General features: G+C 67.9%; 37 protein-coding genes, 1 tRNA gene and 1 pseudogene. 16 read left to right on the top strand and 23 right to left on the bottom strand.

Annotated elements, in window-relative coordinates:
* Positions 1–191: 191 nt before the first annotated feature.
* The 5 genes from CFE50_RS21810 to pmcY all read right to left on the bottom strand — a co-directional run bounded on the left by CFE50_RS21810 (position 192) and on the right by pmcY (position 4252).
* Entirely contained in the window at positions 192–812 is a 621-nt protein-coding gene (locus CFE50_RS21810; RefSeq protein WP_027602999.1) for a flavin reductase family protein, read from the bottom strand.
* Between the two features lie 10 nt (positions 813–822).
* The gene (locus tag CFE50_RS21805) at positions 823–1293 is read right to left on the bottom strand and encodes a metallophosphoesterase family protein (RefSeq protein ID WP_286737212.1); all 471 of its coding nucleotides are present in this window, start codon (positions 1291–1293) and stop codon (positions 823–825) included.
* Positions 1294–1303: 10 nt separating this feature from the next.
* The gene (locus CFE50_RS21800) at positions 1304–2833 is read right to left on the bottom strand and encodes an FAD-dependent oxidoreductase (protein ID WP_286737211.1); all 1530 of its coding nucleotides are present in this window, start codon (positions 2831–2833) and stop codon (positions 1304–1306) included.
* A 79-nt stretch (positions 2834–2912) separates the two neighbouring features.
* Positions 2913–3827 carry a cation diffusion facilitator family transporter gene (locus CFE50_RS21795; protein ID WP_286737210.1) on the bottom strand — a complete coding sequence of 305 codons (915 nt, stop codon included), beginning with the start codon at positions 3825–3827 and terminating at the stop codon, positions 2913–2915.
* Complete coding sequence (gene pmcY, locus CFE50_RS21790; protein WP_027598502.1) at positions 3827–4252, bottom strand: periplasmic Zn2+ metallochaperone PmcY; 426 nt, start codon at positions 4250–4252, stop codon at positions 3827–3829. The genes CFE50_RS21795 and pmcY overlap by 1 nt, the downstream gene beginning before the upstream one ends.
* 102 nt (positions 4253–4354) lie before the next feature.
* Here pmcY and hrpB point away from each other — a divergent pair, with 102 nt between their 5' ends.
* Together hrpB and CFE50_RS21780 are read left to right on the top strand one after the other, a co-directional pair.
* Positions 4355–6859: an ATP-dependent helicase HrpB gene (gene hrpB, locus CFE50_RS21785; protein WP_286737209.1), complete on the top strand. Its 2505-nt coding sequence runs from the start codon at positions 4355–4357 to the stop codon at positions 6857–6859.
* 121 nt (positions 6860–6980) lie between these two features.
* Positions 6981–7409: a pyridoxamine 5'-phosphate oxidase family protein gene (locus CFE50_RS21780; protein WP_286737208.1), complete on the top strand. Its 429-nt coding sequence runs from the start codon at positions 6981–6983 to the stop codon at positions 7407–7409.
* A 4-nt stretch (positions 7410–7413) separates the two neighbouring features.
* Here CFE50_RS21780 and CFE50_RS21775 read toward each other — a convergent pair whose 3' ends face one another.
* The 8 genes from CFE50_RS21775 to CFE50_RS21740 form a co-directional block, all read right to left on the bottom strand.
* Positions 7414–8622, bottom strand: coding sequence for an amino acid deaminase (locus tag CFE50_RS21775; protein ID WP_286737207.1), 1209 nt, complete (start codon positions 8620–8622; stop codon positions 7414–7416).
* Entirely contained in the window at positions 8619–9392 is a 774-nt protein-coding gene (locus CFE50_RS21770) for an IclR family transcriptional regulator (protein ID WP_044342118.1), read from the bottom strand. Before CFE50_RS21770 ends, CFE50_RS21775 begins: the two co-directional genes overlap by 4 nt.
* Before the next feature lie 14 nt (positions 9393–9406).
* A complete protein-coding gene (locus CFE50_RS21765; RefSeq protein ID WP_241807552.1) occupies positions 9407–9793 on the bottom strand; it encodes a RidA family protein in 387 nt (128 codons plus the stop codon).
* Positions 9794–9821: 28 nt separating this feature from the next.
* A complete protein-coding gene (locus tag CFE50_RS21760) occupies positions 9822–10598 on the bottom strand; it encodes an amino acid ABC transporter ATP-binding protein (RefSeq protein ID WP_007161901.1) in 777 nt (258 codons plus the stop codon).
* Positions 10595–11257, bottom strand: coding sequence for an amino acid ABC transporter permease (locus CFE50_RS21755; RefSeq protein ID WP_027598509.1), 663 nt, complete (start codon positions 11255–11257; stop codon positions 10595–10597). The genes CFE50_RS21760 and CFE50_RS21755 overlap by 4 nt, the downstream gene beginning before the upstream one ends.
* A 10-nt stretch (positions 11258–11267) precedes the next feature.
* Positions 11268–11930 carry an amino acid ABC transporter permease gene (locus CFE50_RS21750; protein ID WP_027598510.1) on the bottom strand — a complete coding sequence of 221 codons (663 nt, stop codon included), beginning with the start codon at positions 11928–11930 and terminating at the stop codon, positions 11268–11270.
* A 48-nt stretch (positions 11931–11978) separates the two neighbouring features.
* A complete protein-coding gene (locus CFE50_RS21745) occupies positions 11979–12758 on the bottom strand; it encodes a transporter substrate-binding protein (RefSeq protein ID WP_223855486.1) in 780 nt (259 codons plus the stop codon).
* A gap of 265 nt (positions 12759–13023) precedes the next feature.
* On the bottom strand, positions 13024–14487 hold the full coding sequence (locus CFE50_RS21740) for an N-acyl-D-amino-acid deacylase family protein (RefSeq protein ID WP_286737206.1): 1464 nt from the start codon (positions 14485–14487) through the stop codon (positions 13024–13026).
* A gap of 175 nt (positions 14488–14662) precedes the next feature.
* Between CFE50_RS21740 and CFE50_RS21735 the strand changes: the two genes are divergently transcribed.
* The 5 genes and pseudogenes from CFE50_RS21735 to CFE50_RS21720 all read left to right on the top strand — a co-directional run bounded on the left by CFE50_RS21735 (position 14663) and on the right by CFE50_RS21720 (position 21020).
* Entirely contained in the window at positions 14663–16681 is a 2019-nt protein-coding gene (locus CFE50_RS21735; RefSeq protein ID WP_286737205.1) for a methyl-accepting chemotaxis protein, read from the top strand.
* A gap of 524 nt (positions 16682–17205) precedes the next feature.
* Positions 17206–18357 (top strand): annotated as a pseudogene (locus CFE50_RS22975) (HAMP domain-containing protein); the annotation flags it as partial.
* Entirely contained in the window at positions 18358–19227 is an 870-nt protein-coding gene (locus CFE50_RS22970) for a methyl-accepting chemotaxis protein (RefSeq protein ID WP_502694726.1), read from the top strand.
* A 97-nt stretch (positions 19228–19324) separates the two neighbouring features.
* Positions 19325–19756 (top strand): LexA family protein, encoded by a 432-nt coding sequence (locus CFE50_RS21725; protein WP_241807549.1) that lies wholly within the window; start codon positions 19325–19327, stop codon positions 19754–19756.
* Positions 19749–21020, top strand: coding sequence for a Y-family DNA polymerase (locus CFE50_RS21720; protein WP_286737203.1), 1272 nt, complete (start codon positions 19749–19751; stop codon positions 21018–21020). Before CFE50_RS21725 ends, CFE50_RS21720 begins: the two co-directional genes overlap by 8 nt.
* Before the next feature lie 15 nt (positions 21021–21035).
* Here CFE50_RS21720 and CFE50_RS21715 read toward each other — a convergent pair whose 3' ends face one another.
* The 4 genes from CFE50_RS21715 to cycA form a co-directional block, all read right to left on the bottom strand.
* A complete protein-coding gene (locus CFE50_RS21715) occupies positions 21036–23141 on the bottom strand; it encodes a TonB-dependent receptor (RefSeq protein WP_286737202.1) in 2106 nt (701 codons plus the stop codon).
* Positions 23142–23152: 11 nt separating this feature from the next.
* Positions 23153–24367, bottom strand: coding sequence for an MFS transporter (locus tag CFE50_RS21710; protein WP_286737201.1), 1215 nt, complete (start codon positions 24365–24367; stop codon positions 23153–23155).
* Positions 24357–26270 carry an IucA/IucC family protein gene (locus CFE50_RS21705; protein ID WP_286737200.1) on the bottom strand — a complete coding sequence of 638 codons (1914 nt, stop codon included), beginning with the start codon at positions 26268–26270 and terminating at the stop codon, positions 24357–24359. The genes CFE50_RS21710 and CFE50_RS21705 overlap by 11 nt, the downstream gene beginning before the upstream one ends.
* A gap of 125 nt (positions 26271–26395) precedes the next feature.
* Positions 26396–27769, bottom strand: coding sequence for a D-serine/D-alanine/glycine transporter (cycA, locus tag CFE50_RS21700; RefSeq protein ID WP_286737199.1), 1374 nt, complete (start codon positions 27767–27769; stop codon positions 26396–26398).
* Between the two features lie 338 nt (positions 27770–28107).
* Between cycA and CFE50_RS21695 the strand changes: the two genes are divergently transcribed.
* Positions 28108–30192, top strand: coding sequence for a hybrid sensor histidine kinase/response regulator (locus CFE50_RS21695; RefSeq protein WP_502694725.1), 2085 nt, complete (start codon positions 28108–28110; stop codon positions 30190–30192).
* Between the two features lie 93 nt (positions 30193–30285).
* Here CFE50_RS21695 and CFE50_RS21690 read toward each other — a convergent pair.
* A tRNA-Gly gene (locus CFE50_RS21690) sits at positions 30286–30359 on the bottom strand.
* Positions 30360–30494: 135 nt separating this feature from the next.
* Between CFE50_RS21690 and CFE50_RS21685 the strand changes: the two genes are divergently transcribed.
* The 4 genes from CFE50_RS21685 to CFE50_RS21670 all read left to right on the top strand — a co-directional run bounded on the left by CFE50_RS21685 (position 30495) and on the right by CFE50_RS21670 (position 33202).
* Positions 30495–31556 carry a M4 family metallopeptidase gene (locus tag CFE50_RS21685; RefSeq protein WP_286737197.1) on the top strand — a complete coding sequence of 354 codons (1062 nt, stop codon included), beginning with the start codon at positions 30495–30497 and terminating at the stop codon, positions 31554–31556.
* Between the two features lie 12 nt (positions 31557–31568).
* Positions 31569–31904 (top strand): protealysin inhibitor emfourin, encoded by a 336-nt coding sequence (locus CFE50_RS21680; protein WP_007161915.1) that lies wholly within the window; start codon positions 31569–31571, stop codon positions 31902–31904.
* A gap of 165 nt (positions 31905–32069) precedes the next feature.
* A complete protein-coding gene (locus tag CFE50_RS21675) occupies positions 32070–32744 on the top strand; it encodes a SatD family protein (protein ID WP_286737196.1) in 675 nt (224 codons plus the stop codon).
* Positions 32741–33202: a hypothetical protein gene (locus CFE50_RS21670; protein ID WP_286737195.1), complete on the top strand. Its 462-nt coding sequence runs from the start codon at positions 32741–32743 to the stop codon at positions 33200–33202. The genes CFE50_RS21675 and CFE50_RS21670 overlap by 4 nt, the downstream gene beginning before the upstream one ends.
* Before the next feature lie 2 nt (positions 33203–33204).
* Here CFE50_RS21670 and CFE50_RS21665 read toward each other — a convergent pair whose 3' ends face one another.
* Positions 33205–34236, bottom strand: a complete 1032-nt coding sequence (locus tag CFE50_RS21665) for an MBL fold metallo-hydrolase (RefSeq protein WP_286737194.1) — start codon at positions 34234–34236, stop codon at positions 33205–33207.
* 63 nt (positions 34237–34299) lie between these two features.
* Here CFE50_RS21665 and CFE50_RS21660 point away from each other — a divergent pair, with 63 nt between their 5' ends.
* On the top strand, positions 34300–34914 hold the full coding sequence (locus tag CFE50_RS21660) for a pseudouridine synthase (protein ID WP_144947352.1): 615 nt from the start codon (positions 34300–34302) through the stop codon (positions 34912–34914).
* 9 nt (positions 34915–34923) lie between these two features.
* On the opposite strand, the gene CFE50_RS21655 is transcribed toward CFE50_RS21660, so the two are convergent.
* Together CFE50_RS21655 and CFE50_RS21650 are read right to left on the bottom strand one after the other, a co-directional pair.
* Entirely contained in the window at positions 34924–35889 is a 966-nt protein-coding gene (locus CFE50_RS21655; RefSeq protein WP_286737193.1) for a methyl-accepting chemotaxis protein, read from the bottom strand.
* A gap of 62 nt (positions 35890–35951) precedes the next feature.
* Positions 35952–36551 (bottom strand): LysE/ArgO family amino acid transporter, encoded by a 600-nt coding sequence (locus CFE50_RS21650; protein ID WP_007161919.1) that lies wholly within the window; start codon positions 36549–36551, stop codon positions 35952–35954.
* Positions 36552–36650: 99 nt separating this feature from the next.
* Between CFE50_RS21650 and CFE50_RS21645 the strand changes: the two genes are divergently transcribed.
* The 3 genes from CFE50_RS21645 to CFE50_RS21635 all read left to right on the top strand — a co-directional run bounded on the left by CFE50_RS21645 (position 36651) and on the right by CFE50_RS21635 (position 39591).
* Complete coding sequence (locus tag CFE50_RS21645) at positions 36651–37538, top strand: LysR family transcriptional regulator ArgP (RefSeq protein WP_286737192.1); 888 nt, start codon at positions 36651–36653, stop codon at positions 37536–37538.
* Positions 37539–37619: 81 nt separating this feature from the next.
* Positions 37620–38564 carry an NAD-dependent epimerase/dehydratase family protein gene (locus CFE50_RS21640; protein ID WP_284671419.1) on the top strand — a complete coding sequence of 315 codons (945 nt, stop codon included), beginning with the start codon at positions 37620–37622 and terminating at the stop codon, positions 38562–38564.
* A gap of 172 nt (positions 38565–38736) precedes the next feature.
* On the top strand, positions 38737–39591 hold the full coding sequence (locus CFE50_RS21635; protein WP_074585017.1) for an ATPase: 855 nt from the start codon (positions 38737–38739) through the stop codon (positions 39589–39591).
* On the opposite strand, the gene CFE50_RS21630 is transcribed toward CFE50_RS21635, so the two are convergent.
* On the bottom strand, positions 39572–40627 hold the full coding sequence (locus CFE50_RS21630) for an ion transporter (protein ID WP_286737191.1): 1056 nt from the start codon (positions 40625–40627) through the stop codon (positions 39572–39574). The two genes, CFE50_RS21635 and CFE50_RS21630, sit on opposite strands and share 20 nt — an antisense overlap.
* Positions 40624–41163, bottom strand: a 540-nt coding sequence (locus tag CFE50_RS21625) for a cob(I)yrinic acid a,c-diamide adenosyltransferase (RefSeq protein ID WP_286737190.1), incomplete at its 5' end; no start/stop codon positions are given. The genes CFE50_RS21630 and CFE50_RS21625, both read right to left, overlap by 4 nt.

Genomic DNA, 41163 nt, shown 5'->3' with positions numbered 1-41163 from the left:
GGCTCGACCTCGAGGGGTAAGACGGGCATGTTTATGCAGGTTCATCCGGGGCTCCTGGAAGGCTGTGTTGGTCGCGCTTCCAGAATTCCGGGAATGCCCCGGATGAACAACCTACTGAGAGATCACAGCTAGGGATCGCGACAACGACAACGGCGCCCGAGGGCGCCGTTTTGCATTGCAGAGCCGACCGGTCAGTCGGGGCGCCGCATGCGGAACAGCGCGGCTTCGGTGATCTCGAAATAGTCGGCCGGGCCACCGCCGCGGACGATGGGGCGAGCGGCGGCGGTCTGGTAGATGCCGTCCTTGAGTAGGCGCTTGTCGATGTGAGCGGCCACCACCTCGCCCAGTACCAGCCACTGATCCAGTTCGTCTCCGGCGGCGGTCTTGAGGCGGACGATCTGGCTCAGCCGGCACTCGAAGGCCACCTGGGCACGGGCCACACGCGGCACCTTGACCACCGTCGATGCGGCAGGCTCCAGACCAGCCAGGGCGAATTCGTCCACCTCGGGTCCGACCATGGCGCTGCTGGTGTTCATTTCCTCGGCCAGTTCGCGGGTGGCCAGGTTCCAGACGAATTCGCCGGTACGCTCGATGTTGGCCACGCTGTCCTTGTAGCCCTGGCTGGAAAAACCGATCAGCGGCGGCTTGTAGTTGAAGGCATTGAAGAAGCTGTAGGGCGCCAAATTGAGGATGCCGGTTTCGCTTTGGGAGGAGATCCAGCCGATGGGGCGCGGCGCGATGATGGCGTTGAAGGGATCGTGGGGCAGGCCGTGGCCCTGGCTGGGTTCGTAGAAGTGGTAATCGATGCTCATCGGGATTCCTTCAGGGAGTGAGTTCCAGGATCTCGGCCTGGATCTGGCCGGCGTCCAGGGTCAGGCGGCCGACGCTGATCGGCAGCCGAAAGCGCCGTGGGCCAGCGCTGCCGGGGTTTATGTAGAGTACGCCATCGCGCTCTTCGATCAGCGGCTTGTGCGAGTGCCCGCTGACCACCACCCGCACCTGGGCACCGGCGGCCGCCAGGTCGAGCTCGGGCAGGATGTGCAGCATATGGATGTCGATGCCGCCCAGGGTCAGGGTGACGCGTTCGGGGATGTCGTCGGCCCAGGGCACGTCGTCATTGTTGCCCCGGACCACCGCCAGCGGCGCCAGCTCGCGCAGGGCGTCGAGGATCTCGGGTTTGCCGATGTCACCGGCGTGCAGGATGAAGTTGCTGCCGGCGAGGGCCTCCAGGGCCTGGGGCCGAAGCAGGCCATGGGTATCGGCGATCAGGCCGACGCGATAGGGATTGGCCATGGCAGCTCCTTTAGTTGGCCTGGACGATGTCCAGGGCCTCGGCGCGTCCCAGCGGCTGGCGCATACGCTGGGCCAGGATGGCGGTGGCACGCTCGCGCTGGCAGGCCACCACGCCCACCACCCGCTCCTCGGCCAGCAGCAGGGCGACAAAGGTCTGGTCGCCGAGGCTGCCGTCCAGATGCATGTCGTCCCAGTGGCGAGGATGGCCGAGGTATTCGTAACGCTTGCCGTGATGCAGGGTCCAGAAGAAGGGCACGTCCGCGTAGCGTTCGGCGTGGCCCAGCAGATTGCGCGCCGCCAGGCGGCCGTGTTGCTGGGCCAGGCGCCAGTGCTCGATGCGGGTCGGCTGACCGGCAAAGGGAAAGGTCGCCAGGTCGCCGACGGCGTAGAGCCCTGCGGCGGCCTGGAGCTGGGCATCCACCGGGACGCTGCCGTCATCCGCCAGGGGCAGATTGGCCAGGAAAGCGGTAGCCGGGGCGATACCGGTACCCACCAGTACCAGGTCGGCGGGCAGCTGGCTGCCGTCCTTGAGATTGACCTGGCGGACGTGAGCGTCGCCGGTGAAGCCCACCACCTCGTCGGGGGCGTGAAAGGTCACGCCATTGGCCTCGTGCAGGGTCTTGAAGTGCTGGCCGAGGGTCTCGCCCATCTGCTTGACGAAGGGCAGGGAAGCGGGGGAGACCACGTCCACCGCCAGGCCCTGCTTGCGCAGGGCGGAGGCGGCTTCCAGGCCGATGAAGCTGGCGCCGACGATCACCGCGCGGCCCTCGGCGGGCAGATCGGCCAGGATCGCGGCAGCGTCGGCGCGGGTCCGCAGCAGGTGGATGCCCTCGAGCTCGGCACCCGGCACGTTGAGCGGCTTGGGTTCGCCACCGGTGGCGAGTACGCAGCCGTCGTAGCTCAGGGTCTGGCCGTTGGCGAGTTCCAGCTGACGGGCCTGGGGATCCAGGCGGGTCACCTCGGCATGCAGGCGTTCGATGCGCTGCTGGCGGAAGAACTCGGGCTCGCGCAGCGGCGGGGCTTCGTCGGGGGCCTTGTCGCCTTGGAGGACGAATTTGGACAGGGCCGTCCGGTCATAGGGCTCGCCCGGTTCGCGACCGATCAGCAGCAGGCGTCCGCCATAGCCGAATTCGCGCAGGGCGGCGGCTGCGGCGGTACCCGCAGCGCCGGCGCCGACGATGACGAACAGGCGGTCGTCGGGCCGAGGTTCCGCCGCCTGTGCGGGCAGGGGATCGCGGCCGACCAGCACCTCGCCATCGCGCACCTCCACCGGATAGCGCTGCAGGGCGTCCAGCGCCGGCGGTTCGCACAGGCCGCCATCCGCGACGGCAAAGCTCGCCTTGTGCCAGGGACAGACCAGGCGCCCCTGGCAGACCGCGCCGTCGGCCAGGGGCGCGCCGGCGTGGGGACATTTGGCCTGGAAGGCGCGAGCCTCGTCGCCGACGCGCAGCAGCAGGATCTCGGTGTCTTCGATCTTGACCGCGGTGCCACGGTCTTCGCGCAGGTCGGCGAGGCGCGCGACCGGATGCATGGCTTTCATGGTGGACTCCGGCGCCGTCGGGGGCGCTCTCAAATCAGGCTCAGCAGATTCGAGAGAGCGCAGCGGCGCCGGGTTCCGCTCAGGTGGCGGGCGGCAGCGGATGTCGGTGCGGAACGTCGGGTGCGTCCAGCGGATCGGCGTGGACCAAGACCTCGGCCTGGGGATATTCGGCGCGGATGGCGGCTTCCACCTCGTCGCACAGCACATGGGCGCGGGACAGGCTCATCTCGCCCGGCAGTTCCAGGTGCAGCTGCACGAACCAGTGATTGCCGGAGAGGCGGGTGCGCAGGTCATGGGCACCTTCCACGCCCGGCACCTGGCAGGCCAGTTGCAGCATGTGCCCGCTGATGTCGGCGGGCAGTTCCTGGTCCATCAACACGCCAAAGGAGTCGCGGGCGATGCCGTAGGCGCTCCAGAGGATGTAGAGGGCGATGGCCAGACCGAACAGCGGATCCAGCCAGTACCAGCCAAAGCCGGTCAGCCCCAGGGCGACCAGGATGCCGACGTTGAGCAGCAGGTCGGAGCGGTAGTGCAGGGCGTCGGCGCGGACCACCGTGGAGTCGGTGAGGCGGATGACGTGCTGCTGGTAGGCCACCAGCACGGCGGTCAGGGCCAGGGAAAACAGGGTGACGGCGATGCCCAGGGCATGGGCGCCCAGGGGCTCGGGTTGCTGCAGGCGTCCGATCGCCTGCCAGGCGATGAGCACGGCGCTGACGCCGATAAAGACCGCCTGGGCGATGCCGGCGAGGGACTCGGCCTTGCCATGGCCATAGCGATGGTCGTCGTCCGCCGGCTTGAGGGCGTAGTGCACCGCCAGCAGGTTGAACACCGAGGCCAGGCCGTCGAGCAGCGAATCGGTCAGGCCGGCGAGCAGGCTGACCGAGCCGCTGAACCACCAGGCCACGGCCTTGGCCAGGATCAGCGTCGTCGCCACCGCCACCGAGGCGGCGGTGGCGCGACGCAGGAGCCGCTCGGTGCGGTGCGGGTCGCTCATCAGGCGCGCGGGGCGAGCCCCAGGCTGGCGAGCTGCTCGTTGCTGCCGCTGCGCTGCAGCAGGCGCGGATCGTCCAGCGGCAGGCTGTGGCCAGTGGCCTGCTGGATGATGGCCTTGAGGCGCGCGCGATCAACGCTGCCGTCCGGATTGACCGCCTTGTTCAGCTCGCCGGGATCGACCTCGGCGCGCTTGTTGTCGGGCAGGTAGATGGCGCCAGTGGCGAAGTCCACGCCAAAGGCGATCAGACCGGGAATGATGTAGAACAGCAGGCCGATGGCATCGAGGGCGACGATGCCCGGATCGATCCGGCCACTGCCGGTGATCTGGCCGCGACGCTCGGGATAGAACAGCGAGCCGCAAGCGGTCAGCTGGGTGAACAGGGCGGCGGCGAGGACGCCACACACCGCGCGGGTACGCATCGACATAGACAACCTCCGGTTGGATGAGGCCGCCACTATAGCGGCCGGAATCACGGCGGGCGAGACGCTTTATACTGCCCGCCCCGTTGAGACCACCGGCCGTGCCCAATGACGCCCTTGCCCATCGATGTTGTCCTGCCCGAGCTGCGCCAGGCCCTTGCCCACCGCGACGACTGCGTGCTGGAAGCGCCGCCCGGGGCCGGCAAGACCACCCGGGTGCCCCTGGCGCTGTTGCAGGAGCCCTGGCTGGCCGGCCAGCGCATCCTGCTGCTGGAGCCGCGCCGGCTGGCGGCGCGCGCTGCCGCCGAGCGCCTGGCCGCGGAGCTGGGCGAAGGCGTCGGCGAGACCGTGGGCTATCGCATCCGCCTGGAGAGCCGGGTCGGGCCGCGCACCCGTATCGAGGTGGTCACCGAGGGCATCCTCACTCGCCGCCTGCAGGACGATCCGGCGCTGGACGGCGTCGGCCTGGTGATCTTCGACGAATTCCACGAACGCAGCCTGGACGCCGACCTGGCCCTGGCGCTGACCCTGAGCGGTCGCGAACTGCTGCGCGATACCCCGCTCAAGCTGCTGGTGATGTCGGCCACCCTGGAAGGCGAACGCCTCGCCGCGCTGCTCGGCGGCGCGCCGGTGGTGCGCAGCGAAGGACGGATGTTTCCGGTGACGACCCGCTGGAGCCGGCCGCTCGGCCAAGACGAGCGCCTGGAGGCGCGGGTGGCCGCCACGGTGCTCCAGGCGCTGGACGAGGAAGCCGGCAGCCTGCTGGTGTTCCTGCCCGGCCAGGCCGAGATCCGCCGCACCGCCGAGCGCCTGGCCGAGCAGTTGCCGGCTGGGGTGCTGCTCTGTCCGCTGCACGGCGAGCTGGAGCTGGCCGCCCAGCGTGCGGCCATCGAGCCGGCGCCGCCAGGTAGCCGCAAGGTGGTCCTGGCCACCAACATCGCCGAGACCAGTCTGACCATCGAAGGGGTGCGGGTGGTGGTGGACGCGGGCCTGGCGCGAGTGCCGGCCTTCGATCCCGGCAGCGGCATGACCCGCCTGACCACCCGGCGCATCTCCCGCGCCTCGGCGACCCAGCGCCAGGGCCGCGCCGGCCGCCTGGAGCCGGGCGTCTGCTATCGACTCTGGTCGGAGGAAGGGCATCAGCAGTTGCCGGCCTATGACAGCGCCGAGATCCTCCAGGCCGATCTGGCCGGACTGGCGCTGCAACTGGCGCGCTGGGGCATGAACGCCGAGGAGCTGGCCTGGCTCGATCCGCCACCCGCCGCGGCCCTGGCCCAGGCCCGCGATCTGCTGGTGCGTCTGGGCGCCCTGGACGACCAGGGCGTGCTCACCCCTCACGGCCAGGCCATGAGCGGCCTGCCGGCCCATCCACGGCTGGCGCACCTGCTTTTGCGGGGCCAGGCCTGGGGCCTGGCCGAACGCGCCTGCGAGATCGCCGCGCTCTTGGGTGAGCGCGACCTGGCGCCGGGGCAGGGCGCCGATCTGCACACCCGCCTCTTGCTGCTGGGCGGTGAAGGCCGTGGTCCGCGCGGCGGCGTGGCGCGGATTCGGCAGTTGGTCCGCCAGTATCGCGGTCTGTTGCGTGGTCCGGCCGGGCAGCCGGTGGCCGATCCCGAGCACCCGCGCTGGACCGGTGCCCTGCTGGCCTGCGCCTATCCGGATCGCATCGCCCAGCAGCGCAAGGCCGGCGGCCAGGACTATCGCCTGGCCAATGGCCGGGCCGCCAGCTTTGGCGAACCGGATGGACTGATGAAATCGCCCTGGCTGGTGGTGGCCGATCTGGGCAGTCGCCAGGGCCAGCGCGAAGAGCGTATCTACCTGGCCGCGGAACTGGATCCGGCGCTGTTCGAGGGGCCACTGGCCGAGCAGGTGGCAGGCCACGACGAACTGGACTGGGACGAGCGCGAGGGGGTGCTGCGCGCCGAACGCCAGCGGCGGATCGGCCAGCTGGTGCTGAGTCGCGAACCCTTGAAGAATCTGGATGCCGCCGCCCGCAGCCGGGCGCTGCTCGGACTGGTGCGGCGCAAGGGACTGGAGCTGCTGCCCTGGACGCCGGAGTTGCGCCAGTGGCAGGCGCGGGTGGCGCTGCTGCGCCAACTGGATCTGCAGCAGCAGCCGACGAGCGACTGGCCGGACGTGAGCGACGCCGCCCTGCTGGCCAGTCTGGAAGTCTGGCTGCTGCCCTATCTGGATCGCGTCAGCCGCCTGGCCCACTTCGCCACCCTGGACCTGGCCGCCATGCTCCAGGGCCTGCTGCCCTGGCCGCTGCCCCGTCAGCTCGACGAGCTGGCCCCGCGCGGTCTGGCCGTGCCCTCGGGGTCCACGATCCGCCTGGACTACAGCGAACAGCCGCCGGTGCTGGCGGTGCGGCTGCAGGAGCTGTTCGGCCTGGCCGACACCCCGCGCCTCGCCGGAGGGCGGCTGGCGGTCAAGCTGCACCTGCTCTCGCCCGCGCGGCGACCGGTGCAGGTCACCCAGGACCTGGCCAGCTTCTGGGCCAATACCTACGGCGAGGTGAAGAAGGATCTCAAGGGGCGCTATCCCAAGCACTACTGGCCGGACGATCCCCTGATCGCCGAACCCACGGCGCGTGCCAAGCCGCGGGGGACCTGAGGCCGACAGCGCAGGTCGTCTGAAAAGCGCAGCCGGTCCGGCGCTACCGGAACCAAGCGGCCGCCGCCCCCGGTCTGAATGCAGACGGGCACTGCCTGCCCGCCCAACCGGAGCGACCCCCATGGCCGACAAGACCCTGCACGACCTTTCCAAAGCGATGCGCGATCTGGATTTCTGCATGCTGACCACCGGCACCGGGCGCCTGACCAGCCGGCCGATGAGCAACAACGGCGATGTCGAGTACGACGGGGACTCCTGGTTCTATGCCTACGAGGACTCGGCCAAGATCCGGGACATCGAGCAGGATCCGGCGGTGGGACTGAGCTTCAGCGAAGGCAAGAGCCTTCTGGGCAAGCCCGGCATCTTCATCGGCATCGAAGGGCACGCCGAGCTGATCCGCGACAAGGCGCAATTCGAGGCGCACTGGACCAAGAGTCTGGAACTCTGGTTTCCCCAGGGCACCGACACGCCCGGCATGATCCTCATCAAGGTGCATGCCGAGCGCATCCGTTACTGGGACGGCGAGGAAGAGGGCGAACTCCGGCCCTAGCGCCTCAGAAGCAGGTCGCGAAGGTCTCGACCACCTGCAGTCCTTCGTCGACGATGCAGCCCTGGCGCCACTTGTCGAAGGTCAGGCAGGGGTGCGAGGTGCCCAGGGCGATGATGTCGCCGATGGCCAGTGCGGTCCCCGGGGCGACGACCATGAAGGCGTGCTGGTCCATGATGGCGGTGACCGTGCAGCCGCTGACGTCGACGGCCTCGGCGGCGGTCTGGCCGGGCCGGTAACGGCGCAGCGGCAGCGGCAGGCCGGCATCGTGGGCGATGTCGCGCTTGCCCAGGGCAAGGATGGCGAAACCGGCTTCGGGCAGGGATTGCACGTGAGCCCAGACCTCCAGCGCCGGTTGCAGGCCCTCCTTCAGCCCTGTGCGGGCCAGGACGCCACACTGGGCCTCGCGATAGATCCCGTGGTCATGGACCACATAGCTGCCCGGGCGCATGACGGCGAGAAAGTGCTCGCGCACTTCCAACTGGTCGAAGGCGGTGGCGATCAGGTCGTACCAGGCTGAACCCGAGGCGGTGACGATGGGCCGGTCGAGGGCGAAGGCGCCCTGGGCGCGCAATTCTTCCGCCAGCCGCACCAGGGAATCGGCGAAGGCACGGATGTCGGTGGCCGCCTCGGCGCCGTGGATGACCCCTTCGTAGCCTTCGATGCCGGTCAGGCGCAGGGCGGGCTGGGCAGCGATGGCGCGGGCCAGTTCGCGCACCTCGGCTTCGCTGCGGCAACCGCAGCGGCCGCCGGGTACGCCGTATTCGATCATCACCTGCAGCGCCGGCCCGCGGGCGCCAAAGAAGGCGCCCAGGGCGGAGACCTGGTCGGGATGATCCACCAGGCAATGGAAGTCGAAGTCCGGATCGGTGGCGAGCAGCTCGGCGATCAGCGCCATGTTCGGCGCGCCCACCAGCTGGTTGGCCATCAGCACCCGGCGCACGCCCTGGGCCTGGGCGGCGCGGGTCTGCACCGCGGTGGCCAGGGTCATGCCCCAGGCACCGGCGGCCAGCTGGCGCTGGAACAGCGCCGGCGCCATGCTGGTCTTGCCGTGGGGCGCGAGTTCGGCGCCGCGGTCGCGGGCGAAGGCCTGCATCCAGGCGATGTTGTGGTCGAGCGCCGCCTGGTGGATGACCAGGGCGGGCAGGGCGATGTCGCTGAGCAGGTTGGCGCCAGGGGTGGCGGCGCCTTTCTCGGGGGCGATGAGGGGGGTCATGGATTCTCCTGGCCGCCCAGGCGCTGGGACAGGCGGCGGGCGCTGTCGACCAGCACCTGGCGGTACTCGGCATGGTGGGCCTGGGCGTCAGCGCGGGGCGCCACGATGCACAGGGTGGCGATGCTCAGGCCGCTGGCGTCCTGCACCGGGGCGGCGAAGCAGTGGGTGTAGGTGTCGGCGATGCTGTCGAAGGAAAAGAAGCCTTCGGCGCAGGCGCTGCGGATCTCGGCGATAAAGGTCGCCGGGGGCAGGCGGCTGCCGTCGGGCAGGATGAAGTCGTCCGGATCGATCAGGGCGAGGATCTCGGCATCGCTCAGATGACCGAGCAGCAGTCGCCCGGACGCGGTCCAGGGAATGGGTGCGTCCTCGCCGACATTGGACGAGATGCGAAAGGCGCGGGCGCCTTCCTTCATCAGCGAGACGGTGTACTTGCGGCCGTTGAGCTGGCACAGCTGGGCGGTCTCGCGGGTCTGGGCGACGATGTCGTCCAGCAGCAGCCCGGCCTCGCGGGCCAGATCGAAGTGGCGCAGGTGCGCCTGGCCGAGAAAGTACAGCTCGCGGCCCAGGTAGACTTGACCGTCGCGGCCCACGGCATCGAGCATGTGCCGCTCCAGCAACAGGCCGACCAGGTCGTAGACGGTGGACTTGGGAATGCCCAGGCCCGCGGCGATCTCGTTGGGGCGCAGCGGCCGACCCACCCGCTTGAGGTGATCGAGGATGTCGAAGGCGCGGTCCAGGCCGCGGGCTCGTTGGCGGGTAGGTTCGGTCATCTGTGCGGTTTGTCTCAGGCCTTGGGTTTGTAGGCGATGCAGTCGATCTCGACCTTGCAGTCCACCATCATCGAGGACTGCACGCAGGCGCGCGCCGGGGCGTGGCCGGCGAAGTACTCGGCGAACACCTTGTTGAAGCTCCAGAAATCACGCGGATCGTCCAGCCAGACGCCGGCACGCACCACGTGCTCCAGACCGTAGCCGGCTTCGTGCAGGATGGCGATCAGATTCTGCATGGTCTTGTGGGTCTGGGCGACGATGCCGCCGTCGATGATCTCGCCCTTCTCCATGGCCACCTGGCCGGAGACGTGCAGCCAGCCATCGGCTTCCACCGCTCGGGCGAAGGGCAGGGGTTGGCCGCCTGCGCCGCGTTCGCCGGCGCCGTATCGGGTGATGCTCATAAGGATGCTCCTGTAGCGGGGGAAGGATTCAGAAGGAGGTCCGGCCGAGAAATTCGGCGAGACGGGTGGAGCGCGGCCGCTCGAACAGCTCGCGGGGCGGGCCCTGCTCCTCGATGCGGCCCTGGCTCATGAAGACGATGCGATCGGACACCTCGTAGGCGAATCTCATCTCGTGGGTCACCAGCAGCATGGTCATGCCGTCCTGGGCCAGGTCCTTGATCACCGCCAGCACCTCGCCGACCAGCTCGGGGTCCAGCGCCGAGGTGGGTTCGTCGAACAGCATCAAGCTGGGATTCATGGCGATGGCGCGGGCGATGGCCACCCGCTGCTGCTGACCGCCGGAGAGTTGGCCGGGATGATGGTCGCGTCTTTCGATCAGGCCGACCCGGCGCAACCACTGTTCACCCAGGGCGATGGCTTCGTCCTTGCCCATCTTCTTGACCTTGCGCAGGCCGAGGGTGACGTTTTCCAGGGCGGTGAGGTGGGGAAACAGATTGAATTGCTGGAAGGCCATGCCGGTGAGCGAGCGCTGGCGGGCGATCTCGCGCTCCGGCAGGCGCTGGCGGCGACCGCCTTCCTCGCGGTAGCCGATGGCCTCGCCGGCCAGCTGGATGCTACCACCCTGGAAGTCTTCCAGCAGGTTGACGCAGCGCAGCAGGGTGGTCTTGCCCGAGCCGCTGGAGCCGATCAGGGTGACCACGTCACCGCGGTCCAGGGACAGGTCGATGCCCTTGAGCACCTCGGTGGCGCCGAAACTCTTGTGCAGGCCGTTGATGCTCAACAGCGGGGCGTTGGCGTCGGTCATGGCAGGGTCACCCGTTTTTCCAGATAGCGGCCGAGCCGCTCGATGGCGAAGTTGATGAGAAAGAACAGCAGCCCGGCGAACAGATAGAACTGCAGGGTCATGAAGGTGCGGGCGATGACCTGCTGGCTGCTCAGCAGCAACTCGGCCACGCCGATCACCGAGAGCAGGGTGGAGGCCTTGACGATCTCGGTGGAGGCATTGACCCAGGTCGGCAGGATCTGGCGCAGCGCCTGGGGCAGCAGCACCTCCTTGAGACTCTGGGCGAAGGTAAGGCCGATGGCCTTGGCCGCCTCGTGCTGGCCACGGGGAATGGCCTGCAGCGCGCCGCGGACGATCTCCGCCACGTGGGAGCCGCAGAACAGCAGCAGCGCCGCGGTGCCGGCCTGGAAGGGCGTGGGCCGCAGGCCCAGCGCCGGCGCCATGTAGTAGCAGGCCAGCACCAGCACGAACACCGGGGTGCCGCGGATCAGATCGGCATAGACGCGGAACGGCAGGCGCAGCGGCCAGCGGCCATAGGTCAGCGCCAGGCCGCCGAGGGTCCCGAACAGGGTGCCGCCGAGCACCGCCAGCACCGAGCAGGCCAGGGTGGTGGCGAACCCGGCGGCCAGGGTCTGGCGTGCGTTCCACAATTCCAGGAACCAGGAGGGGGCTTCGTACACGATCGGGCTCCTAGCGGGTCAGGCTCAGGCGTCGCTCCAGCTGGCGCAGCAGCAGGGCGATGACGTAGCAGGTGAGGATGTAGAGGGCGCTGGTCACCAGCCAGGTCTCGATGACCCGGTAGCTTTCCAGGTTGATCTTGCGCGCCTGGTAGGTCAGCTCCGGCACGGCGATGGCCGCCGCCAGGGAGGTGTCCTTGAACAGCGAGATGAAGCTGTTGGACAGCGACGGCAGCACGTTGCGCAGCATCACCGGAATGATGACGTAGGCCTTGATCTGCCACTCGCGCAGGCCGATGGCCAGGCCCGCCTCGCGCTGGCCCTTGGGAATGGCCATGAGGCCGCCGCGAAACACCTCGGCCAGGTAGGCCCCGGCATAGAGCGCCAGGGTGATGAGAAAGGAGCTGAGCTTGTCCAGGCGGATGCCGACGCTGGGCAGGGCGAAGTACAGCAGCAGGATCAGCACCAGGATCGGGGTGTTGCGCACCAGGGTGACATAGCCCCCCGCCAGCCAGCGTAGCGCCCGCACCGGCGAGAGCAGGGCGAAGGCGGTGGCCAGGCCGATCAGGCAGCCGATGGCGATGCCCACCAGCGCCAGCTGCAGGCCGAGGGCGAGCCCGGCCAGCAAATGGTCCAGGTTCTGCCACACGGGGGCGAAGTTGAGGGTGTAGTTCATGCTCGACGTCTACCTAGAGGGCGCGGACGGGCCGCGCCGGGGCCAGGATCACTTGAACTCGACGGGGAAACCGATCGCCGGAGAGGGCAGCTCGACGCCGAACCACTTCTTGAAGGACGCCTGATAGGTGGGGAATTCCACACCGGTCATGGCCTCGTGCAGGGCGGTGTTGACGAAGTTCAGCCAGTCCTGGTCGCCGCGCTTGACCGCGCAGGCGTAGGTCTGGGGACTCCAGGCGTAGTCGGGCGAGCGGTAGCGACCGGGATTCTGGGTCATCAGGTACTTGACCGAAGACTGGTCGGTGGCCACGGCGTCGGCGCGGCCGGTGCCCAGGGCCTGGTAGAGCAGGTCGACGCTGTCGTACTGGTCGACTTTGGCGCCGGGCAGCGCCTGGTGCACCAGTTCCTCGGCATAGACGTTCTGCAGCACGGCTACGGTCAGGTCGCCCTTGGCCGCCTTGAGATCGTCGATCTGCTGGTAGCGGCTGTTGGCCGGCAGGAGCAGGGCCACGCCTTCGCGGTAGTAGGGCAGGGTGAAGGCCACCTGCTGGGCGCGGCTGGCGGTCACGGTGATGAACTGGCAGCTGATATCGACCTTGTCGGTGAGCAGGTTGGGGATGCGCGCATCCGAGCCCTGGACGACGAATTCGACCTTTTCCGGATCGTTGAACAGGCCCTTGGCGATGACCTTGGAAATATCGATATCGAAGCCCTGCAACTTGCCGTCGGCGCCCTGGAAGTGCCAGGGCGCATTGGTGCTGCCGGTGCCCACGACCAGATGGCCGCGCTTGAGCACGTCATCCAGCTTGGCCGCCTGGGCGCCGGTCATGGCGACCAGGCCGACCAGCAGCGCCAGCGTTTTCCACCCCTTCGTCTTGCCTGTCATCGCGCGTCTCCTTTTCCGTTATAGCGGAAGCATGTTCGTAACAACGGAATAGATTGCAGCGACTGTGCCAGCTATTCGCATGACGTTGCAAATCAAGGGCTTGGCATGAGGAACAGGCAACGGAAGGTGTTCCCGGTGCGCCAGGGGGCACCGGGAGGTGGCGGAAGGTAACGGAGATGCACCAGCCGGAGGCGTTACCCGGTAGCGCTTAACCGGAGCGTGGGAAGGTCGACCGCAGATCCCCAGCGCGCGGCAGGAAGCGACCATGACGCTCGCCGATGACCTGCCCCGGTGCATAGGCCAGCTGCCCATTCACCCAGACCGCTTCGATGCCTTCGGCAGGGCGTTGCGGCTCGCTGAAGTCGGCCACGTCGCGGATACGGGCGGGGTCGAACAGCACCAGATCGGCCTGGGCGCCGGGCTCGATCAGGCCGCGACCCGCCATGCCGAAGCGGGCGGCGGAGAGGCCGGTCATCTTGTGCACGGCGGTGTGCAAGGGAAAGAGGCCGAGGTCGCGGCTGAAGTGACCGAGCACCCGCGGAAAGGCGCCCCAGAGCCGCGGATGGGGGAAGGGGTCCTCGGGCAGGCCATCGGAGCCGATCATGCTCAGCGGATGGGCGAGGATTAGGCGCACGTCGGCTTCGCTCATGCCGTAGTAGACGGCACCGGCCGGTTGCAGGCGGCGAGCGGTTTCCTGCAGGTCCAGGCCCCAGTCGGCGGCGATGGCGGCCAGGTCGCGGCCGCCGCACTCGGGATGCGGGGTGGACCAGGTGATGGTGATGCGGTGGCGGTCGGTGACCTGCTTGAGATCCAGGGTGGAGGAACTGGCGGCATAGGGATAGCAGTCGCAGCCGACCGGCTGGCCGTGGGCGGCCTGCGCCAGGGCGCCGAGCAACTCCGGCGCGCGGCCCCAGTTGTCCACCCCGGCGCACTTGAAGTGGGACACCACCACCGGCGCCCGGGCCTGGCGGCCGATGTCCAGGGCTTCGTCCAGGGCCTCGTGCACCGCAGCGAATTCGCTGCGCAGGTGGGTCGCATAGAGTCCGCCCACGGCGTCCAGTTCGGCGGCCAGCTCCGCCACCTCCGAGGTCGGCGCCGCCATGGCGGAGGCATAGGCCAGTCCGGTGGAGAGCCCCAGGGCGCCAGCGGCCAGGCTGTCGCGCAATTCGGCGCGCATGGCGGCGATCTCGGCAAGGGTGGCGGCACGCTGGAGATCGTCCAGGTGATTGCTGCGCAGCGCCGTGTGCCCGACCAGGGCGGCGACGTTGACGCCGGGACGGGCCTGCTCCACCGCCGCGCGGTAGGCGGCAAAGGTGGGATAGCCGAAGGCCGCCGCCGGGCCGAGCAGATTCAAGGGATCCGGCGGCTCGCCGCGTAGCCGCACCGGGGCGGCGCTGATGCCGCAGTTGCCCACCACCACGGTGGTGACCCCCTGGCTGAGCTTGGGCAACTGCTCGGGGCGGCGGATGACCATGGTGTCGTCATGGGTGTGGACATCGATGAAGCCGGGGGCCAGGGACAGGCCGCGGCCATCACGGATCTCCCGTGCCGGTTGCCCGGCCAACTGACCGAGTGCCTGGATACGCTCGCCGGCAATGGCCACGTCGAGAACCCTGCCCGGACGGTCGCGACCATCCAGCACAAGGGCATTGAGAATCACTACATCATGCATGCCAGAGCCATCGTACAACCGTTGGGAAGCGCCTTTCGACCGTCGGGTGGCAAAGGGCCATATAAGCGAGCCGGCGAGTCGATAGCGATAGAACTGTTACAAAATACTCTGTCTATTAGGTCACAAATTGGGCGGTACAGCCCGAGTGACCCCACCTGCCGCCCGTGAGCTCGCCATGACTCTGTTGACCCCTGCTATAACACTGATGAATCGCCTGAGATTTCCCGCCAAGTTCGCCTGCCTGGCGGCCATCATCCTGGTGCCCCTGGTCTTCCTCAGCGTCTACCTCTATCAGGATATCCAGGCGCAGCGGGCCGGCCTTGCGCAGGAAATCGACGGTCAGCGCTATCTGACGCAACTGACGCCGATCGCTCGCCTGAGCATGCTGCAGCGCGCCCTGACCAAACGGCTCCAGGATGGCGATGCCTCCGCCCAGCAGGATTGGCAAAACAACCGTGACAACCTGCTCAAGGCCTATGACGAGCTGGGCCGGCTGGATCGCGAACTCGGCACCCAGCTGGAAACCGGCGATCGCCTGAGCCAGTTGCGGCAGGGCGCCGAGCGCCTGCTGCAGGGAACCACGGGCACCGCGCTGGAGGTATTCGAAGCCTGGAACCAGCAACTGATCCAGACGCTGAACTTCTTCTATTACGTCTCGGCCACCTCCGGCCTGGCGCTGGATTCGGATTACACCAGCCTCTTTCTCATCGACATCAGCTCCGTGCGTCTGCCGCGGGAAATCAACCTCATCGGCCAGCTGCGTGGCCTGGCTACCGGTCTGAGCGCCACCAACAGCTTCGATCCGGCCAGTCTCAACGTGGCGCGCGGGGTACTGCGCCAGGAGCGGCAGACCGCCGACGAGCTGGAGCAGGGCCTCAGACTTCTGGCGCGCCAGGCGCCGGAGCTGGCGCAGCGCCTCAAGGGCTCCCTGGCCCAGGCGGCGGACGACTATGCCAACTTCCGTCAGGGCATGCTGTCCGCCATGAACGGTGAGGGCAAGGTCGACGGACGCGCCCTGGGTGCTCAGGGCAATGCCGTGGTCGCGCGCTACTTCAAGGTGCAGGAGGAGGCGCAGGGGGTTCTCTCCCAGATGCTGGCCGAGCGTCTGGCCCATGCGACCACGCTGCGTAATCTGGTCGTGGGCATGATCCTGGGGGCTCTGCTGCTGCTGATCTACACCTTCGCCGGCATCTACCAGGCCCTGCGTCTGGGGATCGCCGAACTGGTCGGGGTGACCGCCGCCGCCGCCCAGGGCGATCTGAGTCGCCGCGCCGCGCTGCGCGGGCGTGACGAGATCGCCGACATCGGGCGCAGCCTGGACGAGATGCTGGAAGCCTTCGGTCGCTCATTGCGCGAGGTCGATCAGGCCTCCAGCGCGGTGGCCGAGGCCTCGGGATCCCTGGCCGGCTCCATCGGCCAGGCCCGTTCGACCATGCAGACGCAACAGGGCGAGACCGATCAGGTGGCCACCGCCATCACCGAGATGACCGCCAGCGTGGCGGACGTCGCCAGCAACACCGAAGGCGCCGTGGCCGCCGCCCAGCAGGCCGACCAGGCCACCCGGGAAGGCACCCGGGTGATGCAGCAGACGCAACAGGCCATCGAGGCCCTGGCCGCCGAGGTGGACCTCAGCGCCACCAAGGTCGCAGCCCTGGAAAGCCACAGCCAGGCCATCGGCGGGGTCATCGCGGTGATCCGTACCATCGCCGAGCAGACCAACCTGCTGGCGCTCAACGCCGCCATCGAGGCCGCTCGGGCCGGTGAGCAGGGCCGCGGCTTCGCCGTGGTGGCCGACGAGGTCCGCACCCTGGCCTCGCGCACCCAGACCTCCACCGAGGAAATCCGCCGCATCATCGAGCAGTTGCAGGCTGCTACCGGCGAGGCCGTCGGGCAGATGCAGGCCAGCCGCGGTCACGCCCTGACTGGCGTCGCGGCGGCCGAGCAGGCCAGCGTCAGCCTGACCAGCATCGGCACCGCCGTGGAGCGCATCGTCGACGTCAACGTGCAGATCGCCAGTGCCGCGGAACAGCAGGCCGCGGTCTCCGAAGACATCAACCGCAATACCACTGGTATCCGCGCCAGCACCCTGCAGGTCCTGACCGGTATCGAATCCGATGCCGGTACCGCCGAACGCCTCGCCGGCCTCTCCCAGGACCTGCGCGGCATCGTCTCGCGCTTCCGACTCAGCGCCTAGTGTAGTGTTTCGGACGTTCGCGCAAGAATTGGCGAGTGATCCTTGGGGCGGCTCGGCGCCCCGAGGGGCCGGGCGCCGCGACGAGTCTTAGCAGGGCTATGGCAGGGCGCGGCAACGCCGTCCACGTCGAAAAAGCGCCGCCAAGTTGTGCCGCTAACTGCTGGAACATCACGCTGGCGTCCTTTCCCCAAGAGCCGTCGCGCTTCGATGAGTCATCCGGTTTCATCGCCCCAAGCAGCGCCGGATAGGCGAGTCGGGGCCTGGGGCCGAGCCAACCCGCTTGCTTCCGTTACCACCGAGATTTTCCTATCGCACGATGGCCATCTGATGGGAACGCGTCTAGGGCAAGGGTTTCGGATTTACCTTTTATCTTCTGTTTTCTGCCGACTGTCCCAAGAGGTGCGGGCTAGAGGGGTTGCTTGCTGATAGTTAGCAAGCGAAACGGTTATCGCTGTCCTGGGCAGTCCGGCACTGTTTCGGGCGACAGCTAGGTTTTTATCCCATCCCCCTGCAAGAGTTTCCCCATGACCATTTTCTCGCCCGTGATCAGCCTGATGAATCGTTTGAGGTTCCCCGCCAAGTTCAGCTGCCTGGCAGTGATCATCCTCGTGCCTCTGGTTTTTCTCAGCGTTTCCAAACTGCAGGACACCCTGGCCGATCGCGACAGCATCAGTCTCGAGCTGGAAGGCCAGCGCTATCTGGTCCAGCTCTTTCCGCTACTCCGTTTGAGCATGCTGCAGCGCGCCCTCTCGGTGCATCGACAGACCACCGACAGCGGTACCCTGCAGCCTTGGCAGGACAACCGCGAGGCCCTGCTCAAGGCCTTCGACGAGCTGCAACGTCTCGATCAAGAGGTCGGCGGCGGACTCGACACCCACGAGCGCCTCGCCAGCTTGCGCCGCGGGCTGGAGCGCCTGCTGCAACCGGCCGTCTCCCTGACTCCCTACGAGGCCTTCGATGCCTGGAACGAGCAGCTCACCGCGACGCTGAACTTCGTTTATTACGTGTCGGCCACCTCCCAGATGGTGCTCGATCCAGACTTCAGCTCGCTGTTCCTGATCGATTTCACCACCTTGAAACTGCCTCGGGAAATCAACCTCATCGGTCAGTTGGCTAGCCTGGCCTACAGTCTGGACAACCACCAACCGCTGGGCATGAACGGCCGGATCAGGATCAACAACACGATCAGTCAGGAGGTTCTGCTTTCTGACCAGTTGCAACTGGGGCTGACCCTGCTCGCACGTCAGGCGCCGGCCTTGGCCCAGCAGATCCATGGCGAGATGAGTCAGGCGGATAGCGACTATCTTAATTTCCGCAAGAGCATGATGGCCGCCATGCAAGACAAGGAGGCCGTGGATAGTCGGGCACTGAGCAGCCAGGGACGTGCCCTGGTGTCGCAGTACTTCAAGCTATTAGAGAACACCCAGGGCGTCCTGATGCAGATACTCCAGGAGCGTCTGGCCAAGGCCACTTTCATGCGCAATCTGGTGATAGGACTGGTAGCGGGCATGATTCTGCTCTTGTCCTATGCCTTCCTGGGTATCTACTTCGCCCTGTGCCAGGGGATCGATGAATTGGTCCGCGTGACCCGCGCGGCGGCTGAAGGCGATCTCAGTCGCCGGGTGCAGGGCGTGGGGCGAGATGAAATCGCCGACATCGCCCGTAGTCTCGATCTCATGCTCGAGGCGTTCAGTCACTCGTTGCGAGAGGTCAATGTGACCTCCAATGCGGTAGCCGAAGCCTCTAATGCCCTGGCGTCTTCCATTGGCCAGGCGCGGTTTACCTTGCAGGCCCAGCAGGCCGAGACCGATCAGGTGGCCACCGCCATCACTGAAATGACCGCCAGCGTGGCGGATGTCGCCCGCAATACCGAAGGGGCGGTGGCAGCGGCCCAGGACGCCAACCAGGCCACTCTTGGTGGCGCCGAGGTGATGCAGCAGACGCAGTCGACCATTGAGGCGCTGGCCGCGGACGTCGATCTCAGCGCCACCAAGTTGGCGACGCTGGAGAACCACAGCCAGGCCATCGGCGGGGTCATCGCGGTCATTCGCACCATCGCCGAGCAGACCAACCTGCTGGCCCTCAACGCGGCCATCGAGGCGGCACGGGCCGGCGAGCAGGGGCGTGGCTTCGCCGTGGTGGCCGACGAAGTGCGTACCCTGGCCTCGCGCACCCAGACTTCCACCGAGGAGATCCGGCGCATCATCGAGCAACTGCAGGCAGCGACCGCCGATGCGGTGCAGCAGATGCAGGCCAGTCGTGCCCGAGCGCTCGGTGGTGTGGGTGCTGCCGTCGAGGCGAGTTCGAGCCTGGCCAGCATCGGTGCCGCGGTGGAGCGGATCGTCGATATCAACGTACAGATTGCCAGTGCCGCCGAGCAGCAAGCCTCGGTATCCGAGGATATCAACCGGAACACGACGGAGATCCGTACCAGCACCGTGCAGGTTCTGGGTGGGGTGGAGTCCGATGCGGCCAGGGCCGAGCGGCTGGCTGGGCTGTCTCAGGAGTTGCGGAGCGTGGTCTCGCGTTTTCGTCTCAGCGCCTGATCGCGCCACTCATCGGCCGGTCCCGAGCAGCGCTTTACAGGCTTGGCTCCTGTGTATGACTGTATATATAGACAGTCATTTGCAGGAGCGCCTTGTCATGTCCGTTACCGTCCTGGGTTGCCTGGAGTCGTCCGACATCCGGCTGCCGCTCTATGATTTTCGCCTGCCGTGCGGCTTTCCGTCGCCGGCCCAGGATCATCTGGAGCGCCAGGTCTCGCTGGACGAGCTGGTCGACCTGCGCGCACCCCACACCTATGTCATCCAGGTCAGTGGCGACAGCATGACCGGCGCCGGCATCTTTGCCGGCGACCTGGTGATCGTCGATCGCGCCCGGCCGGCACGGGTCGGCGACATCGTGGTGGCGGTGCGCGATCGCGAACCCACCCTCAAGCGCCTCGGTCGGCGCGGCGCCAATTTCGTCCTGCTGGCGGAAAATCCCGCCTATGCGCCGCTGGTCATCGGCGAGCGCGACGATTTCGAGGTCTGGGGCGTGGCCACCCACAGCCTGAGGCGCTTCGGCCATGGCTGAATCGGTGCTGGCGCTGATCGACTGCAACGCCTTCTATTGCAGTTGCGAGCGGGTCTTCCGCCCTGATCTCGCCGGGCGCCCGGTGGTGGTGCTGTCCAACAACGACGGCTGCGTGATCGCCCGTTCGCCCGAGGCCAAGCGCCAGGGCATCGCCATGGCGGCGCCCTGGTTCCAGGTGCGTGAACTGGCCCAGCGCGGCGACATCGAGGTCTTCAGTTCCAACTACGCCCTCTACGGCGATCTCAGCGATCGGGTGATGCGCACCCTGGCGACCCTGGTGCCGCGCCTGGAGCGCTATAGCATCGACGAGGTGTTCGCCGATCTGGCCGGCCTGCCCGAACCCCTGGACGCCCTCGGCCACCGCCTGCAGGCCCGGGTGCAGAAGTGGACGGGCATTCCGGTCAGCGTCGGCATCGCCGGCACCAAGACCCTGGCCAAGCTGGCCAACGCTGCCGCCAAGCGCTGGCCGGCGCGCACCGGCGGGGTGCTGGATCTGCGCGATCCGGCGGTGCATGACTGGGTGCTGAAGCATTCGCCCATCGAAGACGTCTGGGGCGTCGGCCGACGCCTGGCCGCGCGGCTGCGCGGGGAGGGGGTCACCACGGCCTGGGAATTGGCCGGGCAGGATGCCTGGTCGCTGCGCCAGCGCTACAGCGTGGTGCTGGAAAAGACCGCGCGGGAATTGCGCGGCCTGGCCTGCCTGAGCCTGGAGGAACTGGAAGCGCCGCGGCAGACCATCTGCAGCAGTCGCATGTTCGGTCGCCGCCAGTACCAGTTCGGCGCCCTGGCCGAGGCGGTGGCCAGCTACACCGCGCGCGCCGCGGAAAAGCTGCGCGCCCAGGGCTCGCTCTGTCGCACCCTGAGGGTCAGCATTCAGACCGGCATGCACGGCGCCGACGAAGGCCGCTACGCCAATGCCGCCCTGCTCAACCTGCCGGTGCCCAGCGACGACACCCGGGTGCTCAACGACCACGCCCAGGCGGGCCTGCGCGAGATCTTTCGCGACGGCTTCGGCTACGCCAAGGCCGAGGTACTGCTGCTCGACCTCTGCGGCCGAGGCGAGGCGGCGGCGGATCTCTTCGCCGCCGCCCCGGATCCGGCCGCGGCCCGGCTGATGGCGACCCTGGACGCCATCAACGGCCGGTTCGGTCGCGAGACCCTGAGGCCGGCGCGGATCCCGCGCGATCCCGCCTGGCAGATGCGCCGTGACCTGCTCAGCCCGCGCTATACCACCCGCGTCGCTGAACTCTGGACAGTGGGTTGAGCGTCGGAACCGCCATCACCAGTCGAGGGCATAGGCCAGGCTAAAGGTGCGGCCCTGGCCTTCGGGGTAGGGCGCCCGACCGCTGGCCTGGGCCAGCAGGGTCTGATAGCTGCGGTTGGTCAGGTTGTAGATGCCGCCTTCCAGGCGCCCCTTGGGCAATTCGATGGTGCCCAGCAGATCCACCAGGGTATAGCCGTCGATGCTGCGGCCGTTGCCATCGCGATCGGCGGCGTCGTAGTCGGCCAGGCGCATGCCTTGCAGGCGCAGGTTGTAGGCCTGCTGGGTGTAGCCGAGGAACAGCGTGGTCTTGGCCGGCGAGATGCGGGTGGCCGGCAGGTCGATCCACTGGCCGTTCTGCCGGGTCTCGCCCTTGGACCAGGCGTAGGTGCCGCCCAGCGACCAGCTGTCGTCGAGTTTCCAGGTCAGGCTGCTCTCCACGCCGCGCACCCGCTCGCGCTGGTCGATCAGGCGCAGGACCCGGTCGGTGGCGTCATAGAACTGGGTGACGTCCGAGGTGTTCTGGTAGAGCGTGACCTGGGCCTGCACTGGCCGCCAGTTGCCGCGCCAGCCGAGTTCGTAGCTGTCGACCTTGATCGCCTGGGCATTGAGGTTCTGGATGTCGTAGGTGCTGCCGACGTCGCGCAGGAAGCGCTGGATGTCCGGCAACGAGAAGCCCTGGCTGAAATTGGCGAACAGGTCCTGCTGCGCCGAGAGATGGTAGACGGCGCCCAGGTTGTAGAGGGTGGCGTCGTACTTCAGGGTGCCGCCCTGGAGGGTGCCGCCGCGGCCGGTGCGGACCACGTCGCCAAAGGCGATGCTGTCTTCCACCTCGCTGTCGATCCATTCACGCCGGACGCCGCCGCGGATGGTCCAGTCGCCGATGTCCCAGGCGGTCTGGGCGAACAGCGCCTTGGTCGCGGTGGCCAGTTCCGGACCGAGATCGTAGGTCACACCGGTCTTGCGATAGTCCAGGCCGTTGACCGCGTACTGATCGCCGGTCTGCTCGGCGCGTTCGTGGCTGTAGTCCACGCCCCAGACCAGGTTGCCCATGGCTTCGCCGATCTGCGGCAGCGGGGTATCGACCGCGGTGCGCAGGCCGTAGACGGTCTGGCGACTGTCGGTGGCCGAGTAGCCCGCCCGGCCGCGGGAGATGTCGGGAAAGAACAGCGCATCGGACTTGCGCCAGTAGCTCTCGACGTTCAGCGTCTGGCCGAAAAAGGCCGCGTCGCTGTAGTTGAGGTTGATGGCCTGGTTGGTGGTCTCCGGCTGGTCGTCCAGCTGCAGGCCCTTGACCGCCACCGCCTGACGGCTGTTGCGTGGATCCTTGGTGTAGTCGGTGTCCTGCCGATCGCGGTAATCCTGCAGGCCCAGGGTCAGCTTGCGGTCTTCGTCCAGGGCGTAACCGAAGCGTCCCTGCAGATCACGGGTGTCGGTGTCCATGTTGCTGCCCTGGGAGGTGTCCTGGGGAATGCGCTGGCCGTGGGCGTCGAACTGGTCGTTGCGTTGGGTATAGGCGCCCGAGAGGTACCAGTCGAAGGGCCCCTGGCGGCCGGTGGCGCTCTGGAAGCCTTCATAGGCGAAACCCTTGCGTTCGAAATCCTTGCCCGCGGTCAGGCCGAGCTTGCTGCTGAAGGCCAGGTCCTGGCCCTGGTTGCGCTTGGTGATGATGTTGATGATGCCGCCGGACGCGCCCGCGCCATAGATGCTGCTGGCGCCGGAGATCACCTCGATGCGCTCGATGCTTTCCGGCGCGATGCTGTTGAGCTGGCGGAAGTTGTCCCGGGTGGCGTTCTGCGAGACCCCATCGATCAGCACCAGGGTGTTGCGCCCGCGCAAGGTCTGGCCGTAGTTGCTCATGCCCCCGCTGGACGGCGCCATGCCGGGCACCAGCTCGCCCAGGATATCGGCGATGCGCCGGCCGGCACCCGTCTGTTCGCGCACTTGAGCGGCATCGATCACCTGAACCGAACCGGGGATGGAGGCGATGGTGCTTTCCGCGCGGGTGGCCGAGATCACCGTGGGTTGCAGATCGGCGACCTGGTCGGTGGCGGCGTCCGTGGCCCAGGCGGCTGGGCCGAACAGGGCGGTGGCGATGAGTGCAGCGAGTCGAGTGGGATGCATGACGATACTTCTTATTGAGGGGTGGTTGGGGAGGGGTTGGGCGCCTGAGCAGCCGGCGTCAGGCCAGACTGGCGGATCAATCGGATGCCCAGGGCGGCGGTGAAATAGAGGGCCGCGACCAGCCAGAACGCCTGGTCCAGACCGGCCACGGCCATGGCCGCGCCGCCGAGCAGGGTGCCGAGCAGGGCGCCGGCCTTGGCCGCGCTGTTGCCCAGGCCTAGGGCGAAGCCCTGCTGACTGGCGCTCAGGGTGTTGGCGATCAGGGCATAGGCCACCGGCAGCAGCGCGCCCTGCCAGAGGCCCCAGAGCAGACGGGTGGCGAGAAAGCTCGGCCAGCTGCCGGCCAGGGCAGTGGCGGCCAGGGTCAGGGCGCAGGCCCAGGCCACGCCTTCGATGAGGGCCAGGGTCCGCGCCGGTTGCCAGCGATCGAACAGCCGTGCCCAGAGCGGTGCCGACAGCGCCAGGCTCAGGGCGCTGGCGCCGTAGCTGGCGCCGATCAGCCAGCCCGGTGCTTGCAGCACCTGGGCGACATAGAGGGCATAGAAGGGCTGCGGCATGAGCTTGGCCGCCTGTACCAGCACGATCACCAGCAGGATGCCGGCCAGCCAGCCACGGGGCAGGGCCTGCGTCTGCGCGCCTCGGTGGGTGCGGGGTTGGGGACGATCCGCCGGTAGCCAGAGCGCCGCCAGGGCGCACAGCAGGCAGATGGCCAGGGCGCTGGTGCAGAGCAGGCGAAAGCCTGCCGCGTCCAGCAGCCAGCCGCCCAGCACAGGGCCGAGCAGAGAGCCAAGGGCGGTGACCGATTGCAACTGGGCGAGGGTGCTGCCGCGACTGCCGCCGGCGCACCAGACCAGCGCATAGGCCTGGGCCGCCGCCAGAAAGCCGGCCAGGCCACCCTGGACCACTCGCACCGCGACCAGCGCCCAGGCGTCGCTGACCATCGCTGCCAGGCCCTGGCAGAGCGCCAGGGCCAGCAGGGCGCGCAGGATCATCGGCCGGTGGCCAGTGCGGTCGCCGAGGCGCCCCCAGAAGGGGGTCAACAGCATGGCCGCCAGCAGCGGACCGGTATAGACCGCCGCGGACAGCAACGCGGTGTACTGGGCGCCCTCCGGCCCGAGCAGGCTGGCGATCTGCAACGGCCAGAACGGTCCGCTCATTTCCATGGCGCCCATCGATAACAGCTGGATCACCAGCAGCAGCCGCAGACCGCGGACTTCAGCAGCCATCCCGGGAGGTCCGCAACGGATTGGCCAGGCGGCCGACGACATCGGTCTGGCTGTCGAGCAGGCGCATGCGCAGAAAAGCCTTGGCCGGCCAGGGCTCTTCCAGCAGCGCCGCCCGCTCGCGGTGCCAGCGCTGCGCGTCCACCCGGGGGCATGCTTCGTCGAAGCAGCGGGCGACGGCGTCGGCCAGCAACTGCCAGGGGCTGGCTTCGGGCAGTTGCCAATACCGCGCGCCCAGTAGTGCGAGCTCGCCCAGATGGCACATGAAGGTGGTGTGCAGCAGCTTGTCGCGGACAAAGGCGGAGTCGTCGAACAGCGTTAGCGCCGGATCGTGCAGTTCCAGGTCAAGTCCCTGACCGTGCAGGGTGGCGCGGTCGATGCGGATGTCGCCGAAGTCCCGCAGCAGTAGACGGATCGGTCGGCCCATGGCGTCCATGATCATGAAGCTGTTTTGCTGGTGTGCCTCGAAGGCCACGCCGTACCTGAGGTAGATCCCCAGCAGGGCGGGCACGGCAACGGCCAGATAGTCGGCGAAAAAGGCCAGGAAGGCGGCGCCGTCGTCGCGGCCTTTTGCCAGGGCGACCCATTCGCGCAGCAAGGGGCGCTGCTGCTCGTCCTGGGCGAACAGGCTGCCGACCGGAACCGCCAGCTCGCCCGGCGCCAGGCGACTCCAGGGGTTGTCGCGATAGAGCACGCCCAGGTGGCGAGCGCGCTCGTCGTCCGCCGGCTGTGGCTGATAATGCAGGCCGAGACGCTCGGGAATGATGTCCAGCTGCCGCTGCAGCTCGGGCTCGCGCTGCAGGATCCGCAGCAGCAATTCGCTGACTCTGGGTCCCATGCGCGCCGAGCGCGGCGAGACGGTGCGCTGCACGCTGGTCAGGCGCAGCGAAACCGGCAGCTTCAGCATGGGCGCCGTACGGCTGGCCGCGGGCAATACGGTACGAAACGACATGGTGGGCGCTGCTTCGCAGGCGGGGATGTCGGTCAGGACCAGCAGGCGATCGGCGATCTCAGCGGCAAATTCCCGCGGCAGGACATCCTCGGCCTGCCAGGGATGCACCGGCAGCGGCCAGTAGTCGTCACTGTCGAGACCCAGCGCGGTGAGATGCTGGCGCAGACGCGTCGCGGCCTCCGGGAAACGTTCCGCCCACCAGCTCTGGTAGTCGGGGGTACCGGGCAGCCGCTGCATATGGGCGCACTGGCGATGCAAGGCGCACAGGCGAATTTCGATGCGGGCGGCGAATTCGGGCGCGTAGCTGATCAGGCGGCTGGTATCGAGACCCAGCTTGGTCTTGTAGTTTGGGTGCCAGGGATGCCCGAGGGTCCCCCACTGCTCCAGCTGCAGCGTCGGATTGGCGGGCGCCGCCGCGAGGCGCATGCCGGCCAGCAGTCCCTGCCCGGGATGCTGCGCCTGCAGGCTCGCGCTCCAATGGGCGTTGAAGGCCAGGCAGAGGGTGTCGTTGACCAGACTGTCGTCCAGCTCCTCGGCCAGACGCTGCAAGGCCTCCCGGCCAGGCGGCTGGACCAGGTGTTCGCTGAGGCGGATCAGCAGTTGCGACGGCCAGCGGATCGCCTCGCTCCTCGCGCCGGGACGCTGCAGCCAGACCGCGCCGCGTAGGTCCCAGCTGTCCATCCGCCCAGGCATCAGGTGCTCGGCCCGCAACCGGGTACCGTCGCGCAACACCAGGGTGGCGGCGCCGGCTTCGTCCGGCTGGAAGTCGGCTTCGATCAGCCCCTCTCTGAGCACAGCCTGCAGCAGGCGCTGCAGGCTGCGTGCCCGCGCGGGCGCCAGGGTCGCGCGCAACTGGGCGAGATCGATGCCCGCGTCCTGAAAGGCCGTGGAGGCGAGCGCCTGCTGCCAACGTAGCTGCAGGCGTTCTTCCTGGATAAGAGACGGTAACGACATGCAAAGCTCCTCTGTGCCCGGCTGAAAGGTGCGGGCTAGAGCTTATGCAGGTCGCCTATCCGTGTAAATGAGAATTTATATCAAACGAAATAAATTCACATACGAGAATTTTTTCTTTTGGCTGGTCAAGTCTGCCGCCGCCCGCGCCACCAGTAGCCCACGCCCAGCAGCAGGAACCACAGCGGACTGGCCAGCAGCGCCTGGCGGGTGTCGTCCTGCAGGGTCAGTAGCACCAGCACGGCGGCAAAGAAGGCCAGCACCCCGTAGCACACCCAGCGCCCGCCGGGCAGGCGAAAGGCCGAGGCGGCATGGCGCTCCGGACGGTTGCGGCGGTAGGCCAGCCAGGCCAGCAGGATCAGCGACCAGACGAACATGAACAGCACCGCGGCCAGGGTGGTGACCAGGGTGAAGGCGGTGACCAGGTTGGGGATCAGGTAGATCAGCACCGTACCCAGCAGCAGGCACATGCACGACAGCACCAGGCCACGCGCCGGCACCGCCGCCCGCGATAGGCGGGTGAGGCCGCGCGGCGCATGGCCTTCGCGGGCCAGGCCATAGAGCATCCGGCTGGTGGAGAAGATGCCGCTGTTGGCCGAGGAGGTGGCCGAGGTCAGCACCACGAAATTGATCAGGCTGGCGGCCATGGGGACGCCGGCCAGCACGAAGAGTTCGACGAAGGGACTCTTGTCCGGCACCACCTGGCGCCAGGGCGTCACCGCCATGATCACCACCAGCGCCAGCACATAGAACACCAGGATGCGCACCGGGATGGAGTTGATCGCCCGTGGCAGGTTGCGCCGCGGATCGGCGGTCTCGGCGGCGGTGGTGCCCACCAGTTCGATACCGACGAAGGCGAAGACGGCGATCTGGAAACCGGCGAAGAAACCGCCCAGGCCCATGGGAAAGACGCCGCCGTCGTTCCACAGGTTGGCCAGGCTGGCGACGTTGCCCGAGGGCGACTGGAAGCCCCAGAGCACCAGGCCGAAACCGGTGACGATCAGGGCGCAGATGGCGACGATCTTGATCAGTGCGAACCAGAATTCCAGTTCGCCGAACAGCCGCACCGTGACCAGATTCAGGCCCAGCAGGAGCAGCACGCAGAGCAGCGCCGGGATCCAGGGCGCGAGGCCGGGCAGCCAGAACTGAGCATAGGCGGCGATGGCGATGACATCGGCGATGGCGGTGACGATCCAGCAGAACCAGTAGGTCCAGCCACAGAAGAAACCGGCCCAGGGCCCGAGCAGATCGGTGCAGAAGTCGATGAAGGACTTGTACTCCAGATCCGACAGCAGCAATTCGCCCAGGGCGCGCATGACAAAGAACAGGGCGCTGCCGATGATCAGATAGACCAGCAGGATCGAGGGGCCGGCCAGGGCGATGGTCTTGCCCGAGCCCATGAACAGGCCGGTGCCTATGGCGCCGCCGATGGCGATCAGTTGCAGATGGCGATTGGACAGGCTGCGTTGCAGCCCCTCGGGCGGGGTGGGAGACGCGGACATGACGAGCGGATACCTGACAGCGACAGCGGGGGCCACACGGTAAGAGATGCACGGCGGGCATGCCAGTCGTTTCACCGGGACAGCATGCCGCAGGGCCGGCCCGCCACTGACGGGTACAGCGGCGCCGTCGGTCACCTGGAGCCCTGGCAGGGAGGCTCGTACCTGCCTATCATGGCCATCCGGGCGCCCGCAGCGGACTCGGGCGGCCACGAGATCCCTCAGCGCCTCTGCCAGTGAGTCGTCCCTTGTCCTATCTCGAAAGTTTCGCCTGGGAAACCACGCCACTGGGCGCGCGCGCCAGCTGGCCCGTGGCCCTCCGGACCACCTACGACCTGCTCATGGCGTCTCCCTTCGCCATGTGCGCCACCTGGGGCGCCGAGCAGACGCTGATCTACAACCAGGCCTACGCCCCCTTTCTCGGCGCCCGCCATCCGGCCGCCCTTGGGCAGCCGATCGACGAGGTCTGGGCGGAACTGTGGGGCGAGATCGCGCCGCTGATCGCGCAGACGTTGGCCGGCGAGGCGCTGCACTTCGTCGACAAGCACTTCGTGATGACCCGCAACGGCTATCCCGAGGATACCTACTGGAGCTTTTCCTACAGCCCACTGCGCGATGGCGAGCGCATCGTCGGCATGCTCAACATCACCACCGAGACCACCGCCAGCGTCCAGGCCCACCGTCAGCGCGATGTGGCCGAGGCCGCCCTGCGGCGGCACAACCTGACCCTCGAGCAGGAACTTTCGGCACGCATCGACGAGCGTGACACCGCCCGCGCCGCGGAGAGCAGCGTGCTGGCCGCCGCCGAGCGCGTGCAGCTGGCCCTTGCTGCCGGCGCCATCATCGGCACCTGGTACTGGGATCTGCCTACCGACAGGTTCACCGTCGACGAGGCCTTCGCCATCAACTTCGGCCTCGACCCGGCGCTGGGCCGCGATGGCCTGAGTCTGGCGCAGGTGGTGGCCACCGTCCATCCGGACGACCAGGCCGGCCTGGCCGCGGCCATCGCCGACGTCATCGGCCGCGGCGGCCGCTATGCCCACCAGTACCGCGTCCGTCGCAGTGACGGCCGCTACTATTGGCTGGAGGCCAACGGCCATGTCGAACTGGCGCCGGATGGCACCCCGCTGCGTTTTCCCGGCGTGCTGCTCGACGTGGACGCCCGCCGGGCCCTGGCCGACGAGCGCGACCGCGCCCTGGCGGAGTTGCGCGACCTCACCGCCACCCTGGAGCAGCGTGTCGAAGCGCGCACCGAAGAATTGCGCCGTTCGGAAGAAGCCCTGCGCCAGTCACAGAAAATGGAAGCGGTCGGCCAGCTCACCGGTGGCCTGGCCCATGATTTCAACAACCTGCTCGCCGGGATCTCCGGCAGCCTCGACCTCATGAGTCTGCGCATAGGCCAGGGGCGCTTCACCGAACTGGAAAAATACCTGACGGCCGCTCAAGGCAGCGCCAAGCGCGCCGCGGCCCTGACCCATCGGCTGCTGGCCTTCGCTCGCCGCCAGACCCTGGCCCCGGAAGCCACCGAGATCAACCAGTTGGTGGGCAGCCTGCTCGACCTGGTGCAGCGCACCGTAGGGCCCGCCATCCAGGTGCAATTCAGCAGTCTGCCGGACGACCAGCCCCTGCTGGTGGACCAGTCCCAGCTGGAGAACGCCCTGCTCAATCTGTGCATCAACGCGCGCGACGCCATGCCCGCTGGCGGGCGCATCCTCATCGCCGCCAATCATCGCACCCTTGGCGAAGCGGCTGCCCGCGATGTCGAATTGGCCGCGGGGCGCTATCTGCACCTGAGCGTGACCGACAGCGGCAGCGGCATGACCCCGGAGGTCGCCGCCAAGGCCTTTGAGCCCTTCTTCACCACCAAGCCCATGGGGCAGGGCACGGGCCTGGGGCTGTCGATGATCTATGGCTTCGCCCGCCAGTCGGGCGGCCAGCTGCGGCTGCGCTCGACGCCCGGCGAAGGCACCACCGTCTGTCTGTACCTGCCCCTGCGACCGGTGGAGCGGCCGTGCGGCCTGCCCCCGGCGGAGGACCAGCCCGCTCTGCTGGAAGGCGCCAATGCCACGGTGCTGGTGGTCGACGACGAACCCACGGTGCGCATGCTGGTGACCGATCTGCTGCGCGAACTGGGCTACGTCATCATCGAGGCCGCCGATGGCGCCGGCGGCCTGGAGGTGCTGCACTCCGATGCGCGCATCGATCTGCTGGTCACCGACGTCGGCCTGCCCGGCGGCATGAACGGTCGCCAGCTGGCCGACGCCGCGCGCGTCCAGCGCCCGGCGCTCAAAGTGCTGTTCATCACCGGCTTCGCCGAAACCTCGCTGCTTAGCGACGGCCACCTGGAACCGGGCATGGCGATCCTCACCAAGCCCTTCGCGGTGGAGGCCCTGGCGCAGCGGGTGAAGGGTCTGGTGGCGGGCTAGGTTTCGCGCGCGCAAAACCCCTTGGCAGGGCCCGGAAACGCAACGGCCCCCAATCAGCGTGTCCGTAAGGACTGATTGGAGGCCGTCTGGATCTGGAGCGGGCGAAGGGAATCGAACCCTCGTCATGAGCTTGGGAAGCTCAGGTAATGCCATTATACGACGCCCGCGTGGGGTGCCTTTGTACCAGAAGCCTGCCTCCGGGTGAAGAGGCGGGAGCCGTCTGGTCGTTTCGTGGTCCAAGAAACACGGACCGCACGCTGCGGTGATCGGGGACCTTTGTCCCCCAGAGGAGGAGGGCGCGCATGTCTCGTAACCCGGGCACCTACCAGGGGGTGATTCCCCCCTATATTCTTGGTCGCATCATCGATCATGGCGACGAACACCAGCGCTCCTGCGCCCTGACCACCCTGAGTCACGTCCAGAGTCTGCTGCACAATCCCGGTCGCCCCGGCGTGCGCCAGGCACCGGTCGGGCCGCTGCCGCGCACCGATGACGCCAGTCCGCAGCGCAGCATCTTCGATGCCGGCAACGCCATGCAGCTGCCCGGGCGTCTGGTGCGCCAGGAAGGGCAGCCGGCACTGAGCGATGTGGCGGTGGACGAAGCCTACGACTACCTGGGCGCCACCTTCAAATTCTTCGACGAGGTCTTCGGGCGCAACTCCATCGATGGCCAGGGCCTGCCACTGGCCGGCACCGTCCACTACGGCCAGGAATACCAGAACGCCTTCTGGAACGGCGAGCAAATGGTGTTCGGCGATGGCGACGGCGAGATCTTCAACCGCTTCACCATCGCCCTGGACGTCATCGCCCACGAACTGGTGCATGGCGTCACCGAGAGCGAGGCCGGACTGGTGTACTTCAACCAGTCCGGCGCGCTCAACGAATCGGTCTCCGACGTCTTCGGTATCCTGGTCAAGCAGTACGAACTCAAGCAGACCGCCGCCGAGGCGGACTGGATCATCGGCGCCGGGCTGCTGACCCGGAAGATCAACGGCAAGGGTCTGAGGTCCATGGCCGAGCCAGGCACCGCCTACGACGATCCGACCCTGGGCAAGGACCCCCAGCCCGGGCATATGCGCGACTACATCGAGACCCGCGAAGACAACGGCGGTGTCCACCTCAACTCGGGCATTCCCAACCGGGCCTTCTATCTGGCGGCGATGGCCCTGGGTGGCTACGCCTGGGAAAAGGCCGGGCCGATCTGGTACGACACCCTCTGCGACAGTCGCCTGGCCAACGATGCGGATTTCGCCGCCTTCGCCCGTCTGACCGTCTCCAATGCCGGTCGCCGTTTCGGCGCCGAGTCGGCGGAGGTGGGTGCGGTCGAGGAGGCCTGGGCCGGTGTGGGCGTCACTCTCATCTAGAGGAGCAGGGCAATGCGCGAACTTCCCCCGCTGGGCAAGGACACCGTGGTGCGACTCTCGCGACAGGGCGGCTTTGCGCCCCTGCACGCGCTGAGCAAGCCGCGGGAGATCGAATTCGGTCAGTACGACAGCGCCCAGCGCGGGCGCATCTGCTCGGTGCTGGAGCGTTGCCTGCCGGAGTCCGGCGAGCCGACCCAGGTCGGGCGGGGCGATCAGCGCTACTTCAAGGTGGAATTGCGCTTCCGCCCCCAACCCGCCGAGCAGCAGGACGAGCTGACCCTGCTGATCCCCGAGGACCGCGCGCCCAGCGAGCTGGTACGACTCTGGGACAAGGGGCTGGTGGAATAACCTGATTTAATGGGCGGGAGCAGCGAGATGTCGAGGGCATCCTCAAGCGTTCTGGCTGCCTGTGTCTCTTGCCCTGCTGGTTGGTGATGACATTTAGCGCTAGGCGAACCGCACCGTTTTGGGTAAAAAGAATCGATTGACCCTTTTATGGTTACATCGCGAAAAATGACCCCAAAACAGGTAAAAACCGCCAGGACGCTCGCGGTGGCGATGGGCGACCTGGTACATAGCGAGCAAGCCGCCGATATCGCGCAGTTACACGAGACTTTCAATGAGGCGGTCGTGCAGTGCAATAGGCGTTATGCCGACGTCCTGGCATCACCGCTGACCATCACCCTTGGAGACGAATTTCAGGGCCTGGTGACGTCCCTGAATGCCGGCGCTCGGCTGTTGCGTGACATCAGGCTGGATCTCCTGCAGCGCGGTATTGACTGCCGTTTCGTGCTGGGGCTGGCCCGGATAGAAACGGCTGTGAATCCGCAGCAGGCCTGGAACATGATGGGGCCGGGCCTCAGCCGCAGTCGACACAAGCTCAACGAAAAGCGCGCGCTCTGCCGCTATGGTTTCTCGCTGCCCCAGGAGCCGCTGTTGGAGATCGCTCTCGATGCGCTAGGGGTTGGCTTGACGGTGATCGAAAAGGGTTGGACGCAACGTCAACTGAGCGATATCGCGGCACTGTTGAACGGACAGTTGCCTGCGGAGCTGGCAGAGCAGCGTCAGGTATCGGTCCATAGCATCTACAAGGTACGCACCTCCGGTCACTTCGACGCCTATAGCCAGCAGTGGAATGCCGTGCTGGAGGTGCTGGCGGATCTGGATCGCAGGGAGGCTGAGCCATGAACGGGTTGCTGCAAGGATTGCATGCACTGGCCTATACGCTCTTCGCCTTGGTCCTGTTGACCGAGCTTGGCAATGTCTTGTGTCGCAGGATGCTCATCCGCATGACACGGCCAAGGGTGCCAGGCGCGTCCAACGATGGCGCCTTTTCCGCGGGACGCCTCATCGGCTGGCTCGAACGCCTGGTGTTGGCTGCCGGACTGCTGAGCAACAGCTGGGAAATCCTCGCGGCGGTGATAGCGCTCAAGACCGTCGCTCGCTTCAAGGAGCTGGATCAGCGGGACTTTGCCGAATACTTTCTGGTCGGCTCGCTGTTCAGCATTCTCTGGGCCATCGTGATTACCGGGGCCTGGATGCTCTATGACCATCATTGGGGCGTCGGTATGAGAGCCAACCTAATGGATTGGCTCAGCGCCTCCTCCTTGCCGCCTCTGATCGAAGCGGCAAAGGTCGGCGGCTGACCTCAGGGCACCGACCAGACTTCGCCCGGCGCCAGTGTCCGGAACGCCTCGTCCGCCAGGCCATGCAGGGCGCGGGCGTTGGCCAGGTCGCGGGGTGGGGCGAACTGGGCTTCGTCGCTCAGGGAGAAGGTGCCGAAGTGGATGCCCAGGCTGCTGGCGGCGCCCAGTGCCTGATGGGCACGCACGGCATCGTCCGGGTTGAGGTGGCTGTCCCGCATGAACCAGCGCGGTTCGTAGGCGCCAATGGGCAGGGCGGCGAAACGCGGTGCCCCCAGGCGTTCGCGGATCTGCGCGAAGTGCGGCCCCCAGCCGGTGTCGCCGGCGAAATAGACCGGTCCGGTCGGGGCTTCCAGCACGAAGCCGCCCCACAACCGGCGGTTGGTGTCGAAGCGACTGCGCGCCGACCAGTGCTGGCCCGGCACCAGGTGCAGGCGCAGGCCGTCCTTGAGCGGCAGACTCTGCCACCAGTCCAGTTCATTGACGGTGACGAAACCGGTCTCGCGGCGGATCAGCTCGGCGTTGCCCAGGGGCGTCACCACCGGCGTCAGGGGCGCGCGCTCGGCCAGGCGCCGCAGCGTCGCCAGATCCATATGGTCGTAGTGACTGTGGCTGACGAAGATCAGGTCCAGCGGCGGCAGGTCGTCCAGGGCCACGCCGGGGGCGTGATAGCGTCGCGGACCGATGAAGCTGAAGGGACTGACCCGCTCCGACCACACCGGATCGGCGAGGATGTTGAGGCCCTGATGCTGGATCAACAGGGTGGCATGGTTGACGAAGGTCACCCGCAATTCACCACCCTCGACCCGGGCCGCTGGCCGCGTCGGCGCGGCCGGCCCTTCCTGCCAGGTCCACTCGGGACGGGTGCGGGTGAACTGCCATTTCAGCAGGGTCCAGAGGCTCTTGTCTTCGCGCGGCGCCAGGTTGTGAAAGCGCTCGCCGTCGAAGTGATCGGAGCGCGGACCCTCGTAGGCGGAGGAGGCGCAGCCGGCCAGGGTCAGCAGGTGGATCAGCCACAGCGGACGAAAGATGCGCATGGGACCTCGGACGAATAGACTGGGCGGTCCAGATTACCCTTTGGCTAGCCGCCGTCGATCCCCATGTCGCGAAATACCCGTTCCACCCCCGGCCAGCGTCCGCGTCGCCAGGCCAAGGCACCGCCGGTCACGCCGCGGTTGCTGCTGCTCAACAAGCCCTTCGACGTGCTCACCCAGTTCGCCGACGCCGACGGCCGCGCGACCCTCAAGGCCTATGTCGAGGTGCCGGGCGTCTATCCCGCTGGCCGCCTGGATCGCGACAGCGAAGGCCTGCTCCTGCTGACCAACGATGGCCAGTTGCAGGCGCGCATCGCCGATCCCCGGCACAAGCTGCCCAAGACCTACTGGGCCCAGGTGGAGGGCACACCTGGAGAAGAGCAGCTGCAGCGCCTGCGCCAGGGCGTCGAGCTCAATGACGGCCCCACGCTGCCGGCCGAGGCCCGCCTGCTGGCGGAGCCGCCGGCGCTGTGGGAGCGCGATCCGCCGGTGCGCTTTCGCAAGAGCGTGCCGACCGCCTGGATCGAGCTGACCATTCGCGAAGGGCGCAATCGCCAGGTGCGGCGCATGACCGCCGCGGTGGGCCTGCCGACCCTGCGCCTGGTGCGCGTCCGCATCGGCCCCTGGACGCTGGACGATCTGGCGCCCGGCGCGTGGCGCGAGGTGCCGGCGCAGCTCTAGCGCCGCAGCTCAGTCCTGCCGCTGGCTGGCGGCTTCCTGCAGATCGCCGGCGATGTCGGCGAGGCGGCGACTGACCTCTTTCAGGACCTGCGGATCGATCTCGCGCGCGGGCTGCCCCGGTTCGGTCAGCAGCTGACCGGCCAGCAGGGCGCTCAGGGCGCTGACCTCGCTGGCCTGATGGCGCAGCTCGTGGGTGTGCTGCACGGCGGTGTCGCGCAGGAGGTTGGTGCTCAGGGTCAGGCGTCCCAGTTCGTCATCGCGGCCGCCGGGCAGGCGCTCGCCGAAACGCCCGCGGGCCAGCAGGCCCAGTTGCCGGGCGCAGGCCACCAGCGGATCCACCAGGCGGCGCTCCACCAGCCGTACGCCGAGAAACAGCAGGCCCCCGCCACAGAGCAGCAGGGCCAGGCCGGCGAGCAGGATGTCGCGCTGGGCCTCGGCGCGAATGGCGGCGATCTGCGCGGCGGTGCGGCCGTGCAGGTCGGCGACCAGGGCGGCAAAGCCCTCGGCGGTCTCGCGATCGATGCCGCGGACCTCGGCATCGCCGCGACGCGGATCGCGGTCATGTTCCAGATAGGCCCTGTGGCCGGCGCGATAGCGCTCGCCCAGGCGACCGTGCTGGGTCCGCAGGGCCTGGAGCCGCGGTTGCAGATCGGGATCGACGCTGCCGGTCAGTTGCTGCAGACGCCGGTCGACCTCCGCCTCGCGGGTCAGGAAGGCCTGCCAGTAGCGCTCGGCGGTCGCGGCATCGCCGCCGCGCAGGAGAAAATTCTTCCACTCCTGGACCTGGATCTTGAAGATCAGGTGAGTGTCGTCGATCTCCACCAGGCGCTCCAGCGGGCCTTCGATCAGGTGCTGGTAGCGATGCAACTCGCGGGAGAGCAGGCCGAAGCCGGCCAGGGCGATCAGCAGCATCAGCAGCAGACTGCCGCCGAACAGGAGCAGGCTCTGACTGCGGAGCGAGCGGGCGAAGGGCATGAGGACTCTCGACAGGAAACGCAGAGCCGCAGCTTAGGGCGCTCGCCCGGGGAAGGCCAGCCTCAGGTCGAGACCAGCAACTGGGCGGCGACGGCGAACATCACCCCGGCCACCAGCAGATCGATCAACCGCCACACCCCTGGGCGGGCCAGGTAGGGCGCAGCCCAGGCGGCGCCCAGGGCGAGGCCGAAGAACCACAGCATGGAGGCCGTGGCCGCGCCGAACACATAGGCCAGGGGCGCGGCCTGCTGGCTGCCCAGGGAGCCGACCAGCAGCACCGTGTCCAGATAGACATGGGGATTGAGCAGCGAGACCGCCGCGGCGGCGAGCAGCGCCTGCCGCCTGCTGCGTGGCTCCGCCGCGGCCAGGGTGCCCATGGCTGCCGGCCGCCAGGCCCGACGCAATGCCTGGGCGCCATACCAGAGCAGAAAGGCCGCGCCGCCCCAGCGCAGGATATCCACCAGCAACGGACTGTGCTGGATCAGCGCGGCCAGGCCCAGTACCCCGGCGGCCACCAGAATCACGTCGCAGGTAAGGCAGAAGGCGGCGATGGCCAGATGGTGCTCGCGGCGCAGCCCCTGGGCCAGCAGATAGGTGTTCTGCGCGCCCAGCGCCATGATGAGACTGGCCATGGTCAGGAGGCCGGTGACGTAGCTGTTCATTGCGGAAGTGGTGGCCTGTCGTGCTGGATTGGCTGCCACCTTGCCGCGTCCAGGTGTATAAGAAAAACCAATATTCCTTATGCAGCATTAGCTGAATCGATGATCGACTACAAGTTGCTGGAAGCCCTGGCAGTGGTGGTGGAAGAGGGCGGTTTCGAGCGGGCGGCGCGGCGCCTGGGGCTGTCGCAATCGGCGGTGTCCCAGCGCATCAAGCTGCTCGAAGCCCGGGTCGGCCAGGCGGTGCTGGTGCGGGAGACACCCCCGCAGCCGACGGCGCCGGGTCTGCGGCTGTTGCGCCATATCCAGCAGGTGCGGCTACTGGAAGCCGATCTGGGCAGCGAGGTGCCGGGTCTGGCCGAAGAGGCGCCGCAGCGCCTGCGCATCGCCCTCAACGCCGACAGCCTGGCCAACTGGTGGCCGCTGGCGGTCGGCCCCTGGGTCCGGGCACAGCGGGTGTTGCTGGATCTGGTGGTGGAAGACCAGGACGTGGTGCTCCGACGGATGCGCGCCGGCGAGGTGGCGGCCTGCCTCTGCGCCAACTGCCAGCCGCTGGCCGGCGCACGGGTCAGCGCCCTGGGCGCCATGCGCTACCGGGCCCTGGCCAGTCCGGAATTCCGCGCTCGGCAACTGGCCGCATTGCCGGATCCCCAGGCCCTGGCACGGGCGCCGGCCATCGTCTTCGGCCCGGATGATCGCCTGCAGCATCGCTATCTGGAGCAGCTCGGCGTCACCCAGACCTTCGACTACCACCTCTGTCCTTCCGCCGAGGGCTTTCTGCAGATGACCCTGGGTGGCATCGGCTGGGGTCTCCTGCCGGATATCCAGAGTGCGACCGCCCGGGCGCGGGGCGCGCTGGTGGATCTGGCGCCCGGTCACTGGGTGGACGTGCCGCTGTTCTGGCATCACTGGCGCAATGGCGGCGCCGCCTTGCAGGCCCTGACCCGGCACCTCGAACAGGTCGCCGGCCAGTGGCTGGTGCGCGACTAGCGGCGTCTATCGAAGGCTTTGGTTACACTGGCGGATGGGTCGCCCCGGGCGACCGCGGACAGCTTCGGGAATCCCAGCGACATGCGTATCTTGATCACGGGCGCCAGCGAGCCGCTCGGTGCGGGCCTGGCCTGCGACCTGCTCGACCGCGGCCAACTGGTGCGGGTGCACGGCCGCCCCGGCGCGACCCTGGACGCCCTGGTCGAGCGCGGCGCCGACTATCACCCGGCCTTGCTCGACCAGCCCGCGCAGGTGGTGGCGCTGTGCGACGACATCGATGCCATCGCCCACTGTACCGATGTGGCCGGCGTGCCGAGCGCGGCCGATCTGGACCATGGCCAGGTGCTGATCGAAGCCGCCCTGCAGCAGCAGGTCGCGCAATTCGTCTATGTCTCGTCCGCCCGCGTCTACGAGCGGGGCGGCGAAGCGCTCAAGGAAGACCAGGTGCCGGCCAAGCCCGCCAGCCGCGAGGCCCAGCGCCGTCTGCAACTGGAGCGCCTGGCCCTGGCCGCCGGCGAATTCGGCCCCCAGGTCACGGTGTTGCGGCCGGCCCAGGTGCTCGGCCTGGCCGATCGCGACTGGGCGCGCTGGTTGCTGGAAAGGGCCAAGGCCAGGCAGCTGGGCCGCAGCGGCAACGGCCTCAATCGCTGGGACTTCACCAGCGCCGGCAATCTGCGCAAGGCCCTGGTGACCTTGTTGCTCAGGCAACCGGCCGCCACCCAGGGCAAGGTCTTCAACCTCAGCGATGGCCAGCCGCTGGTGTGCTGGGATGCGATCAACTTCCTGCTGCGGCGCTTCGAGTTGCCGCCGGTGGTCGAGCGCAAGGCCTTCGATCCCCGGCGTCTCTATGCCCGCCTGCGTACCCCGGGTCACGAGTCGCGCTGGCCCGACCTGCTCGACAGCCCCTTCACTCTGGATATCCGCGCCGCCCAGGAGGCCTTCGGCTACCTGCCCGAGGCCAGCTCCTGGAACGCCCTGGAAGAATATCGCCCGCGGGCGCCCCAGGCCCGCAGCGGCCCGGTCTAGCGCCGCACCAAAGGCACTCGGGATATGGCATGCTGGCGCTTTGCTATCGGCGCAGACTGCGTTTCCGCGCACGCTCCCGGGGTGAATCCGTCCGCGCACGGCCTCGCGTCGGCGCCGACGGCCGTTATACTGGCCGCGATTTCGTCTTCCTGCCTTTGCTCACAGGTCTGCCATGCGCAACGATCTTCTCGATGAAATGGATAACGTCCCGAGTCTGACGCCGGAGCGTGACGATCGCCGTCCCGCGGGTCGCCGGTCGGTCGAAGCCGAGGAGGTCTATCGCGAGCCCACGGCCGGTCATGCGCGCGCGGTACGCCGTGGCCCGTCCACCGCGCCGCTGTGGGTGCTGGTCGCGGCCCTGACTCTGGCCCTGGCCGGGGTCGCCTGGTGGAGTCATCAGCAACTGGTGCTGATGCAGGAGCAGGTGGTGGCCACCCAGGAAAACTTCGCGCGCATCAGCGAAGACGCCCAGGGTCGCCTGAGGGACATCTCCGGCAAGCTGGTGGAAAGTGAATCCTCCGGCACCACCAGTCGCGAGGCGCTGCTGCTGCAGGTCAAGACCTTGCAGACCAAGGTCGCCGAACTCACCCGCCAGCAGCAGGGGGTGACGGACAACCAGCAGGCCCAGGACAACCGTCTGCAGAATCTCTCCACCGCGGTCCAGACGGTGCAGACCGGCAGTGGCGAGGTGGATACCCGCCTCAAGGCCCTGGCCGACGAGCAGACCGCGCTGAAGAACGGCCTGGCGCAGACCGCCAGCCTGACCGAGCAGGTCGCCAGCCTCACCGCGCAGAACAAGGCGCTGCAGGCCGACATCGCCGCGCTGAAGAAGCCCAGTGCCCAGAATCAGGCCCTGGGCGAGATGCAGCAGGACCTGCTGGTGCTGCGCAGCGAGCTGGACGCCCGCCCGGTGGGCCCGGACAGCAAGGAATTCGACGCCTTCCGCCTGCAGACCACCCGCAACATCACCACCCTGCAGACCCAGGTGCAGAATCTGCAGCAGCAGATCAGCGCCGGGGCGCGTTGATCGGATCGATCTCGCTGCGCTGCCATTCCTGCGGCCAGAGCTCGCCATCGAGTTGATCGAGCCGGCGCTGCAGGACCTTCTGCTTGAACACCTCGAGGATCTCCACCAGCACCTCGTCCAGGGCATTGTCCTGAGCGCCGCTGGGCAGACTCTGATCGAAGCCGTGATCGGCCAGGCGACTGGCCAGGGCGCGGAAGTCGCGGGTGCGCAGGCTGGCCGCCGCCTCCCTGACCAGGCCGTTGACGATGTCGGTGAGCACCCCGTCCAGGGTGTCGGCCAGGCGCTCGCCCATGGGTAGCCGCTTGAGTCGGGCCAGGTCGGGATTCTCCTCCAGGGCGCGCTGCACCACGTCGCCGACCAGGCGCTCCAGGGTGGCGCGATTCTGGCTATAGCCCTGTTCCACCATGGTCTGGATGCGCAGCGCCATGCCGTCGATCAGCCGCTGCTTGCGCGGGCGGATGACGCGGTCGATCACGCTCTGGGAGAAGTCGTCGCGGGTGTTGAGTTCGTCCTGCAATTCGCCGCAGATCTTGATCATCACCCGGTCGGACAGGTCTTCCATGAGCAGCTGGTAGTAGTGGTTGAACAGTCGATAGGGCCGCCAGCCGCGCATGTCGATCAGCCCCAGGCGTTGCAGGCGCAGCAGCAGCGAGACGATGCGCAGCGCCCGCAGCAGGCGGAAGCCGCCCAGGGGGATGCAGCCGAGCACGTCGTACCAGTGGATGAAGGGGTAGTGGTACCAGCGCGCATGGCGGCGCTCGATCACCGCCACCAGCCAGCCGAGCAGCACGTCGGCGATGAAGAAGGCGACGAACACCAGGTCGATGCGGGTGAAGTGGGCGTGGATGCGTTCGCCATAGAAGGCGTGGAAGCCGGGCAACACCGTGGCCAGGGCCTGGTTGAGCGGTCCCAGGGCATAGAGGCTGTCGAACAGGATCAGCGCCAGGTTCACGCAGACCAGGATCAGGATCAGGCCGTCCCATAGCGCCAGCAGCCCCTCGTGGCGGCGCGGCGGTGGCGCGGCGGGCGCGCTCATGGCCGCGCGGCCTGCCAGAGCACCTCGCTTACCCCCTGGCGCCGGGCGACGATGCGGGCGGCGACGAACAGCAGGTCGGACAGGCGATTGAGATAGGGCAAGCCCTGGCCCTCCAGCGGCTCCACCGCATGCAGGCTGCGGCAGCGGCGCTCGGCGCTGCGCGCCAGGGTGCGGCAGACATGGGCCTGGGCCACGGCGCGCGAGCCGCCGGGCAGGATGAAGTTCTCCAGCGGCCCCAGCTCGGCGTTCCAGCGATCGATGGCGCCCTCCAGACGTTCGATCTCCACCGGTTGCAGGGCGCGATAGCTGGGCATGGCCAGTTCGCCACCGAGGTCGAACAGGCGGTGCTGACAGGGCGCCAGAAGCTCGCTCACCTCGGCCAGGCGGGCATCCTCGGCCAGCTCGGCGAGCAGCAGACCCAGGGCACTGTTGAGCTCATCCACCGCGCCGATGGCCTCGATGCGCGGATGGTCCTTGGGTACCCGGCTGCCGTCGGCCAGGCCGGTGTCGCCGGCGTCGCCCTGGCGGGTGTAGAT

Source organism: Pseudomonas sp. PGPPP4, from assembly GCF_002256045.1.
Lineage (GTDB): Bacteria > Pseudomonadota > Gammaproteobacteria > Pseudomonadales > Pseudomonadaceae > Chryseomonas > Chryseomonas oryzihabitans.
This window is presented reverse-complemented; position numbering and strand designations above follow the sequence as displayed.

Excerpts from the sequence above, each read along its gene's own strand:
- CFE50_RS21810 (WP_027602999.1), bottom strand. The coding sequence starts at position 812 with ATGAGCATCGATTACCACTTCTACGAACCCAGCCAGGGCCACGGCCTG.
- CFE50_RS21805 (WP_286737212.1), bottom strand. The coding sequence starts at position 1,293 with ATGGCCAATCCCTATCGCGTCGGCCTGATCGCCGATACCCATGGCCTG.
- CFE50_RS21800 (WP_286737211.1), bottom strand. The coding sequence starts at position 2,833 with ATGAAAGCCATGCATCCGGTCGCGCGCCTCGCCGACCTGCGCGAAGAC.
- CFE50_RS21795 (WP_286737210.1), bottom strand. The coding sequence starts at position 3,827 with ATGAGCGACCCGCACCGCACCGAGCGGCTCCTGCGTCGCGCCACCGCC.
- pmcY (WP_027598502.1), bottom strand. The coding sequence starts at position 4,252 with ATGTCGATGCGTACCCGCGCGGTGTGTGGCGTCCTCGCCGCCGCCCTG.
- hrpB (WP_286737209.1), top strand. The coding sequence starts at position 4,355 with ATGACGCCCTTGCCCATCGATGTTGTCCTGCCCGAGCTGCGCCAGGCC.
- CFE50_RS21780 (WP_286737208.1), top strand. The coding sequence starts at position 6,981 with ATGGCCGACAAGACCCTGCACGACCTTTCCAAAGCGATGCGCGATCTG.
- CFE50_RS21775 (WP_286737207.1), bottom strand. The coding sequence starts at position 8,622 with ATGACCCCCCTCATCGCCCCCGAGAAAGGCGCCGCCACCCCTGGCGCC.
- CFE50_RS21770 (WP_044342118.1), bottom strand. The coding sequence starts at position 9,392 with ATGACCGAACCTACCCGCCAACGAGCCCGCGGCCTGGACCGCGCCTTC.
- CFE50_RS21765 (WP_241807552.1), bottom strand. The coding sequence starts at position 9,793 with ATGAGCATCACCCGATACGGCGCCGGCGAACGCGGCGCAGGCGGCCAA.
- CFE50_RS21760 (WP_007161901.1), bottom strand. The coding sequence starts at position 10,598 with ATGACCGACGCCAACGCCCCGCTGTTGAGCATCAACGGCCTGCACAAG.
- CFE50_RS21750 (WP_027598510.1), bottom strand. The coding sequence starts at position 11,930 with ATGAACTACACCCTCAACTTCGCCCCCGTGTGGCAGAACCTGGACCAT.
- CFE50_RS21745 (WP_223855486.1), bottom strand. The coding sequence starts at position 12,758 with ATGACCGGCGCCCAGGCGGCCAAGCTGGATGACGTGCTCAAGCGCGGC.
- CFE50_RS21740 (WP_286737206.1), bottom strand. The coding sequence starts at position 14,487 with ATGCATGATGTAGTGATTCTCAATGCCCTTGTGCTGGATGGTCGCGAC.
- CFE50_RS21735 (WP_286737205.1), top strand. The coding sequence starts at position 14,663 with ATGACTCTGTTGACCCCTGCTATAACACTGATGAATCGCCTGAGATTT.
- CFE50_RS22970 (WP_502694726.1), top strand. The coding sequence starts at position 18,358 with ATGCTCGAGGCGTTCAGTCACTCGTTGCGAGAGGTCAATGTGACCTCC.
- CFE50_RS21725 (WP_241807549.1), top strand. The coding sequence starts at position 19,325 with ATGTCCGTTACCGTCCTGGGTTGCCTGGAGTCGTCCGACATCCGGCTG.
- CFE50_RS21720 (WP_286737203.1), top strand. The coding sequence starts at position 19,749 with ATGGCTGAATCGGTGCTGGCGCTGATCGACTGCAACGCCTTCTATTGC.
- CFE50_RS21715 (WP_286737202.1), bottom strand. The coding sequence starts at position 23,141 with ATGCATCCCACTCGACTCGCTGCACTCATCGCCACCGCCCTGTTCGGC.
- CFE50_RS21710 (WP_286737201.1), bottom strand. The coding sequence starts at position 24,367 with ATGGCTGCTGAAGTCCGCGGTCTGCGGCTGCTGCTGGTGATCCAGCTG.
- CFE50_RS21705 (WP_286737200.1), bottom strand. The coding sequence starts at position 26,270 with ATGTCGTTACCGTCTCTTATCCAGGAAGAACGCCTGCAGCTACGTTGG.
- cycA (WP_286737199.1), bottom strand. The coding sequence starts at position 27,769 with ATGTCCGCGTCTCCCACCCCGCCCGAGGGGCTGCAACGCAGCCTGTCC.
- CFE50_RS21695 (WP_502694725.1), top strand. The coding sequence starts at position 28,108 with ATGGCGTCTCCCTTCGCCATGTGCGCCACCTGGGGCGCCGAGCAGACG.
- CFE50_RS21685 (WP_286737197.1), top strand. The coding sequence starts at position 30,495 with ATGTCTCGTAACCCGGGCACCTACCAGGGGGTGATTCCCCCCTATATT.
- CFE50_RS21680 (WP_007161915.1), top strand. The coding sequence starts at position 31,569 with ATGCGCGAACTTCCCCCGCTGGGCAAGGACACCGTGGTGCGACTCTCG.
- CFE50_RS21675 (WP_286737196.1), top strand. The coding sequence starts at position 32,070 with ATGACCCCAAAACAGGTAAAAACCGCCAGGACGCTCGCGGTGGCGATG.
- CFE50_RS21670 (WP_286737195.1), top strand. The coding sequence starts at position 32,741 with ATGAACGGGTTGCTGCAAGGATTGCATGCACTGGCCTATACGCTCTTC.
- CFE50_RS21665 (WP_286737194.1), bottom strand. The coding sequence starts at position 34,236 with ATGCGCATCTTTCGTCCGCTGTGGCTGATCCACCTGCTGACCCTGGCC.
- CFE50_RS21660 (WP_144947352.1), top strand. The coding sequence starts at position 34,300 with ATGTCGCGAAATACCCGTTCCACCCCCGGCCAGCGTCCGCGTCGCCAG.
- CFE50_RS21655 (WP_286737193.1), bottom strand. The coding sequence starts at position 35,889 with ATGCCCTTCGCCCGCTCGCTCCGCAGTCAGAGCCTGCTCCTGTTCGGC.
- CFE50_RS21650 (WP_007161919.1), bottom strand. The coding sequence starts at position 36,551 with ATGAACAGCTACGTCACCGGCCTCCTGACCATGGCCAGTCTCATCATG.
- CFE50_RS21645 (WP_286737192.1), top strand. The coding sequence starts at position 36,651 with ATGATCGACTACAAGTTGCTGGAAGCCCTGGCAGTGGTGGTGGAAGAG.
- CFE50_RS21640 (WP_284671419.1), top strand. The coding sequence starts at position 37,620 with ATGCGTATCTTGATCACGGGCGCCAGCGAGCCGCTCGGTGCGGGCCTG.
- CFE50_RS21635 (WP_074585017.1), top strand. The coding sequence starts at position 38,737 with ATGCGCAACGATCTTCTCGATGAAATGGATAACGTCCCGAGTCTGACG.
- CFE50_RS21630 (WP_286737191.1), bottom strand. The coding sequence starts at position 40,627 with ATGAGCGCGCCCGCCGCGCCACCGCCGCGCCGCCACGAGGGGCTGCTG.